58 protein-coding genes (2 of these 58 running past the window's edge) are annotated in these 54,583 nt (G+C 60.5%); 15 read left to right on the forward strand and 43 right to left on the reverse strand.

Going from position 1 to position 54,583, the window contains the following annotated elements; genetic code table 11:
- Positions 1-24: the start of an ROK family protein gene (locus ODJ80_RS08765; RefSeq protein WP_263041786.1), read on the reverse strand. It extends 999 nt beyond the left edge of the window; the window shows 24 of its 1,023 coding nt (coding positions 1-24); its start codon is at positions 22-24; the stop codon falls past the left edge of the window.
- Positions 25-193: 169 nt separating this feature from the next.
- The gene (locus ODJ80_RS08770; RefSeq protein ID WP_263041787.1) at positions 194-1,069 is read right to left on the reverse strand and encodes an aldose 1-epimerase family protein; all 876 of its coding nucleotides are present in this window, start codon (positions 1,067-1,069) and stop codon (positions 194-196) included.
- Positions 1,070-1,219: 150 nt separating this feature from the next.
- Here ODJ80_RS08770 and dtd point away from each other — a divergent pair, with 150 nt between their 5' ends.
- Genes dtd through ODJ80_RS08785 form a run of 3 tightly spaced genes read left to right on the forward strand, consistent with a single transcriptional unit; the run spans position 1,220 to position 2,994 of the window.
- Complete coding sequence (dtd, locus tag ODJ80_RS08775) at positions 1,220-1,675, forward strand: D-aminoacyl-tRNA deacylase (RefSeq protein ID WP_178864600.1); 456 nt, start codon at positions 1,220-1,222, stop codon at positions 1,673-1,675.
- Positions 1,676-1,693: 18 nt separating this feature from the next.
- A complete protein-coding gene (locus ODJ80_RS08780; RefSeq protein ID WP_263041788.1) occupies positions 1,694-2,602 on the forward strand; it encodes an acyltransferase domain-containing protein in 909 nt (302 codons plus the stop codon).
- 11 nt (positions 2,603-2,613) lie between these two features.
- A complete protein-coding gene (locus ODJ80_RS08785) occupies positions 2,614-2,994 on the forward strand; it encodes a DUF5655 domain-containing protein (RefSeq protein ID WP_263041789.1) in 381 nt (126 codons plus the stop codon).
- Between the two features lie 134 nt (positions 2,995-3,128).
- On the opposite strand, the gene ODJ80_RS08790 is transcribed toward ODJ80_RS08785, so the two are convergent.
- The 8 genes from ODJ80_RS08790 to rpmG form a co-directional block, all read right to left on the reverse strand.
- On the reverse strand, positions 3,129-3,500 hold the full coding sequence (locus ODJ80_RS08790; RefSeq protein WP_178864597.1) for a hypothetical protein: 372 nt from the start codon (positions 3,498-3,500) through the stop codon (positions 3,129-3,131).
- Positions 3,501-3,836: 336 nt separating this feature from the next.
- Positions 3,837-4,217 (reverse strand): 50S ribosomal protein L7/L12, encoded by a 381-nt coding sequence (gene rplL, locus ODJ80_RS08795; protein WP_442863909.1) that lies wholly within the window; start codon positions 4,215-4,217, stop codon positions 3,837-3,839.
- A 66-nt stretch (positions 4,218-4,283) separates the two neighbouring features.
- Entirely contained in the window at positions 4,284-4,814 is a 531-nt protein-coding gene (rplJ, locus tag ODJ80_RS08800; RefSeq protein WP_178864595.1) for a 50S ribosomal protein L10, read from the reverse strand.
- Between the two features lie 262 nt (positions 4,815-5,076).
- Complete coding sequence (gene rplA / locus ODJ80_RS08805; RefSeq protein ID WP_178864594.1) at positions 5,077-5,769, reverse strand: 50S ribosomal protein L1; 693 nt, start codon at positions 5,767-5,769, stop codon at positions 5,077-5,079.
- Between the two features lie 56 nt (positions 5,770-5,825).
- Positions 5,826-6,251, reverse strand: coding sequence for a 50S ribosomal protein L11 (rplK, locus tag ODJ80_RS08810; RefSeq protein ID WP_016404566.1), 426 nt, complete (start codon positions 6,249-6,251; stop codon positions 5,826-5,828).
- A gap of 160 nt (positions 6,252-6,411) precedes the next feature.
- A complete protein-coding gene (nusG, locus tag ODJ80_RS08815; protein ID WP_178864593.1) occupies positions 6,412-6,936 on the reverse strand; it encodes a transcription termination/antitermination protein NusG in 525 nt (174 codons plus the stop codon).
- Between the two features lie 31 nt (positions 6,937-6,967).
- The gene (gene secE / locus ODJ80_RS08820) at positions 6,968-7,204 is read right to left on the reverse strand and encodes a preprotein translocase subunit SecE (protein ID WP_178864592.1); all 237 of its coding nucleotides are present in this window, start codon (positions 7,202-7,204) and stop codon (positions 6,968-6,970) included.
- 12 nt (positions 7,205-7,216) lie between these two features.
- Entirely contained in the window at positions 7,217-7,366 is a 150-nt protein-coding gene (gene rpmG, locus ODJ80_RS08825) for a 50S ribosomal protein L33 (RefSeq protein ID WP_066864851.1), read from the reverse strand.
- A 265-nt stretch (positions 7,367-7,631) separates the two neighbouring features.
- Between rpmG and ODJ80_RS08830 the strand changes: the two genes are divergently transcribed.
- Positions 7,632-8,318, forward strand: coding sequence for a YczE/YyaS/YitT family protein (locus ODJ80_RS08830; protein ID WP_263041790.1), 687 nt, complete (start codon positions 7,632-7,634; stop codon positions 8,316-8,318).
- 91 nt (positions 8,319-8,409) lie between these two features.
- On the opposite strand, the gene ODJ80_RS08835 is transcribed toward ODJ80_RS08830, so the two are convergent.
- On the reverse strand, positions 8,410-9,216 hold the full coding sequence (locus ODJ80_RS08835; RefSeq protein WP_178864590.1) for a DUF7674 family protein: 807 nt from the start codon (positions 9,214-9,216) through the stop codon (positions 8,410-8,412).
- Positions 9,217-9,447: 231 nt separating this feature from the next.
- On the opposite strand from ODJ80_RS08835, the gene ODJ80_RS08840 reads away from it, so the two are divergent.
- From ODJ80_RS08840 to argS, 4 genes are all read left to right on the forward strand, one after another.
- Positions 9,448-10,539, forward strand: a complete 1,092-nt coding sequence (locus tag ODJ80_RS08840) for a D-alanine--D-alanine ligase family protein (RefSeq protein WP_263041791.1) — start codon at positions 9,448-9,450, stop codon at positions 10,537-10,539.
- Between the two features lie 20 nt (positions 10,540-10,559).
- On the forward strand, positions 10,560-11,378 hold the full coding sequence (gene murI / locus ODJ80_RS08845) for a glutamate racemase (protein WP_178864589.1): 819 nt from the start codon (positions 10,560-10,562) through the stop codon (positions 11,376-11,378).
- Positions 11,379-11,399: 21 nt separating this feature from the next.
- Complete coding sequence (locus ODJ80_RS08850) at positions 11,400-11,843, forward strand: DUF1934 domain-containing protein (protein WP_178864588.1); 444 nt, start codon at positions 11,400-11,402, stop codon at positions 11,841-11,843.
- 696 nt (positions 11,844-12,539) lie between these two features.
- The gene (gene argS / locus ODJ80_RS08855) at positions 12,540-14,231 is read left to right on the forward strand and encodes an arginine--tRNA ligase (protein ID WP_263041792.1); all 1,692 of its coding nucleotides are present in this window, start codon (positions 12,540-12,542) and stop codon (positions 14,229-14,231) included.
- A gap of 279 nt (positions 14,232-14,510) precedes the next feature.
- Here the strand turns inward: argS and ODJ80_RS08860 are convergent, their stop codons facing one another.
- From ODJ80_RS08860 to ODJ80_RS08885, 6 genes are all read right to left on the reverse strand, one after another.
- Positions 14,511-14,774, reverse strand: a complete 264-nt coding sequence (locus ODJ80_RS08860; RefSeq protein ID WP_178864586.1) for a helix-turn-helix domain-containing protein — start codon at positions 14,772-14,774, stop codon at positions 14,511-14,513.
- 7 nt (positions 14,775-14,781) lie between these two features.
- Positions 14,782-15,441 carry a GOLPH3/VPS74 family protein gene (locus ODJ80_RS08865; protein ID WP_178864585.1) on the reverse strand — a complete coding sequence of 220 codons (660 nt, stop codon included), beginning with the start codon at positions 15,439-15,441 and terminating at the stop codon, positions 14,782-14,784.
- Positions 15,442-15,586: 145 nt separating this feature from the next.
- Entirely contained in the window at positions 15,587-16,171 is a 585-nt protein-coding gene (locus ODJ80_RS08870; protein ID WP_263041793.1) for a GNAT family N-acetyltransferase, read from the reverse strand.
- Between the two features lie 57 nt (positions 16,172-16,228).
- On the reverse strand, positions 16,229-16,414 hold the full coding sequence (locus tag ODJ80_RS08875) for a hypothetical protein (protein WP_178864583.1): 186 nt from the start codon (positions 16,412-16,414) through the stop codon (positions 16,229-16,231).
- A gap of 40 nt (positions 16,415-16,454) precedes the next feature.
- On the reverse strand, positions 16,455-17,351 hold the full coding sequence (gene rsmA, locus ODJ80_RS08880; RefSeq protein ID WP_263041794.1) for a 16S rRNA (adenine(1518)-N(6)/adenine(1519)-N(6))-dimethyltransferase RsmA: 897 nt from the start codon (positions 17,349-17,351) through the stop codon (positions 16,455-16,457).
- Positions 17,344-19,443 (reverse strand): hypothetical protein, encoded by a 2,100-nt coding sequence (locus ODJ80_RS08885; RefSeq protein ID WP_263041795.1) that lies wholly within the window; start codon positions 19,441-19,443, stop codon positions 17,344-17,346. The genes rsmA and ODJ80_RS08885 overlap by 8 nt, the downstream gene beginning before the upstream one ends.
- A gap of 148 nt (positions 19,444-19,591) precedes the next feature.
- On the opposite strand from ODJ80_RS08885, the gene ODJ80_RS08890 reads away from it, so the two are divergent.
- Both ODJ80_RS08890 and ODJ80_RS08895 read left to right on the forward strand, forming a co-directional pair.
- On the forward strand, positions 19,592-20,080 hold the full coding sequence (locus tag ODJ80_RS08890) for a deoxycytidylate deaminase (protein WP_178864603.1): 489 nt from the start codon (positions 19,592-19,594) through the stop codon (positions 20,078-20,080).
- Positions 20,077-20,835, forward strand: a complete 759-nt coding sequence (locus ODJ80_RS08895; RefSeq protein WP_263041796.1) for a DUF1624 domain-containing protein — start codon at positions 20,077-20,079, stop codon at positions 20,833-20,835. The genes ODJ80_RS08890 and ODJ80_RS08895 overlap by 4 nt, the downstream gene beginning before the upstream one ends.
- Positions 20,836-20,916: 81 nt before the next feature.
- On the opposite strand, the gene leuA is transcribed toward ODJ80_RS08895, so the two are convergent.
- Positions 20,917-22,602 carry a 2-isopropylmalate synthase gene (leuA, locus tag ODJ80_RS08900; RefSeq protein ID WP_263041797.1) on the reverse strand — a complete coding sequence of 562 codons (1,686 nt, stop codon included), beginning with the start codon at positions 22,600-22,602 and terminating at the stop codon, positions 20,917-20,919.
- Between the two features lie 339 nt (positions 22,603-22,941).
- A complete protein-coding gene (locus tag ODJ80_RS08905) occupies positions 22,942-23,673 on the reverse strand; it encodes a histidine phosphatase family protein (RefSeq protein WP_263041798.1) in 732 nt (243 codons plus the stop codon).
- 202 nt (positions 23,674-23,875) lie between these two features.
- Here ODJ80_RS08905 and ODJ80_RS08910 point away from each other — a divergent pair, with 202 nt between their 5' ends.
- From ODJ80_RS08910 to asnB (ODJ80_RS08930), 5 genes are all read left to right on the forward strand, one after another.
- Positions 23,876-24,568, forward strand: a complete 693-nt coding sequence (locus ODJ80_RS08910; RefSeq protein ID WP_263041799.1) for a helix-turn-helix domain-containing protein — start codon at positions 23,876-23,878, stop codon at positions 24,566-24,568.
- Between the two features lie 350 nt (positions 24,569-24,918).
- On the forward strand, positions 24,919-26,769 hold the full coding sequence (gene asnB / locus ODJ80_RS08915) for an asparagine synthase (glutamine-hydrolyzing) (protein ID WP_263041800.1): 1,851 nt from the start codon (positions 24,919-24,921) through the stop codon (positions 26,767-26,769).
- A gap of 880 nt (positions 26,770-27,649) precedes the next feature.
- A complete protein-coding gene (locus tag ODJ80_RS08920) occupies positions 27,650-28,885 on the forward strand; it encodes a carboxylate--amine ligase (RefSeq protein ID WP_263041801.1) in 1,236 nt (411 codons plus the stop codon).
- Between the two features lie 292 nt (positions 28,886-29,177).
- Positions 29,178-29,894 carry an aspartate/glutamate racemase family protein gene (locus ODJ80_RS08925; RefSeq protein ID WP_263041802.1) on the forward strand — a complete coding sequence of 239 codons (717 nt, stop codon included), beginning with the start codon at positions 29,178-29,180 and terminating at the stop codon, positions 29,892-29,894.
- A gap of 22 nt (positions 29,895-29,916) precedes the next feature.
- Positions 29,917-31,773 carry an asparagine synthase (glutamine-hydrolyzing) gene (gene asnB / locus ODJ80_RS08930; RefSeq protein WP_263041803.1) on the forward strand — a complete coding sequence of 619 codons (1,857 nt, stop codon included), beginning with the start codon at positions 29,917-29,919 and terminating at the stop codon, positions 31,771-31,773.
- A gap of 59 nt (positions 31,774-31,832) precedes the next feature.
- Here asnB (ODJ80_RS08930) and ODJ80_RS08935 read toward each other — a convergent pair whose 3' ends face one another.
- From ODJ80_RS08935 to ylxM, 24 genes are all read right to left on the reverse strand, one after another.
- Positions 31,833-33,017, reverse strand: a complete 1,185-nt coding sequence (locus ODJ80_RS08935; RefSeq protein ID WP_263041804.1) for a cation diffusion facilitator family transporter — start codon at positions 33,015-33,017, stop codon at positions 31,833-31,835.
- 59 nt (positions 33,018-33,076) lie between these two features.
- Complete coding sequence (locus ODJ80_RS08940; RefSeq protein WP_263041805.1) at positions 33,077-33,604, reverse strand: FumA C-terminus/TtdB family hydratase beta subunit; 528 nt, start codon at positions 33,602-33,604, stop codon at positions 33,077-33,079.
- 1 nt (position 33,605) lies between these two features.
- Positions 33,606-33,995 carry a VOC family protein gene (locus tag ODJ80_RS08945; protein ID WP_178863033.1) on the reverse strand — a complete coding sequence of 130 codons (390 nt, stop codon included), beginning with the start codon at positions 33,993-33,995 and terminating at the stop codon, positions 33,606-33,608.
- 98 nt (positions 33,996-34,093) lie between these two features.
- The gene (gene ftsZ, locus ODJ80_RS08950) at positions 34,094-35,245 is read right to left on the reverse strand and encodes a cell division protein FtsZ (protein WP_263041806.1); all 1,152 of its coding nucleotides are present in this window, start codon (positions 35,243-35,245) and stop codon (positions 34,094-34,096) included.
- A 240-nt stretch (positions 35,246-35,485) separates the two neighbouring features.
- Positions 35,486-36,700 (reverse strand): cell division protein FtsQ/DivIB, encoded by a 1,215-nt coding sequence (locus tag ODJ80_RS08955; RefSeq protein ID WP_263041807.1) that lies wholly within the window; start codon positions 36,698-36,700, stop codon positions 35,486-35,488.
- Positions 36,701-36,722: 22 nt separating this feature from the next.
- A complete protein-coding gene (gene murA / locus ODJ80_RS08960; protein WP_263041808.1) occupies positions 36,723-37,991 on the reverse strand; it encodes a UDP-N-acetylglucosamine 1-carboxyvinyltransferase in 1,269 nt (422 codons plus the stop codon).
- Between the two features lie 67 nt (positions 37,992-38,058).
- Complete coding sequence (gene murG / locus ODJ80_RS08965) at positions 38,059-39,177, reverse strand: undecaprenyldiphospho-muramoylpentapeptide beta-N-acetylglucosaminyltransferase (protein WP_263041809.1); 1,119 nt, start codon at positions 39,175-39,177, stop codon at positions 38,059-38,061.
- Positions 39,178-39,228: 51 nt separating this feature from the next.
- A complete protein-coding gene (locus tag ODJ80_RS08970) occupies positions 39,229-40,491 on the reverse strand; it encodes an FtsW/RodA/SpoVE family cell cycle protein (protein WP_263041810.1) in 1,263 nt (420 codons plus the stop codon).
- A gap of 152 nt (positions 40,492-40,643) precedes the next feature.
- A complete protein-coding gene (gene mraY, locus ODJ80_RS08975) occupies positions 40,644-41,645 on the reverse strand; it encodes a phospho-N-acetylmuramoyl-pentapeptide-transferase (RefSeq protein ID WP_263041811.1) in 1,002 nt (333 codons plus the stop codon).
- Between the two features lie 45 nt (positions 41,646-41,690).
- Positions 41,691-43,979 carry a penicillin-binding transpeptidase domain-containing protein gene (locus ODJ80_RS08980; protein WP_263041812.1) on the reverse strand — a complete coding sequence of 763 codons (2,289 nt, stop codon included), beginning with the start codon at positions 43,977-43,979 and terminating at the stop codon, positions 41,691-41,693.
- A gap of 367 nt (positions 43,980-44,346) precedes the next feature.
- Positions 44,347-44,880, reverse strand: coding sequence for a cell division protein FtsL (locus ODJ80_RS08985; RefSeq protein WP_263041813.1), 534 nt, complete (start codon positions 44,878-44,880; stop codon positions 44,347-44,349).
- A 37-nt stretch (positions 44,881-44,917) separates the two neighbouring features.
- On the reverse strand, positions 44,918-45,856 hold the full coding sequence (rsmH, locus tag ODJ80_RS08990; protein WP_178863047.1) for a 16S rRNA (cytosine(1402)-N(4))-methyltransferase RsmH: 939 nt from the start codon (positions 45,854-45,856) through the stop codon (positions 44,918-44,920).
- Between the two features lie 13 nt (positions 45,857-45,869).
- On the reverse strand, positions 45,870-46,289 hold the full coding sequence (mraZ, locus tag ODJ80_RS08995) for a division/cell wall cluster transcriptional repressor MraZ (protein ID WP_178863049.1): 420 nt from the start codon (positions 46,287-46,289) through the stop codon (positions 45,870-45,872).
- 323 nt (positions 46,290-46,612) lie between these two features.
- Positions 46,613-47,092: an ATPase gene (locus tag ODJ80_RS09000; RefSeq protein ID WP_178863051.1), complete on the reverse strand. Its 480-nt coding sequence runs from the start codon at positions 47,090-47,092 to the stop codon at positions 46,613-46,615.
- 102 nt (positions 47,093-47,194) lie between these two features.
- On the reverse strand, positions 47,195-47,686 hold the full coding sequence (gene coaD / locus ODJ80_RS09005) for a pantetheine-phosphate adenylyltransferase (RefSeq protein WP_263041814.1): 492 nt from the start codon (positions 47,684-47,686) through the stop codon (positions 47,195-47,197).
- A 32-nt stretch (positions 47,687-47,718) separates the two neighbouring features.
- A complete protein-coding gene (gene rsmD, locus ODJ80_RS09010) occupies positions 47,719-48,291 on the reverse strand; it encodes a 16S rRNA (guanine(966)-N(2))-methyltransferase RsmD (protein WP_263041815.1) in 573 nt (190 codons plus the stop codon).
- Positions 48,292-48,436: 145 nt separating this feature from the next.
- Positions 48,437-50,302: an excinuclease ABC subunit UvrC gene (gene uvrC, locus ODJ80_RS09015; protein WP_263041816.1), complete on the reverse strand. Its 1,866-nt coding sequence runs from the start codon at positions 50,300-50,302 to the stop codon at positions 48,437-48,439.
- 79 nt (positions 50,303-50,381) lie between these two features.
- Positions 50,382-50,645, reverse strand: a complete 264-nt coding sequence (locus tag ODJ80_RS09020) for an HPr family phosphocarrier protein (protein ID WP_022337114.1) — start codon at positions 50,643-50,645, stop codon at positions 50,382-50,384.
- A gap of 318 nt (positions 50,646-50,963) precedes the next feature.
- The gene (gene trmD / locus ODJ80_RS09025) at positions 50,964-51,698 is read right to left on the reverse strand and encodes a tRNA (guanosine(37)-N1)-methyltransferase TrmD (RefSeq protein WP_263041817.1); all 735 of its coding nucleotides are present in this window, start codon (positions 51,696-51,698) and stop codon (positions 50,964-50,966) included.
- Position 51,699: 1 nt separating this feature from the next.
- Positions 51,700-52,224, reverse strand: coding sequence for a ribosome maturation factor RimM (gene rimM / locus ODJ80_RS09030; RefSeq protein WP_263041818.1), 525 nt, complete (start codon positions 52,222-52,224; stop codon positions 51,700-51,702).
- A gap of 80 nt (positions 52,225-52,304) precedes the next feature.
- Positions 52,305-52,535: a KH domain-containing protein gene (locus ODJ80_RS09035; protein WP_178863063.1), complete on the reverse strand. Its 231-nt coding sequence runs from the start codon at positions 52,533-52,535 to the stop codon at positions 52,305-52,307.
- 37 nt (positions 52,536-52,572) lie between these two features.
- A complete protein-coding gene (gene rpsP / locus ODJ80_RS09040) occupies positions 52,573-52,815 on the reverse strand; it encodes a 30S ribosomal protein S16 (protein WP_178863065.1) in 243 nt (80 codons plus the stop codon).
- 104 nt (positions 52,816-52,919) lie between these two features.
- Positions 52,920-54,248, reverse strand: a complete 1,329-nt coding sequence (ffh, locus tag ODJ80_RS09045; RefSeq protein ID WP_178863068.1) for a signal recognition particle protein — start codon at positions 54,246-54,248, stop codon at positions 52,920-52,922.
- Between the two features lie 54 nt (positions 54,249-54,302).
- On the reverse strand, positions 54,303-54,583 hold the 3' portion of the coding sequence (ylxM, locus tag ODJ80_RS09050; protein ID WP_178863070.1) for a YlxM family DNA-binding protein. Its footprint extends 88 nt past the window's final position; the window shows 281 of its 369 coding nt (coding positions 89-369); its start codon lies beyond the right edge, outside the window — the gene reads right to left on this strand; the stop codon is at positions 54,303-54,305.

The following is a 54,583-nucleotide window of genomic DNA, read 5'->3' on the forward strand; positions in this document are numbered from 1 at the left end:
CTGCATTGTATTGGCGGCTTTCAACGCCTCACTTCCTATCTTACTTTTTAAATGTCATTTACAAAGCGAATCATATCACGGAGGCCGCATTCTGTCAAGAGGTGGGCAACAAAAAAGCGGCGGGGCCCGCCCCGCCGCTTTTATCCTATTGCTTTTGAAAAAAACAGCCCAAGGGGGCCTTCAAGCCGCCCCTTCACAGGAAACGGACAGAAAAAGCGTAGGCTTTCTTCTCCCAGGGGGGCAAAAGCTGCATCCCCTTTTTCTCCAGAAAGCTGTCCCCTTCGGTGGTCTGGGTGGCGCAGCCGGTCCAAGGCTCCAGGCAGACGTAGGGGCCGTCGTTCTTGGCAGACCAGATGCCCAGCAGGGGGAACTGGGAGAAGTCCATCTCCACACCCCGGCCGGTTTGAGGGTTTACCACCTGCACCTTGCGGGAGTTGAGCCCCTCGAACACCAGGGCATCCTTGTAGAAAAGGGGATGGGTCAAGGGGATTTCCCGCTCCTCTTTCAGCTCATAGGCGGTCTGGGTGGGGTCGATCAGGCCCGTATCCAAGATGACGGGGCAGCGCTGGGTCTCCGGCTGCTCAAACCGGATGACGTAGTCCTCAAAAGCGGCCGCCTCGTTTACAGGGACATTGAAGCCCGGATGCCCGCCGATGACAAAGGGCAGGGGCTCCTCTCCCCTGTTCTCCACCGTGAACTCTGTCTCGTAGCCGTCCGCTTTCAGGGTGTAGGCCACGGTGAGGGCAAACTGGAAGGGATAGCGCTTTTCGGTCTCCTCACTGGCGGTGAGGCAGTAGGCCAAGCGGTCCTTTCCCTCCTCTACCAGGGTGAACTGGCTGGCTTTGGCGAAGCCGTGCCGGTTCATGGAATACCACTCTCCGCCGATCTGGGTCCGGTTGTCCCGCAGGGCCCCGACAATGGGGAACAGCACCGGGGCATGTTCCTTCCAATATTGGGGGTCGCCCACCCAAAGGTGCTCAAAGCCCTCCGGCCCTTTGAGGGAGACCAGCTGGGTGCCCAGGGAATCCACCTGGGCAGTATACACTCCGTTTGTTATTGTAGCAAGCATGTGCACTCCTCCTTGTTGTTCTTGCTCCCATTATAGCAGGGCCGCAAGCCCGGCGCAAGAAATCACGGGCTTTTCCCAAAAAATCCGTTTACCTTTTGCCGGTCTTGTGTTAGGATAGGGAGGACAAGAAAACCAGTGGGGAGGATGTGTATGCGAGCTGTCATTCAGCGGGTGGGCCGGGCAGAAATCACCATTGACCACCGGGAAACCCGCTCCATCGGCCAAGGGCTGGTGGTGTTTTTGGGCGTGATGAAAGGGGACACGGACAAGCAGGCGGACTTTTTGGCAGAGAAGGTACAGGGCCTGCGTGTGTTTACAGACGCAGAGGGGAAGATGAACCTTTCCCTGGAGGACACCGGTGGAGAACTGCTGGTGGTTTCCAACTTCACCTTGGGCACGGACTGCAAAAAGGGCCGCCGCCCCTCCTTTGACCTGGCGGCCCCGCCGGAAGAGGCGGAACGGCTTTACCGCCATTTTGTGGAACGGGCCAAGGCCCTGGGGATCCGCAAGGTGGAGACTGGGGAGTTCGGCGCCTATATGGAGGTGCTATGCCAAAACGACGGGCCGGTGAACCTTTTCATCGACACGGAAAAGATCGGCAAGTAAAGAACGGGAGGAAGCTGTATGAACTGCGCATTTTGGAAACGGCTGATGGAAGAGACCGGTTTTCCAGAGGAGGCCAAAGCAGAAGTTCTGCGCTGCGGGGAATTCCTGCGGCAAAACGGACAGGAAGAGGCCCTGGACGGCGCTGTGGAATTCTTCTATTGCCACGACCTGGACATGAAGCTGGTGGAGCCCCTGCTGGAGGATCTCTCCCAGGAGAGCGGCGTGAATCTCTACACCCTGTGGCTGCTGTTCCTGCTGGAGGCCGCTGTGCCCGCCAAGGAGCTGTACCGCCAGAAAGGTGTGCCGGAACGGGTGTTCTGGGATACCTTCGCGGATCTGAAGTACAAGGTGCTGGAGTGCAAGGCGGTGCAGGGCGTGTGGGGGAACTTTGTCTCTTCCTGGTATCCTATCTTCTACTCTGGGGACATTGTAAAGCTGGGCCGGCTGGAGTATGAGGACATCCCCTATCCCTGGGAAACCCCCTATGAGAAACACGGCCTGGTGGTAAAGAAGGGGGACCCGGTGAAAAACATCCACATCCCCTCCAGCGGGGAGCCCTTCGACCTGCCCGCCCGGCTGGACTCCTACAAGCGGGCCTACGGCTTCTTCCGGGAGGAGCTGCAAGGCGGGCCCCTGGTGTGCGTGTGCCACTCCTGGCTGCTGTACCCCCAAAACCGCCAGGTCCTCTCCCCCTCCTCCAATATCGTCAGCTTCCAGGAGGATTTCGACCTGGTGGGCTGGGAAGAGACGGAGACCTTCGGCGACGCCTGGCGAGTCTTTGGGGCGGCAAGCCGGGGACCTCTGGAGAACCTGCCGGAGGGCACCTCTATGCAGCGGGGCTTCAAACGCTGGCTGCTGGAAGGACACAAGACCGGTGAGGGCCGGGGCGTGCTGGTTTTTGACGGGAAAACGCTTCTCACCCGGTGAAAGGAGCTCCCATGGAACAGGACCTTCTCTTTCTTTTTGAAAAGTGCCCCGGCGCCCTTCCCCTGTACCATGCCTTAGAGGAAAGGCTCCGGGAGGCGGTGCCCGGCATGGCGGTGAAGGTGGGCAAGAGCCAGGCCAGCTTTTACCTGCGCCGCCAATTCGGCTGTGCCTCTCTGCTGGCCGCCAAGCGGAAGAAGGACCGGCCGGACCCCTATCTGACCGTGACCTTTGGCCTGGCCTATCCGGTGGAGAGCCCCCGCATTGCCGTGAAGACCGAGCCCTACCCCAACCGCTGGACCCACCATGTGGTCCTCGGCAGCGTGGAGGAGATCGACGAAGAGCTGCTGGGGTGGCTGCGGGAGGCGGCAGAGTTTGCCGCCTCGAAAAGATAAGCAGGGATATTTTCCCAAGCGGGCATGGAAAAAGGCATCCCCAGTGGGATGCCTTTTTCTGCATTTGGTGCAAAAACAAGACCGGCGGTGAAGCCGGCCTTGTTTCGAGGTAAAATATGAAAGGACGAAAACCCTTATACTCTGTTTCTGCCTGAAAAGGCCATGTCCGCGCGGGGGATGTAGCTGTGTCTCCCCTGTGGGGCCCTGCGCCCCCGCCGTCTCTCCCGGCGGTAAAGCAGCAACCCGCCAGCTACAAAGGCCAGCACCACCACAAACCCAGCGATGCAAGCCAGAGGCGAAGCCGCCCAGCGCGAAGGGATGGAAGCGGACAGCTCACCCGCAGAGGCGTTCCCTGCGGCCGCCTGCGTGTCCTCCACCACCTGGGCCGCTGCCGCGGTAGGGTCTGCCTGCGCCTGCGAGACCAGGCTGAGAGCCATTACCGTACACACCGTCAGCACCAGCACCAACAGGAAGGTGAGAAGATTTTGCAGCGTTTTTTTCCGCATCCCTGTACACTCCTTTCAGAAGGCCCTTCCCTGCGGAAGGTTACACTTCGATGACAAGTGTTACAATTTGGTTACATTTTAGCATGCCTTTTCCGAGAATGCAACCCCCTTTTCCACAATTCAGAAAAATTCACAAACCATTCACAGTTGGCTACAAAATATAGGGGGTACGGCCTGGATTTTTCAAAGAAAACACAAAATTTGGGGCAACGCTGCGCCAAAGCACAACGAGCTGCCACCGGAATTTGCCCGCAGCGGGAAAATGCCCGCCGGCCAGCCTGGCAAAAGAAAAAGCCCGAGGGGAACCCCTCGGGCCTTTTGAACCGGTGGTGAAACTTACTTCAGCTCAACCTCAGCGCCAGCCTCGGTCAGCTTGGTCTTGATGGACTCGGCGTCGTCCTTAGAAGCGCCCTCCTTGATGGTCTTGGGAGCCTCGTCAACCAGAGCCTTGGCTTCCTTCAGGCCCAGGCCGGTGATCTCCTTGACAACCTTGATGACGTTGATCTTGTTGGCGCCAGCGCTCTTCAGGACCACGTCGAACTCGGTCTTCTCTTCAGCAGCGGGAGCAGCAGCAGCGGGAGCAGCCACGGCAACAGCAGCGGGAGCAGCAGCGGAAACACCGAACTCCTCCTCCAGAGCCTTAACCAGCTCGGAGAGCTCCAGGACGGTGAGGGACTTGACTTCTTCAATCAGGTTAGTGACCTTCTCAGACATGATAAAATACCTCCATAAAATTTAGTGATAGGCAAAGAAATGAAATGGGGGAAATCTCCCCTGAGCGCTTTAGGCGCTCTGCTTCTCGGCAATGGCGTTGAGGGCGATGACCAGGCTGCGGAGAGTGCCGCTGCACACATTGGCAAAGCCCTGAATGGGGCCGTTCAAGCCGCCGAGCACCTGAGCCACCAGAACCTCCTTGGGGGGCAGCTTGGCCAGCTCGTCAATGCTCTTGGAATCCACCGTGTCACCGTCAATAAAGCCGGCCTTCACCGTGAAATTCTCGTTGTCCTTGGCATAGTCGGAAAGGATCTTGGGGGCGTCCACATAGCCGTTCTCGCTGTAAGCGATGGCGGTGGCGCCGTGGAGATGCTCCTCCAGGCCCTCGATGCCGGCCTCCTTAAAGGCCAGGCCAAGCAGGGTGTTCTTGACCACCTTGTACTCGCAGCCTGCCTCACGCAGCTGCTTGCGCAGTTTGGTGTCCTTTTCCACCGTGATGCCTTCATAGTTCACCAGCACGCCCACATTGGCCTTTTTAAAGTCCTCGGCCAGCTGTGCCACCTGCTGTCTCTTTTGTTCCAGAATCTTCTCGCTGGGCAATTCGTTTCACCTCCGGGTCGTGAAAGTAGAAGTAAAAACGCCTTTCCGGGTTTCCTCGGAAAGGCGTTGCAAGCAAATTACAGAAGGGGAAAGCGCCATGCAGGCACCCCTGACAGAAGCACAGCCCTGTCATTCTTCTTTGCTCGTCTTTCCTCGGCAGGCCGGACAAAACCGTTTACAAACCTGCTGTCTTTGGATGGACAGCTTTGTTATTATAGCAAATGTTGCTGGGCCTTGTCAAGCCCTAAGCCGCTTATTTATCTCAGATAAACTTGGCGGGGTTGATCTTCACGCCGGGGCCCATGGTGGCGCTGACCACGCAGGAGCGAACATACTGGCCCTTGGCCGCAGAGGGCTTGGCCTTCACAATGGCGTCCATCAGGGTGTCGAAGTTCTCCTGAAGCTTCTCCACGCCGAAGGAGACCTTGCCGATGGGGCAGTGGATGATGTTGGTCTTGTCCAGACGGTACTCGATCTTACCAGCCTTGGCCTCGGACACAGCCTTGCCGATATCGGGGGTGACAGTGCCGGCCTTGGGGTTGGGCATCAAGCCGCGGGGACCAAGCAGACGGCCCAGACGGCCCACCAGGCCCATCATGTCGGGGGTGGTGATCAGCACGTCGAAATCCATCCAGTTTTCAGACTGGATCTTCTGCACCATTTCCTCGCCGCCCACATAATCAGCGCCGGCAGCCTTGGCGTCCTCTTCCTTCTCGGGCTTGCAGATGGCCAGCACACGCACGCTCTTGCCAGTGCCGTTGGGCAGCACAATGGCGCCACGGACCTGCTGGTCGGCATGACGGCCGTCCACGCCCAGCTTTACATGAAGCTCGACGGTCTCATCGAACTTGGCAGTGCCAGTTTTCACGCAGATGTCCAGCGCCTCAGCGGTATCGTAGACCTTGCTGCGGTCGATGAGCTTGGCGCCTTCCACATATTTTTTACCGTGTTTCATTCTCTCTTTCCTCCAGTGGTAAATATCGGATTACTAGATTTCCTCCCACTCGGGAATCAATCGACTACTTCGATACCCATGCTGCGGGCAGTGCCGGCGATCATGCTCATGGCGCTCTCCACAGAAGAGGCGTTGAGGTCGGGCATTTTCTGCTCGGCAATCTTCTGCACCTGCTCGCGGGTGATCTTGGCGACCTTCTTCTTGTTGGGCTCACCGGAGGCCGTCTCGATCCCGCAGGCCTTCTTGATCAGCACAGCGGCCGGAGGGGTCTTGGTGATAAAGGTGAAAGAACGGTCCGCATAGACCGTGATGACGACGGGGATGATAAGGCCCACGTCATTCTTGGTACGCTCGTTGAATTCCTTGGTGAACGCCATAATGTTCACGCCATGCTGGCCGAGCGCGGGGCCGACAGGCGGTGCCGGAGTCGCTTTGCCGGCAGGGATCTGGAGCTTGATAAAGCCCGTAACCTTCTGAGCCATTTGTTTGCACCTCCAAAATTCGTGGTGGATGACGGCGCGGCCGTGAGAAAGATTTCAGCCGTGCCTCCCACAGGGGCAATGCCCCTCGCAAAAGCGGGCGCGCCCGCTTGCTGCCTTACACATTGTTCCGCGAGAAAGCGCGGCCTTTCTTGCTGGAAGATCAGTCCACAGGTTCGGCCTGGTCCAGCTCCAGCTCGACGGGGGTTTCCCTGCCGAACATGGAAACGGTGACCCGCACGCGGTTTTTCTCCACGTCCAGCTCCTCCACCGTGCCGACAAAGCCCTCCAAGGGCCCGTCCACGATGTTGACGGAGTCGCCCACCTTATAGCTGACCTCCACTTCCCGCTTTTCAATGCCCAGCCGGGCCACCTCGTCCTCCGTCAGCGGGATCGGCTTGGAGGAAGGACCCACAAAGCCTGTGCAGCCGCGGATGTTCCGCACCGCATACCAGGATTCGTCCGTCATCACCATTTTTACGATGACATAGCCGGGGAAGATCTTGCGTTCTACTTCCTTGCGCTTGCCCGATTCAGTGATCTCTGTCACCGTCTCTGTGGGCACGCGGATCTCTTGGATCAGATCTTGCAGTTGGCGGTTCTCCACCGTTTTTTCCAGGTTTGAGGCAACCTTGTTCTCATACCCGGAGTAGGTGTGCACCACATACCATTTTGCTTCTTCAGCCATCTGCTACCTCCGCTTTCCTGTGAGACTTCCGTTACCCGGCCACGTTCATCACAAGGCCCAGCAGGTTCATAAACACGGTGTCCAGCAGGAAAACGAACAAGGCCACCACCAGAATGGTCACCAGCACCACGCCGGTGTTTTTAAAGGTTGCCTTGGGGGTGGGCCACACGATCTTCTTGATCTCGCCCTTGCAGTCGCGGAAGAATTTGGCCACACGCTTAAAGAAGCGGACAAAGCCGTTCTCTTTCTTCTTGACGTTCTCAGCCATGTCCTCCGCTCCTTACTTGGTTTCCCTGTGCAGGGTGTGTTTCCGGCAGAACCTGCAGTACTTGTTCATTTCCAGTCTGTCGGGATCGTTCTTCTTGTTCTTTTTGGTGTTGTAGTTTCTCTGCTTGCACTCAGTGCAGGCCAGCACAACCTTCACTCTCATTTTGTCGGCACCTCCCGTTTTACGGAAAAATTTTGGGGGCTTTTCGCCCCGGCCTCCCTCGGAAAAACAGGCACAAAAAAAGAACCTCTTTTTCGAGGTGTTACCAGTATAGCACAACAGGCTCTCCCTTGTCAAGGAAGATTTCCCCGGCAAACGGGGGATTTTCCCGCGAAAAAAGCCTTTGACAAGCCCAGGGGTGCTTTGCTATAATGCAGGACGAAAGTATGCCGCGCTGTGAACGCGGAGAGAGCCTGGTGAAAGGAACATGAAGCTTCCGGACCATTTTCGAAAACGGGTGGGCATGACCACCATAGGCGTGACCTTATGCGCCATTGCTGTGGGCTTTTTTAAATGCTCCAGCTTTGGGGTGGACCCCTTTCAAAGCTTTGCCCAGGGCGTGTGGGGGCGTTTCTTTGAAAGCTTTGCCAGCTATGGGGTGTATTATATGGTGCTCAGCGGGCTGATGCTGGCCCTGGACCTGCTGATTGCCCGCAGCTACATGGGAATTGCCACCCTGGTGAACATGTTTCTGACAGGATATATTGTGGACTTCAGCGTGTGGGCCATCCACAGCCTGTTCCCCGCACCGGGCCTGCTTGCCCGCATTGTCTTTCTGGCGGTGGGGGTTCTGGTCATGTGCTTTGCCTCTTCCCTCTACATGACCTCCAACCTGGGGGTCTCTGTCTATGACGCCATCCCCATTGTCATCGCGGAGAAACGGCGGTGGCCCTTCCGGTTTGTGCGCATCGGCTGCGACCTGGTCTGCGTGGCCATCGGGGCCCTTTCCGGGCTGCTGCCAGGGGTGGGCACCTTGATTACCGCGCTTTTCATGGGGCCGCTGATCGAGGTGTTCAACCACAGCTTCTCCCTCCCCTTCCTCTATGGCAAAGGGAATGTCCACAAGCTGGACAAGGGCTCAGCCTCAAAAGGGAACGGAACACAGGGAAAATGAAAGAAGGGATGCAGCGGTGCGCCGCCGGGCATCCCTTCTCTTGTTTTGCGCTTGACGGAGGAGAGGCGCCCCCGCCGGAACATGGCAAGGCTTAGTGCTTGTTGTCCAAGGGCTTTGCCACAACTTTCTTTTTCTTCTTTTTCTTTTCGGGCTTGATCTTCTTCCCCTTCAGGCGGCGGCTGTATTTGGTGCTCTTCTGCAGCTCTTCCCCCAGGCGCTCCTGCACAGCCTGGAAAGCGCTGTCCGAGAGGGAATTGAGCAGGGTGATCGCCGCCAGGGAGCGGGTATCCAAATCGCCGTTTGCGTACATGTCATCCAGCAGGGAGCACAGCTTTTTCATGGGGTCGCTGTTGGGGTACTTCTGGGCCAGGTCCTCGCAGCGGGGCACCACATGGGCTTTGATAAAGGTTGCGAACCGCACCTGCCCATAGACGATCTTCTCCTCATTGAGCTCATCCTTCAGCTCGGGGAAAATGTTCACCAGCCGGTTCATAAAGAACAGCGGGTCCACCACCCGGTCCCCGTCCTTCTTGCTGCGGTGCTTCTGCTGCACCAGCGCCACGCGCTTGGGGCCCTGCACCACCTCTAAAAAGTCATTGAGAATGCTCTCCGCGTCGGCCCGCGTGCCCTCCCGCTCATCAAAAAGCCAAAGGGAAAGGCCGCGCCAATCCCCGGGCTCGCCGCCCTCCTTCAGGGTGGTAGAGCGCAGCTGGAAGCGCTGGTGGGCCCGCTCGTACAGCAGACTGTAGGCCACATCCTCTGTGGTAAACATCACCGCCCGGCCGGCGGGGTCCTCCAGGGGGACGGCCTCGCTAAAGCCCTGCTTCGCAAGCTCCTCCTGCAGGCCCTTCTCTATCAGTTCAAAGGCATCAAAATTCAAAATGATCCACTCCAACATATCGCCATGGCGAGTATTTCGTTTGGCTATCAGTATAGCATGGGCGCGAAAAAAAGTCTATCTATTTTTTCCCCGCAGCCGGAAAACCCCCGGAAAGGAGTTGCGAAATCCACCGGGGCATAGTATAATATTGAATCGAGTCTGCCCGCCATTTTCAGAACAGGCGGGCCCTGCCGGAAAAGCGGGGAAGCCTTTCCCGCTGTGGCGGCAGAAGCTTAGAATTGGGGTGTGATGGCGATGAACCACAGCAAGCTGAGCCTGGCCGTGATCTTCGGGGGCGTTTCCTCAGAGCATGAGGTCTCCCGGATGTCGGCCACTTCCATTTTGGAGAACCTTTCTCCTGAGCAATACGATGTACACATGGTGGGCATTACCAAGAAGGGCCAATGGCTGCTCTACACCGGAGAGGTAAAGGACATCCTCTCTGGCGCCTGGGAGCAGGGGCCAGTGGCTCCCGCCTTTCTCTCCCCGGACCCCACGGTCCATGGGCTGGTGGTGCTTCGGGATGGAAAAGCAGAAACCCTGCGGCTGGACGTGATCTTCCCCGCCCTGCACGGGAAAAACGGGGAGGACGGCACCATACAGGGGCTGTTCCAGCTCTCTCAGATCCCTTATGTGGGCTGTGACACCGAATCCTCCGCCATCTGCATGGATAAGGCGGTGACCCACACCCTGCTTTCCGCGGCGGACATTGAGCAGGCCCACTATCTGTGGTTCTATGCCGACCGTTTTGACGCGGCCCCGGACACCATTAAGAAAAAGATAAAGGCAAGACTGGATTTCCCCGTGTTCGTCAAGCCCGCCAACGCCGGCTCCTCCGTGGGGGTCAGCAAGGTAGAGCGTTACGAGGACCTGGACGAGGCCATCCGCAAGGCCGCCCGAGAGGACAAAAAAGTCATCGTGGAAGAGGGCATCCGCGGCCAAGAGGTGGAGTGCGCCGTGCTGGGCAACCGGGACGCCCAAGCCTCTATTGTGGGGGAGATTGGCGCCTCTGCCCAGTTTTACGACTATGACGACAAGTATGTCAACGGCACCAGCCAGCTGTACATCCCCGCCCGGCTGGACCAGGAGGTGGCGGAGAAGATCCGCCGGACCGCTGTGCGGGCTTACCGGCTGCTGGGCTGCTCTGGCCTGACCCGGGTGGATTTCTTTGTCACAGAAGGGGACCACCGGGTGGTCTTGAACGAACTTAACACCTTGCCGGGCTTTACCTCCATCAGCATGTATCCTAAGCTGTGGATGGCCATGGGCCTGACCTATGGGGAACTGCTGGATAAGCTCATCGACCTGGCCTTTCAGAAGGCCGGGCAGGAAAGACCCTGAGAAAAGGAAGGTGACCACCCATGGATAACCGCCCCATCGGCGTGTTCGACTCTGGCCTGGGGGGCCTGACCGCCGTTAAGCAGCTGGAAAAGCTGCTGCCCGGCGAGAGCATCATTTACTTTGGCGACACCGGCCGGGTGCCCTATGGCTCTCGGGGGAAGGAGACCATTCTGCGCTATGCCCGCCAGGACATGGACTTTCTCCTCTCTCAAAACGTAAAGGCGGTGCTGGCTGCCTGCGGCACGGTGAGCTCTGTGGCCCGCAGCGTGGGAGAGGCCCTTTCCGTGCCCTACATTGACGTCATCCGCCCCAGCGCCCAGGCGGCGGCGGCTGCCACAAAGAATGGGAAAATCGGCGTGATCGGCACGGCGGCCACCATCCACAGCGACTCCTACCGCAGCGCCCTGCTGCGCCTCAACCACAAGCTGCAGGTGTTCCCCCAGGCTTGCCCCCTGTTTGTCTCATTGGTGGAGTCCGGCTTTGTGGCCCCTCAGGACGAGGTGACCCGGCTGGTGGCAGAGCGCTACCTGGCCCCTGTGCGGGCCGCCGGGGTGGACACCCTGATCCTGGGCTGCACCCACTACCCCATCATTGCCCCTACCATTGGCAGCGTGATGGGCAGGGGGGTCACCCTCATTGACAGCGGCCGGGAAGCCGCCCTGGCCATGGCCCAGGCCCTGAAGGACCGGGACCTGCTGTGCGAGCCGGGCGCCCCCCGGCAGGTGCGGTACTTTGTCACCGACACGCCGGAGAACTTTATGAACGTGGCCGAGCTGTTCCTGGGCCACAGCGTAGAGGGGCGCACCCAGCGCATTGACATTGAGGGCGACCCCGCCTGAGAAGGAAAGAGGGAACTGGGAATGCTAAAGGACGATTATGACATCAACATCATTGGCCGGCAGGCCTATGAGGAAGAAACCGGCGAGATCACCCTGAACACCACCGGGTCCTATACCCAGCGGGGCGGGACCCGGTTCATCGCCTATAAGGAGTACGACACGGATGACCCCAAGGTCAGCTACACCTCTGTTTTAAAGGTGGAGCCCGGCAAGGTGACCATGATGCGTTCTGGCTCTTCCACCCGGCTGATTTTAGAAGAGGGCCGGCGCCACCTTTGCCTGTATGACACGGGCTACGGCACCCTGTCTGTCGGGGTGTTCACCAGCGACCTGACCTCCTCCCTGGGGGAGCGGGGCGGCCGGGTGGACATCAAATATACCCTGGACATCGACTCCAACCTGTCCAGCAGCAACGAAATCACCGTGGAAGTAAAGCCCCGGGGCCAAAGCACCGCCGCCCTTTGAGGAGCGCGCCTGGGATTGATTTCAGTCCCCCACTTGAAATCCAAAAGTGGTAAAGTACAGGAAAAACCCAGTGTTTCTGCGGGGTTTGAACTTTACCACCCTGGTAAAGTACTTCCTTTTCTGGCTGAGTACTTTACCACCGGGCAAGTACTTTACCACCCTGGTATAGAACAAAACCCGCATATTTCCTAGCTTTTTGAAGTACTTTACCACTTTTTCATTTTCGGCCCTAGGGCAACTTTGGGTTGGCCCTCTCAGTCACGGCTGCCGCCGTGCCAGCTCTCCCGAAGGGAGAGCCAAGTCTCGCCTCCCCCTTTGGGGGGCGCTGGTGCCCAGTGGGCACCGTTCAGCGCTTGACCGAGCCGGCAGGCGAGAGTGGACTCGCGTTAGCGAGGACGGAGAGGGCAAGTTGCCAGCCTCACCGGCCGCTCCTGTGGCTATCGCCCTTACGGGCGCGTGCGCCCCGGTCGCTGGTTTCTTTTCAGGCTGACGCCCAGTAAGGGCAAGACCGTGGGGCGCTGGTCTCACCTGCCGGTTCGGTCGGCGCAGGGCGTTTGCCACTGGCAAACTGCGCCCCACCCCCCGCAGCTTTTGAAAAAGCTGGCAAAACTTTTACGCTCGCTTCGCTCAGTATCCATGCAACAATTCTACTCTTTATCCCAGCCTATCCCAGTTTTTACGAAAGGATGAACTCTCATGTCTAAACTTGTCAGCACCGCCACCGCCCAGCTGCGTCAGGCTTTGGAACAGGCCATCCAGGCGGCCATCGACGCGGGCCGGCTGCCCCAGGCCCCCCTGCCCTCTATTGCCCTGGAGGTGCCCGCCGACCGTTCCCACGGGGATTGGTCCTGCAATGCCGCCATGGCGGGGGCCCGCACCTTCCGCATGGCCCCTGTGAAGATCGCCCAGGCCATTCAGGAAAACCTGGATCTTTCCGGCACTTATTTTGACAAGTGCGAGATTGCCGGGCCGGGCTTTCTCAACTTCACCTATGAGCCCCGCTTCTACGGGGAGGTGCTCCAGGACATCCACCGGCTGGGCGACGATTACGGCCGCTCGGATTACGGCCAGGGCAAACGGGTGCTGGTGGAGTTTGTCTCTGCCAACCCCACTGGGCCCATGCACATCGGCAACGCCCGGGGCGGCGTGCTGGGGGACGCCCTGGCCTCGGTGCTGGACGCCGCGGGCTACCAGGTAGAACGGGAGTTCTACATCAACGACGCGGGCAACCAAGTGAACAAGTTTGGCGCCTCTCTGGAAGCCCGGTACCTGCAGCTGTACAAGGGCGAGGAGGCCGTGCCCTTCCCCGAGGACGGCTACAAGGGCGAGGACATCATTGCCCACGCCAAAAACTTCGCCCAGGAATACGGGGACAAGTATGTACAGGCCAGTGAGGAAGAGCGCCGGGCTGCCCTGGTGGCCTACGCCCTGCCCAAGAACATCCAGGGCCTCCACGATGACCTGGCCCGCTACCGGGTGGAGTACGACAACTGGTTCAAAGAGTCCAGCCTTCACGAGAACGGCGCTGTGGGCCGGGTGGTGGAACTGCTGAAAGAGAAGGGCGCCACCTATGAGAAAGAGGGGGCCACCTGGTTCCACGGGGAAGCCTACGGCAGCGAGGACTTCGTGCTGGTGCGCGGGAACGGGGTGCCCACCTATGTGGTGCCGGACATTGCCTATCACTACGGCAAGCTGGTGACCCGTGGCTTTGACCTGGCCATTGACGTGCTGGGGGCTGACCACCACGGCTATGTGCCCCGGCTGAAGGCCGCCCTCACCGCGCTGGGGGTGGATGCGGACAAGCTCCAGGTGGTGCTGATGCAGATGGTGCGCCTGGTGCGGGACGGGGAGATCGTCAAAGCATCCAAGCGCAGCGGCAAGGCCATTACCCTGGTGACGCTGCTGGACGAGGTGCCGGTGGACGCCGCCCGGTTCCTGTTCAACTCTTACGAGGCCAACACCCGCATTGACTTTGACCTGGACCTGGCTGTGCAGCAGGACAGCCAGAACCCGGTGTACTACGTGCAGTACGCCCACGCCCGCATCTGCTCCATTTTGAAGAACCTGGCCGCCGACGGCATTCAGCCCCGGGAGTGCGGCGCGCAGGAGCTCTCCCTCCTGACGGCACCCGAGGAGCTGGAGCTGATCCGCCACCTGTCCAGCTACACCGGCGAAGTGCAGGCCGCTGCCAAGGGTATGGACCCCTCTAAGATCACCCGCTATGTGATGAACCTGTCCACCCTGTTCCACAAGTTCTACAACGCCTGCCGCGTGAAGGGCAGCGACGAGGCTTTGCAGGCCGCCCGGCTGTACCTGTGCACTGCCACCCGCACCGTGCTGGAAAACGGCCTGGAGCTGTTCAAGGTGACGGCGCCGGAGAGCATGTAAAAGCGGGCGGAGTGCCTCCGCTCTCAATTCGCGGCGGGTGCTCCCGCTGAGCGATTCGCGGTCCGTGACCGGACTGGACGATTCGCACCCTGGAGCGGCGGCTTGCGCTCGCGCTTGATCGAGAGGAAAAAGCGCGTCCGCGCCGCTGGCTTTGCTGTGACCTTCCCGGCCTTGGTCATTCCTCGGGGAATCCCCCGCAAACCTATACTAGAAAAAGCATCCAAGCAAAACCGCCTGGATGCTTTTTTTACTGCCATCTATTCTATGGGAAAGCTGGGCCTACAGCTCCTGCCCCAGCAGCGCTTTTATCTCCGGCACGGACTTGCCCTCTTTGCGCAGCTGGCGGATGCGGGCAATGCGGGCCAGGCTTTCCTCCCGGCGGTAGCGGCGGGTCAGGTTCTCCCCGGCCTGCTCAAAGGGCAGCATGCCCTCTTCGGTGTAAAATTTCAGCGTGCTGTAACGCACGTCTGTCAGGCGCACCAGTTCGCCGATCGTCACATACTCCGCCTGGCGGATGACCTCCAGGCTTCTCTGCCTTGCCACGGGAACCTCAGTGCATCATGGTGGTGAGGACCGTCATGGTGGCAATCATGTTGTAGATATACTCCACCATCTCTCCCACCAGGCGGCCATTGGGTGAGGCGGCGATCTCTTTCAGCCGCTGCTTGATCTCCTTCTGCTCGAACTTGGAGAAATACTCCTTCAGGCAGCCGCTTTTGTCCAGCAGGGCGGTGAGGGCGGCCACCTCATCGGTGACCGTGCCGTCCTCCAGCAGCTCGGAGCGCACCATATCCACCACCCGGTTGATGGCCTCCTTACTGGGGGCGAAGGCGGTCTTGCTGCCGAAGAGCCCGGCCTTCACTGCCTGGGCCAAGCCCATCTCCTCCAGAGAGGTTCCCACAGAGCCCATCAAGGCGTCGATGTGCTTGTCAGAGAGGGAGTAGGTGTAGGCCTCCATCACCTTTTCCGGCTTCATGGTTCCCTTCTCCGCCAGGAACTCATACAGGGGCTTCAGGTAAGCCCGGCCCGCCGGAAGAGGCCCGGTGACAGTGACGTTCTTCTTATCCAGAGAGAGGCAGCCCTCCAGCTGCAAATCCAAAAGGCCGGCGGCCACAAAGCACACCAGGCGCTCGGTGCTGAAATCGGAAATGCGGCCCTTCTCGTTGACAGCGCAGATGTAGTACTCTTGGGTGATGGACAGGTCTTGCATGGCGGATTCTCCTTTTCCACTGGCTACTTATCACTTATTACTTACTACTTACGATTTATAGTGTACTGGATGGCGCAGCGTTTGTCAACAGGGGTTTCCCAGAAAATGGAAAAAGCCGGGCAAAGCCCGGCTTGGTTTTCGTATCTCAATGGACTGCTCCCCAGTGATGGAGCACCTGGGCGGCGGCCTCTTCTTCCACCTGGGGGAAGGGCACCAGGGGCTGGGGCTCCCCGTGGGGAGCGATGGGCTTTTCCAGCCAGAGCACATCCAGCCAACGGCCGTGCTTATAGCCCACCTTGGCAAAGCGCCCAGCCTCCCGGAAGCCCAGGGCCTGGTGGAAAGCCACACTGGGGGCGTTCTCTGCGGTGACGCAGCCGTACACTGTGCGCACCCCCTGAAGCCGCAGCAAGTCGAACAAGGCGCCGTACAGCCGGGAGCCCAACCCCTGGCGGGCCGCCTCCTGGCGGAGGTAGACAGTCAGCTCGGCGCTCCACTGGTAGGCGGGGCGGGCGGCATAGGCATGGGCATAGGCATAGCCCAGCAGGCCCCCCTGCTCCTCCCAGACCAGGTAGGGGTAACAGGCAGAGACCTCCCTCAGCCGCCGGGCAAACTCCTCACAGCTGGGAACCTGGTATTCAAAAGAGGCTGTCGTACCCGTCACATAGGGGGCGTAGATGTCCAGCAGCGCGGGGACATCCTCCTCGCGGGCCAGCCGGATGGGCGATGGCATGGGAATTCCTTCTTTCCAGAAAAAATCAGGCGGCCCCGCAGCGGCAAGGGTGCGGGATCACTTTTTAAAGGGCCAAAAATACAGGCCATAGGCCACCAGACACACAGAGATCAGCCCCGCGCTTACCGCTGCGCCAATGGCCATTGCCGTGTGCTGCAGAGGTCCTGCCACCATGCTGATGATAATTGCCGCCGCATCAGCCGCCAACAGCAGCCGGTAAAATTTCCGTTCCACTTCGGTCATGGCAATTCTTCCTTTCTCAGCCTCCCACAGGGGTTTTCCCTTATTGTACCCCCATTGTCCCTTTCTTGCAAGCCCCTTCCCCCAGCAGGGCGTTGGCAAGGGCTGCCAGCTGCTCCAGGGTTAGGCGCTCGGCCCGGACGTTCTCCGGCGCCCCGGCGGCCGCCAGGGCCTGTTCCACCTGGGGCTTGGGGAGCCCCAGAGTGGCGGAGAGGGAATTGGCCGCCGTCTTCCGCCGCTGGGCAAAGGCGGCCCGGGAGACCCGGAAAAACCAGTCCTCGTCCGCTACGGAGACCGGGGGCTCCTGGCGCAGGTCCAGCCGGAGGACGGCGGAATCCACCTTGGGGGGCGGCAGAAAGCTGCCCCGCCCCACTTGGAACAGGAGCTTGGGCTGGCTGCGGTAATGCACCGCCACGCTCACGGCCCCGCACTCCCGCTCCCCGGGGGCGGCGCACAGCCGCTGGGCAGCCTCCTTTTGCACCATCACTGTGATGGAGGTGAGGGGCAGCCCCTCCTCCAGCAGGCGCAGGATCACCGGGGAGGTGATGTAATAGGGCAGGTTGGCGCACACGCACACCGGCCCGCCGCCAAACTCCTGCCGGATGAGCTGGTTCAAATCCAGCTTCATCACGTCACCGGGAACGAGCTTTACATTGTCCCGGCCCGCCAGGGTCTCCTCCAGCACGGGGAACAGCCGGGAGTCCAGCTCGATGGCGCAGACCTTTTGGGCCACTTGAGAGAGCTCCCAGGTGAGCACGCCAATGCCCGGCCCCACCTCGATAACGCCTTTGCACGCTTGGGCGCCGCACTCGGCGGCCATGCGGGGGCACACCCCGGGGTTGATGAGGAAATTCTGCCCCAGAGCCTTGGAAAAGTGGAACCCGTGGCGGGCGAGCACCTCTTTGATATGGCCGGGGTCGGAAAGGCTGCTTTTACTCATGGTCATCCTCCTTGTCTGTCACTTGGTACACCACCCGGACGCCGTCATCATAGACCCGGGGGTAGAGAGAATCCAGGGCGGCTTCATCCACCGGATACGAGCTCCGCTCAAAGTCGCTGACCAGGATGTAGTCCACCCCAAAGTCCTCCAGCAGGGGCTGGGCGTCCGCTGGATGCTCATAGATGATCTGGACGGCCCGCTGGCTCTTGTCGTAGGGCAGGCCGTGGTAGAAGAGGTAGGAAGGGGAACCGCACACCACGTTGCGCCCCGCCAGGGAGGCCACCTCGTTGTTGTGGCGGGTGTCCGTCAGGAACACCGCCTGGGGCTCTGTATTCTCCTCCACCCATTGGGAAAGGGCAAGGGCCCCGGAGCCGAAGAGCTCATAGCTGGCCACGGCCTCCCGGCCCATGGTCAGCGCCGCAGAGAGGGAGGTCACCGCCAGCATCCCGGCGGCAGCCCCCGCCCGAAGGCGGCGGCCCCGCACCCACTGGAGCAGCCGCCCGGCACACTGGGAGGCCGCGCAGCAAAGGAAGGCAAAGGCCGGGTAGAGCAGCTTGTTGTTGTCGTACTCATTGGGCTGGAACACCACCAGCTCTGCCAGCAGCCAGAGGAGCAGCCCCGGCACATACAGGGAAAACTCCCGGCCCTTGGCAGCCAGCAGGCCCCCTATGGCCAGCACAGCCACCAGCCCCACATTTTTCAGGTAGAAGGGCAGGTAGCCGTCCTGCCCAATGACCCAGCCCAGGTGCCCCTGGAGGAAGCCCCCCGCCCCCGCCTGCTGGAAGGTCCAGTAGAACAGCTGGGGCAGGGCCGGCACCAGGGCCGCCGCCAGCAGCGCGCCCCAGGGGAGAAGGGCCCGCCATGCCCGCTGCCGCCGGAGCACCTCCCCGGTGAGAAAGCCCACCGTTGCCAGAAAGAGTAGCAGCACCCCGCAGGCCGCCCACAAAAACACGGGGGAATCCTCCCTCCCACGGAAGAACTCTTTCCCCACGGACAGGGCCCCAAGCCCTGCCAGCAGGAGGAACTTGCCCAGCCAGGCGGCCCATTTCTCCCAGGAAAGGCGGCGCAGAAGGAATGTCAGCAGCCAGCCCCCGCAGATGACCCCCAGAGCCAGGAAGGAGTGGGTGTGCACCATGGGCATGGCCCCCGCCATGAGCCCCACCAGCAGGAAACACCGGGGCTCTCGGCCAAAGGCAGCCCGGTGCAGCAGGTACAGGGCCGGAAAAAGCACCGCCCAGCCAAACAGGGTGGCCCGCTGGGGGAGCATCATGTCCACCAGCACGTTGACCCAGCGGATGTTCTCCCCGATGAGGTTGGTGGGGGTCTCGTAAAAGGCGGTGAAGATGCGGGTGAAGTTCTCCCAGCCGCCGCCCAGGAAATACAGGAAGCCAAAGCCCCCGTTGCACACAAAGAACATCCAGGCCAGGGCGGCACGGCCCTTTTCAGGGGCCATCCGGGCGAAAAAGGCGTAAATTCCAAAAAGCACCTGGGCCCCCGCCGCCCACATGGGAAGCTGGTAGGCAAACCACAGGGGCGCCCCCAGCAGGTACAGGCTGGCGGAGATGCTGTCCGACAGAAAAGGATAGGAGAGCCGCGCGCCGGGCAGCAGGGAGTAATCCGGGGGGAAGTCCCCCTGGTTTGCCAGGCTGGTGAGGAAGCTCAGGTGCATGCTCATGTCCCCGTAGGTGGCCTGGCTGGAATAGACCGCGCCATCCTGCCAGCGGAAGGAATGCCACACCAGAAAGCAGAAGAACCCCCACACTCCCAGCACCACCCAGAGGAATTTCCTCCTGCCAAAGGCGGAGAGGGCTTGGCGGACGCCAGGGCGGCCACGGCCCTTCCACAGGGCCGCGCCTGCGCAGAGCAGGGCCAGCGCCAGGGCCCCCAGGTGGGCCGCCGGGGCAAAGCCCAGCGGAAAGGCAAACAGCACGGGGAACCACTGCAGGCACAGGCTTCCCCACACGCTGCCCAGCAGCAGCCGGACCCCGGCGCTTTCCCGGGGCAGGGCCAGCCGGGCCAGGCACAGGCCGCAGAGCTGGAACACGCCAAAATAGGCCAGGGCCAAAAGCGCCCCCGGCAGTGAGCCCTCCATAAGCTTCCCCCCCTCCGGTGAACTAAGGACGATTCTACCATGTTCCCAAAGAAATGTAAAGCGCGGGCCCCTTCAGGGGGAGGCTCCTGCCCTTGCCAAACCAACCTGGGGAGAGTATAATAGCAGGAAAAAGGAAAGGGGAATGGACATGCAGCGGCGGGACAAGGTAAATTACTATCTGGATTTGGCGGAGGCAGTCAGCCAGCGGGGCACCTGCCTGCGAAAGCTCTACGGCGCAGTCATTGTAAAGAACGACGAGGTCATCTCCACCGGCTATGTGGGGGCCCCCCGGGGACGGCAGAACTGCTCGGACCTGGGGTACTGCCTGCGCAGCAAGCTGGGCATCCCCCGGGGGGAGCGCTATGAGCTGTGCCGCTCAGTCCACGCGGAGGCCAACGCCATCATCTGCGCCTCCCGCCGGGACATGATCGGCGCCACCCTGTACCTGGTGGGAAAAGAGGTCTCCACCGGGGAGTATGTAAAGGACGCTATGTGCTGCTCCATGTGCAAGCGCATGGTGATCAACGCGGGGATCGAACGGGTGATCGTCCGGGATGACAAAGACCGTTACCGGGTCATCGGCGTGAACCAGTGGGTGGCCGATGACGAGAGCCTGAAAGGGGTGCTGGGCTATTGAGTCCGAAAGGGAATCGCCCCCACTACGGCCTGCTGGACACGGTGCGGGGGGTCTGCATCCTCAGCATGGTGGCCTACCACGGCATGTACGACCTGGTGGACATCTTTGGGCTGCCCAGCGCCTGGTACACAGGGCTGCCGGGATACATCTGGCAGCAGAGCATCTGCTGGACCTTCATCCTGCTCTCCGGCATGTGCTGGCAGCTCTCCCGCCACCATGTGAAGCGGGGGCTGCTGCTGGTGGGCTGCGGGGCGGCCATCAGCCTCATCACCTGGCTGGTGATGCCCAGCCAGCGCATCCTCTACGGGGTGCTGAACCTGCTGGGGCTCTCTGCCCTGCTGCTCATCCCCCTGGACAAGCTGTTCCGCAAAATCCCTGCCTGGGCGGGGCTTGGGGGGGCCCTGCTTCTCTTTGCCCTGACGAAAAACGTCTCCCGGGGCAGCTTGGGATTTGAGGGGCTGGTGCTCTGCCCCTTGCCGGAGTGGCTGTACGCCACGGACCTTTTTGCCGTGGCGGGGTTCCCCTCCCCCGGCTTTTGGAGCACGGATTACTTTCCCCTGCTGCCCTGGTTCTTCCTGTTCTGCGCCGGGTACTTCCTGTGGGGGCTTCTCTCCCAAAGCGAGCGGGCCAAGGAACGGCTGGCGTCCGGCGTGCGCCCCCTGAGCTTTCTGGGCCGCCACAGCCTCATTATCTACCTGGCCCACCAGCCGGTGCTGATGGGGGTCTTTCTGGCGGTGGGCCAGCTGGCAGGTTAGCCTCTCCCCCCTGCATAAAAACGGGCATCCCCTGGCGGGATGCCCGCTTTCTTTTCCTGTGGCGGCTTTCGGGGCCGCGGGTCAGCGCACCGTGTCCCGGTTGATGGCGCAGAGAATCCCCTTGATGGAAGCAATGCCGATGTTGCTGTCCATGCCCACGCCAAAAAACGTCTCGTCCCCGCGGCGGAGCTGGATATAGCTGACCGCCTTGGAATCGGCGCCGGTGGCCACCGCGTGCTCGCTGTAGGAGACAAACTCGTATTCCGTCAGCCCCAAGGCCCGCAGGGCGTTGAAGAAGGCGTCGATGGGGCCGTTGCCCCGGCCCATCACTTCCTTATTCACCCGGTGGGTGCGGATGACGCCCTCAAAGTCCACCATCACCTGGCCCTGCCCGGCATTCTCCTCGAAAATCCGGTAGGTGAGCAGGTGGTAGGGGTGGAGAATCTCCAGGTACTCCCGCTGGAAGATGGCGAACACCTCCTGGGGGGAGAGCTCCCGCCCGGCCCGCTCGCAGGCGGCCTTCACCAGGGCGCCGAACTCCGGGTGCATGGCCCGGGGCAGCTGGTAGCCAAAGAACTGGCTCATCACAAAGGCGGCCCCGCCCTTGCCCGACTGGCTGTTGATGCGCACAATGGGCTCATACTGCCTGCCCAGATCCGCCGGGTCGATGGGCAGGTAGGGCACCTCCCAAGTGGGCAGGTTGTGCTCCTCCCTATAGCGAATCCCCTTGTTGATGGCGTCCTGGTGAGAGCCGGAGAAAGCTGTGAACACCAGCTCCCCGGCGTAGGGATGGCGGGGCCCCACTGCCATCTGGGTGCACTCCTCATAGACCTTTTTGATGTGGTTCATGTGGGAAAAATCCAGGCGGGAGTCCACCCCCTGGGAATAGAGGTTCATGGCCAGCACCATGATGTCCACGTTGCCGGTGCGCTCCCCGTTGCCAAAGAGGGTGCCCTCCACCCGCTGGGCCCCGGCCATCAGCCCCAGCTCTGTGGCGGCAATGGCCGTTCCCCGGTCGTTGTGGGGGTGGATGCTGATGACGGCGCTGTCCCGGTGGCGCAGATTGCGGCAGACATATTCCACCTGGTCGGCATAGGTGTTGGGGGTGCACAGCTCCACCGTGTTGGGCAGGTTGATGATGGCTTTGTTTTCCGGAGAAGCCCCCAGGGCCTCCAGCACCTGGTCGCAGATGAGCACGGAGTTCTCCACCTCTGTGCCGGAAAAGCTCTCGGGGGAATACTCATAGCGGATGCGGGTCTCGGGCTGGTCCCGCAGCAGCTCCTCCGTCAGGGAGCGGATGAGGCGGGCCCCCTCTACGGCGATGTCGATGACCCCCTGCATGTCCGTCTCAAAGACCACCTTCCGCTGGAGGGTGGAGGTGGAGTTGTAGAAGTGGACGATGACATTCTTGGCGCCCCGGATGGCCTGGAAGGTGCGTCGGATCAAATGCTCCCGGGCCTGGACCAGCACCTGGATGGTCACGTCCTCCGGGATGAGCTCCCCCTCGATGAGGGTGCGCAAAAGGGCGTACTCCGTCTCAGAAGAGGCGGGAAAGCCCACCTCGATCTCTTTAAAGCCCACTGCCGTAAGCATGCGGAAGAACTCCACCTTCTGCGCCGGATTCATGGGGGTGACCAGGGCCTGGTTGCCGTCCCGCAGGTCCACGCTGCACCAGGTGGGCGCTTTTCGGAGGGTCTTTTCCGGCCACGTCCTGTCCGGCAGATGGATGGGCGCAAAAGCCCTGTACTTTCGATACCCTTCATTCATATCAGGTCTGTCCTTTCCAACCACATTTTTCCCTTTGCCCGTGAAAAAACCCCGGACACGGCCATGCCATGTCCGGGGCGAATTGTTTTCGCGGTACCACCCGTGTTCAGAGCGGGCCCGCCCGCTCCCTTAGGGGCCCTGCGCAAAGGGCCCAGCGTATAACGCCGCCGCACGTCCTCCCCTACCCTGCTTCGGAGGAGGCAACTCCAGGATGAGCTATCCCGGCGGGGGCCCGCCCGCTTCCACCTGCCGCAGGCTCTCTGTGCGGCGCCCCGCCGTCTTATTCCCTTCACAGTCTTTGCTCTTTGATGGCATTATAGGACGGGAAGCCCCCCTTTGTCAAGCCTGAGTTTCCCCTTCTTCCCCCGTCCCCTTCGGGGCCGTCTTTTCGCCCCAGGCCCGGCCGGCGGCCTCCCGGGCGATATCCACCACCAGATGGTCGGGGCGCTGGCCCTCCTCCCCCTGGGGCAGGGTTTGGTAGACCTCCATCACCATCGAGCGCATCCACAGGCTGGGGGTAATGCGCACCGAATAGCCGCAGCCAGGCTGGCACATCCACTCATAGGGCTGGGCGCGGGGCAGCCCATAGGCGGAAAGCAGCCCCGTGATAACCCCGGCGTGGGTGCACAGCACCGCCTCTGTCCCCCCGGTGGCCATCAGGTTCTGCACCAGGGTCTCAAAGCCCCGGCACACCCGCTGCAAAAAGACCAGCCCGCTCTCCCCGTTGGGCGGGGCGGCCTGGCCCCCCTGCTCCATCCAGGAGAGGAACCGGGGGTCGGCTTGCAGCTCTTGGGCCGTTTTGTTCTCCCAGTCGCCAAAGTCGCACTCGGCCATCTCCAGAATGACCTCTGGGTCCGCCGCGGGATAGAGCAGCTTCAAGGTGTCCACGCAGCGGGTGGAGGGGCTGGCGTAAAAGGCCCCGGCCGAGGGGTAGCGGTAGCGGCGCTTCAGCTCCAGCAGGTCCTGGATGGACGAGGCCGCCAAGGGCGATTCGGTGCGGCCGATATAGCGGCCCTCCAGGTTGCCCTCGCAGGGCATGTTGCGGATGAGATGGATCACATATGACTGCATAAGCTGTCCTCCCTGGCCCAGCCAAAAAAGCGGGCTATTTTTCTACATGTTTCTTTGCCTTTATTTCTTCTATGGTATTTACTTTTCCGCGGCGCACTGTATAATTATAATAGATATTCTGGATATCCGTTTCCATTTTCGTCTTATTTGAGGGCACGGGAAAGGGATTTGGGCTTTCCCGGCGAGGATGGAGGTGTTCTGAATGGCGAACAACGATTTCCCACGGCTTTTGACACTGCTGCGGAAGGAACGGGGCCTCAGCCAGAAACAGGCGGCAACGGACCTGAAGGTTTCGCAAGCGCTTCTCTCCCACTATGAAAAAGGCATTCGAGAGTGCGGGCTGGACTTTTTGCTCCGGGCCGCGGAGTATTACGGCGTTTCCTGCGACTACCTGCTGGGGCGCACCTCCCACCGGGGGGCCGCACCCACCCCCGCCAGTCCCCCCAGAGAGGGTGGGGTAGGGGTTCGGGGCGGCAGCTCTACGGCAGAGACGCAGCGCAGGCTGCTGGTGGGCTCTCTCAATATTGTATTTGGTATTTTGAAAAAAATCAATAGCGAGGGGCTGACACGGCAGGTTTCCTCCTATTTTTCCTGCGCCGTGTACAAGATGTTCCGGCTGCTCTACTCTGCCCGGGGCAAGAACCCCCAAGAGGCTTTCTTCTTGGACCAGCGGCTTTATTCCGCCCAGGCGGACGCCCACATGACCCTGTCCGAGGCCAAGTCCCGCTATCTGCTGGAGGGCGGCAACCTGGAAAACGCCCAGGGCCTTCAGCAGGAGCAGCTGCCTGCCATCACGCCGGCCAGGCTGCAAAGCGCGGCCCCCCAATACGCCCCGGCCCTGCTGGAGCTGGTGCGCAGCATAGAACAAGAGCTCTCTACCCTGAAAGAGCCTTAAAAGCCCTGCGGGAAAGGCTTGGGCGGCGCACCCTTTGCCATATGGTATATTCTTTGCAACTTTATACATTTTGAAAAGCGGCAAACCCTCTGCCAGGGGGCTTGCCGTTTTTTCGCAGCCGCCCTTCTGGCCAGGGAGAAAAAATCCACAAAAAGGGAAAGCCGCAAAGGGCAAAGCTGGCAGGAGGGGAAAAAGTGAAATAGTATTTGTCATTTTCCACCGTTCTGTGGTAGAATAATAGAATGAATAGCTGCGGGCGCCCGCCCGCGGCTGACCGGGAGAAGGCGACACCTGCGGGAAAGGGCGTCCCTCTCTGAAAGACACACGAGAGAAAGGCAGGTATCTTCACCATGTGTGGATTCGTTGGCTTTATCGACGGCGGCGATACCCAGCAGGATGCCGGGGTGCTGCGCTCGATGACAGACGCCATTCGCCACCGCGGCCCCGATGACGCGGATTACTATATGGACGGCACCATCTCCCTGGGGTTCCGGCGGCTTTCCATCATCGACCTGGAGGGCGGCCGCCAGCCCATCCTCAACGAGGACGGGAGCAAGGTGCTCACCTTTAACGGGGAGATCTACAATTTTCAAGAGATCAAAAAGGACCTGCTGGCAGCGGGCCATGTGTTTAAAACCGCCACCGACTCGGAGGTGCTGCTGCACGGGTATGAGGAATACGGCACCGGGCTGCTGAACAAGCTGCGGGGCATGTTCGCCTTTGTCATCTGGGACAAGGAGAAACGGGAGCTTTTCGGCGCCCGGGATTTTTTCGGCATTAAGCCCCTGTACTACGCCAAGATGGGCCAAACCCTGATGTTCGGCTCGGAGATCAAGAGCTTTCTGCACCACCCACACTTTCAGAAAGAACTCAATGAGAAGGCGCTGGAGAGCTACCTCTCCTTCCAGTACTCCCCCGGGCCGGAGACCTTCTTTAAAAACGTGTACAAGATGCCCCCCGCCCACTGGTTCCGCTACAAGGGCGGGAAAATGGAGATCACCCGCTATTGGCTGCCCACCTTTCAGGCGGAGGAGGACAAGAGCCTGGACTACTGGGTGGACGAGATTGAAAAAACCTTTGATGACAGCGTGGAGGCCCACAAGATCTCTGACGTGGAGGTGGGCTCCTTCCTGTCCTCCGGGGTGGACAGCAGCTATGTGGCCTGCTCGGCCCATGTGGACAAGACCTTCACCGTGGGCTTTGACAACGGCACCAAGTACAACGAGATCAGCTACGCCCAAGAGCTCTCCGAGCAGATCCCGGTGAAGAACATCAGCCACATCATCACCCCAGAGGAGTTCTGGGGCACCTTCCCCAAAATCCAATACCACATGGACGAGCCCCTGGCGGACCCCTCTGCGGTGGCCCTGTACTTTGTGTGCAACACCGCCGCCCAGCACCTGAAGGTGGTGCTCTCTGGCGAGGGGGCGGACGAGATCTTCGGCGGGTACAACATCTACAAAGAGCCCCTGGAGATGCAGTGGTACGACAAGATCCCCTTCCCCATCCGCAAGCTTATCGGCAAGATCGCCGGGGCGCTGCCCGCCCACCGGGGCCTCAACTTCCTGGTGCGCCGGGGCAAGCGGCTGGAAGAGCGGTTCATCGGCAACGCCTACATGTTCACCCAGAAGGAGCGCCGCGCCATTTTGAAGCATCCGGCCGGGGCCCCCGCCCCGGAGGACTTGTGCAAGCCCTACTATGACATGGTGGCGGACAAGGACCCCGTGACTAAAATGCAGTTTGTGGACCTGAACATGTGGATGGTGGGGGACATCCTCTTAAAAGCCGACAAGATGAGCATGGCAAACTCTTTGGAGCTGCGGGTGCCCTTCCTGGACAAGAAGATTATGGCGCTGGCGGGGCGCATCCCCCTGAAGTACCGGGTCAACCAGGAGAACACCAAGTACGCCATGCGCAAGGCTGCCCTGCGCCGCATGCCCGAGAAATGGGCGGGCAAAAAGAAGCTGGGCTTCCCGGTGCCCACCCGGGTGTGGCTGAAAGAGGACAAGTACTACAACATCGTCAAGGAGGAGTTTTTGGGAGAGAACGCCCAGAAGTTCTTCCACACGGAGAAGCTGGTAAAGCTGCTGGACGACCACAAAAACGGCAAGGCGGACAACAGCCGCCGGGTGTGGACTGTGTACGCCTTTTTGATCTGGTATAAGCAATTTTTCAGCGAATCCCCCCGCGAAGCGGCGTAAAGTCTCTGCGTGCGCGCCGCAGGGCCAAAGGCCCGGAGGCGGGAAAAAGTTTTCGGTGCAGCCTTTTTCAAAAGGCTGCGACCTTAAAGAGCGCGCAGCGCATAGAGAAGAGCAGCGGCAGCGGCGCACGGCGCTGGTGCCCGGTGGGCACCGTTCAGCGCCGACCGAGGCGGCAGCCGAGAACGCAGGCGATAGCCGCTGGAGCGGTCGCGGTGGCACCCAGCTTTGAAACACCGCCGCCGCTTCCGCCAAAGGGCGGCGGGCGCTTGGGGCGGGTTTCAGGAGAGACTGGTGGTAACCTTTCTGGAAATGTGCCTTAGCACATTTCCAAGGGGGAACCCCCGACGAGGGTTCCCCCTGAGAAACGGCCCACTGGGCCCTTTCTCTAACCCCTTCCTGCGTTTGCCGAAGGCGACTAAGGCCGCAGGGGCGTCGCCCCCGCACCCCTACCACCTTTGAAAAGGTGGACGAAACTTTTACGTTTCTCCACCTAACCTGGGCGCGGGCTTTCCAGTTAGCGGCTCTCAGCCAGCTCCGGCGCCTTTAAGCGCCGTTCGCGTCTTGTCCCGCGGGGTCACCCGCCGCGACTTGAGTGCCCAGGCACTGGGCGGCCACGGACCCCAGGGCTTGGAATAAGAAAGTGTACAACAATGGCGCAAACCCGCATAAACACTGGGGTTTTCATTGTTGTACAGGTGTACAAGAATAAGGGAAAGCGTACAAGAACGGGGGATACTTGTACACCCCGACAACAATGGAAAGCCGCATAAACACTGGCTTTTTTCGATACTTGTACACTTTTGGATCTCAAGTAGGGAGCGCACAGAACGCGCCGCTCTCCTTTATCCTATCATTTCTATCACTGTAAGAGGGATGTACCATGAACCAGGAAATCCAGTTTCAGCCTGTCCTGCTGGGCAGCGATATCAACGTATACGGCATGGCCCGCTCCTTCCACCAGGAGTATGGCGTCAAGTCCGTGGCCATCGGCAAGGGCATTTTAGGCCCCTGCACCGCCAGCAAGATCGTCACTGTAGAGGTGGTGGAGCCCAACCTGGAGGACGACCAGGTGTTCGTCAAAACCCTGCTGGACTTCGCAAAGCGCTATGAAGGCAGCGGCAAAAAACTGCTGCTGGTGCCCTGCGGGGACAACTACATCAAGCTGCTGGTGCGCAACCAGGAGAAACTGCGGGGCGCCTATGTGTTCGAGTGCATCAGCGAGGAGCTGCTGATGCGCCTCTCCATCAAGGAGAGCTTCTACCAGGTGTGCACCGAGCACGGCTTCGCCTTCCCCAAGACCACCACCTGCTCCTATGAGAACTACAAGACCGTGGAGCTGCCCTTCGACTTCCCGGTCATCATCAAGCCCTCCAACTCGGTGGCCTATTGGAACTGCCGCTTCCCCCACAAGAAGAAGGTGTTTGTGGCCCAGAACAAGCAGGAGTACGACGCCATTCTGGAGGCCATCTACGGCTCCAGCTACAAGGACCACCTGATCTTGCAGGAGTACATCCCCGGGGACGACAGCAACATGCGGGTGATGAACTGCTACTGCGGCCGGGATGGGAAGGTAAAGCTCATCGCCCTGGGCAACGCCCTGCTGGAGGAGCACTCTCCCGAGGGCATCGGCAGCTACGCGGCCATCATCAACGGCTACGACGAGAAGCTGAACCAGCGGATGAAAAACTTTTTAGAGGGCATTGGCTATGTGGGCTTTGCCAACTTCGACATGAAGTACGACCAGCGGGACGGCACCTACAAGCTGTTTGAGATGAACCTGCGCCAGGGCCGCAGCAGCTACTACGTCACCGCCGCCGGGTACAACCTGGCCAAGTGGCTGGTGGACGACGTGATCTACCACAAGGACATGCCCTGCACCGTGGCCACCAACAAGGTGCTGTGGACCATCATCCCGGAGAAGATCATCTTCCAGTATGTGAAGAGCGAGAGCGCCAAGGCGGAGGCCCGGGCCCTTATCAAGGCGGGAAAGGTGTGCCACTCTTACTACTACGAGGGGGACCGGTCCCTCAAGCGCTGGGTGCACTACAAGAAGAACCAGTTCCACTATTTCGAGAAGTATAAGCGCTACTTTGGAAACAAGGGCCTTCGAGACTAGTCCGTGACCGGACAGGACAATTCGCGCTATGGGGCGGCGGCTACGGCCGCGCCTGTGCTGACAGCCAGCGCACGTCCGCGCCGTAGGCAAGTAAAAGTTTTTAGTCAAGTTTTTTTCAAAAAACTTGTGGGGTTTGGGGGCCGCTACGTCCCGGTGGGACGTTGCCTAGCGGCTGACCGAGGCGGCAGCCGAGACAACCCCAAGACCTTCCGGGGTTGCAAGGGGCAGCGCCCCTGCCCTCCTAAGCGCCAGCAAATACGGGGGACGGATGTCCCCAACTGGGAGGAATGCTATGAAAACACTGGGCATCATCGGAGGCATGGGGCCAATGGCCACCGCCTACCTGCTGGAGCTCATCATCCAGATGACTGCCGCGAAAACGGACCAGGAACACCTGGGCGCCGTTGTGCTGAACAACCCCCAGGTGCCGGACCGCACCGCCTTTATCCTGGATGAGGCGAACCCCTCTCCCCTGCCGGTGCTGGAGGGCATGGCCCACGCCCTGGAAAACCTGGGCTGCGGGGTGCTGTGCGCGCCCTGCGTCACCTCTCATTACTTTTACCAGGAGCTGGCGGGCTGTGTGAAGGTGCCCTTCCTCCACATGGTGGAGGAGACCGCCAAGGAGCTGCAAGCCGCCGGCAAACGCAAGGCCGGGATTCTGGCCACCACCGGCACCGTGCGCACCGGGCTCTTTCAGGGGGCTTTGGAAAAGCAGGGCCTGGGGTGGGCCGTGCCCAGCCAGCACGGGCAGGAGCTCATCATGTCCCTGATCTACGAGGACATCAAGGCGGGGCGCCAGCCCAATATGGGCAAGTTCCAGCGGGCCAGCGAGGAGCTCTTCGACCAGGGCTGCGACAGCGTCATCCTGGGCTGCACCGAGCTCTCTCTGGTGAAGAAGGACACGCCCCTGGGCCACGGCTACTTAGACGCCCTGGAGGTGCTCTCCAAACGGTGTGTGCAGGCCTGCGGGGCGCCCCTGAAGCCGGAATTTGAAGCATTGATCTCATAATCAAAAAAGGAGGACGTTGCCCATGTGTGGATTTGTGGGATTTCTGAATACACCCGAGGTGGGAAGCCCTGAAAACGTGGTGCGGGCAATGGCGGACCGGATTATCCACCGGGGGCCGGACGACGCGGACTACTATGTGGACGAGGGGATTTCCCTGGGGTTCCGGCGGCTTTCCATCATCGACCTGGAGGGCGGCCGCCAGCCCATCCTCAACGAGGACGGCACCAAGGTGCTGGTGTTCAACGGGGAGATCTACAATTTTCAAAGCCTGCGGGAGGACCTGTTGAAAAAGGGCCATGTGTTCAAAACCCGCACCGACTCGGAGACCATCCTCCACGGGTACGAGGAGTATGGCAAGGAGATCCTGCAAAAGCTGCGGGGCATGTTCGCCTTTGTCATCTGGGACAAGGAGAAGAAGGAGCTTTTCGGCGCCCGGGATATTTTCGGCATTAAGCCCTTCTACTACTACAAAAACGGGAACCAGTTCTTTGTGGGCTCAGAGATTAAGAGCTTTCTCTCCCATCCCTGCTTTGTGAAGGAGCTGGATGAGGAGAAGATTCCGGAGTACCTCTCCTATGAGTACATCCCCTACGAGAGCACCATCTTCAAAAACGTGTACAAGCTGCCGGGGGCCCACTGCTTCACCTACAAGGACGGCAAGCTGACGGTGGAGCGGTACTACCGCATCCAGTACAAGATTGAGGAGGACAAGCCCCTGGAGTACTGGGAGGAGCAGATCCAGAAGGAATTTGAGGAATCGGTGGCCATGCACCAGATTGCCGACGTGGAGGTGGGGTGCTTCCTGTCCTCTGGGGTGGACAGCAGCTATGTGGTGCGGGAGATCAGCAAGGGCACGGAAAAGGTGAAGACCTTCTCCGTGGGCTACACCGAGGAGAAGTACAGCGAGCTGCCCTACGCCCAGAAGTTCTCTCAGACCATTGGGGTGGAGAACATCTCCAACAAGGTCAGCGCCGATGAGTTTTTCGACGCGGTGCCCGAGATCCAGTACATGCTGGACGAGCCCCTGCCCAACCCCTCGGAAATCCCCCTGTACTTCCTGGCCCAGAACGCCCGGAAGTATGTGAAGGTGGTGCTCTCCGGCGAGGGGGCCGACGAGCTGTTCGGGGGCTACCCCATGTACCTGCAGGGGGGCCACTTTGCCCAGTACACCCGGAAGGTGCCCCGCCCGGTGCGAAAGCTGGCCGGGGCCGTGGCCAAGCGCCTGCCAGCGTTTAAGGGCAAACACTTTATCGTGCGGGGGGCAATGGAGCCCTACCAGCGGTTCATGCGGGCCAACTATGTGTTCACTGACCCCAAGGAGCGCCAGAAATATTTGAAGCGGCCCATCACCTCCAAGCTGCCGGAGGAGTACAGCAAGCGCTATTTCGACGAGGTGCCCCAGCTGGACGAGCCCACCCAGCTGCAGTATGTGGACATGCACACCTGGATGATTTACGACATCCTGCTGAAAGCGGACCGGATGAGCATGGCAAACTCTTTGGAGCTGCGGGTGCCCTTCCTGGACAAGAAGATGCTGGAGCTCTCCTGCCGCATTCCCAGCCGCTACCGGGCCGACTGCCAAAGCGAAACCACCAAGCGGGCCCTGCGGGCCGCGGCCCTGAAGCAGCTGCCGGAGGAGACCGCCAAGATGAAGAAGCTGGGCTTCCCGGTGCCCTTGTCCGACTGGCTGATGGAGGACAAGTACTACAACAAAGTAAAGGCCGCCTTTACAAGCGACATTGCGGAGAAGTTCTTCGTCACGTCTGAACTGATGAAGCTGCTGGACGACCACAAAGAGGGCAAGGCCAAGAACATGCAGAAAATCTGGTCTTTCTACTCCTTTATCGTGTGGTATGAGCAGTTCTTCGTGAAGAATTGAAGAGGGAAAGAAACCAAAAGGCACCGCCCACAAGGGCGGCGCCTTTCTTTTTGCGTCTTTCAGCTTTCCAGCTCGTTAACGGTGGACTCCCGGTCAATGATGAGCACCGTGCGGTAGGAAGGGTCCAGGGAGCGCACGGCCTGGTCAATGCGGGCCTTCAACTGCTGGTCGCTCTCTTGCAGGGAGAAGGGCACCGCCACGTCAAAGACGATGTTGGAGTGGGTGACGCCCCACACCACCCGGAAGTCGTGCATGGAGGCCCCTGGCACCACGGCCCGGAGAAGGGAGCGGACCTGCTCCCGCAGCTTGTTGGTGCGCTCGTCCTCGGTGACCACAGGGTCCAGGTGGATGACCAGATGGATGCCCAGCTCGGTTTCAAAATCCCGCTCAATGTTGTCAATAATGTCGTGGCTGATCAGGATGTCCCTCTCCGCGGGCACCTCGCAGTGGACGGAGGCAAAGCACTTGCCCTCTCCATAGTTGTGCACCGTCAAATCGTGGATGCCGAAGATGCCCTCGTAAGAGAGGATTTTCTCATAGATCTTCTTCACCAGCTCCGCGTCGGGGGCCACACCCAACAGGGGGTCCCCCGTCTCCATGATGAGCTTCACGCCGGAGACGACGATAAAAACCGCCACGGCCAGGCCCAAAACGCCGTCCAGGTTCACGCTGGTAGCCCGGGTAATCAGGGCCCCCAGCAGCACCACCGTGGTGGCGATGGCGTCGTTGCGGCTGTCGCTGGAGGTGGCAAACACCGTGTCAGAGTGGATGGTCCTCCCCACGCTGCGGTAGAAAAAGCACTGCCACAGCTTGATGAGCACCGAAACCCCTAAGATCCCCAGAGCCAGGGCGCTGAAGTCCGCGGGCTGGGGCGCCAGAATTTTCTGAACCGAGGTCATGCCCAGCTGCAGTCCCAAAAACAGGACAATGAAGGAGACGATCACCCCGGATAAATACTCTATGCGGGCGTGCCCAAAGGGGTGCTTTTCATCCGCCGGCTTGCCCGCCAGCTTAAAGCCCACCAGCATCACAATGGAGGAGCCGGAGTCCGTCAGGTTGTTCACGGCGTCTGCCATCACCGCCACGCTGCCAGAAAGAAAACCTGCCAACAGCTTGATGGCAAACAGCAGCAGGTTGGTGGCAATGCCAACAGCCCCTGCCACACGGCCGCTTTTCTCCCGCACGGCAGGCTCATCCCGTTCCCCATAGCCGGGAACCAGGGCCTTCATAATCTTTTGAAACAACAGCGATCTTCCCTTCCGTTTAAGTATCCGTTTTTCCGGACACCGCAACGCCCGGAAAGCTATTTCACAATGCTGTTCCCCTGGCTGTCGATGGCGACAATCAGCGGGAAATCCTTCAGCACCAACCGTTTGACAGACTCGCAGCCCAAATCTTCAAAGGCGATGACCTGGGCGCTTTCAATGCACTGGGCGGCCAAAGCCCCGGCCCCTCCAATGGCGCACAGGTAGACGGCTCCGTTGCGCTTCATGGCCTCTATAACCGCAGGGCTGCGCTTGCCCTTGCCGATCATGCACTTGAGGCCCAAATCCAGAAAGCGGGGGGTATAGGGGTCCATGCGGCCGCTGGTGGTGGGCCCGCAAGAGCCAATGGGAAGGCCCTCCGGCGCAGGGGTGGGCCCAGCATAATAGATGGCGGCGCCGTTCAGGTCATAGGGCGGGGCCTCTCCCCGGTCCAGCATCTGGGTGATGCGCTTGTGGGCAGCGTCCCGAGAGGTGTAGCACACCCCAGAGAGCAGCACCCGCTGCCCCGCCCGCAGGGCAGGGGCCACCTGAGCCATGTCCTCCGTGTTCACGCGCAGCTCTGCCATCTTATTTCTCCCAGAAAAACTCAATGTATTCCCCCATAGGGCCCCAGCAGAAGGCGATGCGGATGGGGCTGCCCGCCAGCTCCACATCCTTGGGCTCTACGGCAATCTCATACCCGGCCTGGCGGACACGCTCCACCAGCTCGTCCACCCGGCTGGTGGCAAAAGCGATGTGGTCCAGGGCGCCGCCTTTGGCGGCGGGCTCTTCGCCGTTTAAGATTTCCATGCAGGAGTTGTCCCCGCAGGAGACCATCAGGCAGGGGCGCTGGGGGTCTCCCCAGCTCTTTTTCACCTCAAAGCCCAGCAGCTGGGTGTAAAATTCCACGGTCTTCTCATACTGCTCCGCGGTGGGTTTCAGGGCGATGTGATGCACGCCGTCGATCCATTGGCTCATAGATAGTCCTCCCTAATATTTGAATTCATAAAAAAAGGGATGCCGCCCGGGGCGGCTCCCTTTTTTCCCACTAATCCTGTACGGGCGCTTTTGCCCAATCACTTCCGGTTGAAAATGGACATGATATCCGTAAAGGTGTCATCATCGTCGATGACAGCCGGGTCCACCTGGGGCTTGGAGCTCCGGCTGGAACGAGAGGTGCTGGAGGACTCGGAGGAAGAGGTGTTCAGATAGTCCTCGCCATCCAGGTCCAGATCTACCTCCGCGGCCGGGGACTTCTTCTCCCCTTCCAGGCCCTGAAAGCCCGTGGCAATCACTGTGACAGACATTTCATCTTCCATGTTCTCGTCGAAGGTAGCGCCCCAAATGATGTTGGCGTCCTCGTGGGCGCGTTCGGTGACGATCTGAGAAGCGGTGTCGATCTCGTCCAAGGCGATGTCGGGAGAAGAGGTGATGTTGATGATAACGCCCTTCGCACCGGCAATCTTGGTCTCCAGCAGGGGGCTGGAGATGGCTGCCATTGCGGCCTGCTCTGCCTTATCCTTGCCGCTGGCATGGCCCACGCCCATATGGGCATAGCCTGCGTTCTGCATGACGGACTTCACGTCCTCGAAGTCCAGGTTGACAATGCCGGGCAGCTGAATCAAGTCGGAGATGGACTGCACACCCTGGCGCAGCACATCGTCGGCCACGATGAAAGCGTTGGCCAAGGTGATGCGCTCTTCGCTGACCAGCTTCAGGCGCTCGTTGGGGATGACCACCAGAGAGTCCACCTGCTCCCGCAGGGCGGCAATGCCCTTTTCGGCCTGCTCCATGCGGCGGCGGCCCTCAAAGGCAAAGGGCTTGGTGACAATGCCCACGGTGAGAGCACCCTGTTCCCGGGCGATCTGGGCCACCTTGGGGGCTGCGCCAGTGCCGGTGCCGCCGCCCATTCCAGCGGTGATGAACACCATGTCGGCGTCCTTAAGCACGTTTGCAATGGCCTCGCGGCTCTCATCCGCAGCCTTCTCGCCCACCTCGGGCTTAGAACCGGCGCCCCGGCCCTGGGTCAGCTTTTCACCGATCTGGATTTTCACGCTGGCCTGAGAGCGCTGCAGCGCTTGCTTATCGGTGTTCATGCACACCAGCTCCACGCTGCGCACGCCGGCGCTGGCAATGCGGTTGACAGCGTTGCCGCCGCCGCCGCCCACACCGATCACTTTTATCGTCTGAGGAGTTTCATCGAGCAGGTTGTCAACTTCAAAAGGCATGTTAGTTCCTCCTTGGCTTTTTACGATTCCGGGCGTATCTATCCTTCTGTAAAGCCCTTGGCATTACATTTTTTCTAGACTGCTATATGGTATAATCTATCACTTTTCCGGGAGAATTTCAAGGAATTTCTTGAAAAAACCGGCCTAAAACAGAAACTTTCTGCGGCCCAAGCCCGCCCCATGGGAAATTTCACAAGACAGCGGGAGCCCCCTCTGGAAAAACCGGTGCTTTTAGCGAAGTCAACCGGTGAAAATCGTGCTGGGAATATCGCTGCCCCGCCCGCTTTCCTGGGTGGAAGAGTTCTCTTCCCCGCCGGTCTCCCCTTCTGCGCCGTCCGCCGCGCTGGAACTGGAGTCTTCCGAGGAAGTGCTGCCAGCGGCGTCCCCCGCGGCCCCTGAACTGCCGCCGTCCTCTCCTGCGGCAGAAGAAGCGCTGCTCCCGGCAGACTCTGTAAAGTAGGCTTTCTTTACATCCCCTGCCAAGGTCAGGTCCAGGGTCCCGTACTCATCCTGGGCAATGTGCACCGGGTCCGTGCTGGTGACCAGGCCATAGCCATAGGTCAGCTTGTATTCCAGGTCCACCGTATTCCCCAGCTGGAACAGCACCCTGTCCTGGTAGCTCAGGGTGATGTTGTACAGATCGGTCAGATCCAGGGCGGTAAACTCGCCAACGCCACCCAAATCCACCAAGGTGGAGAGGATGGTTTCCAGGGCCTGCTGGACAGAGGCGTCCTCCACCTGCAGCGTGCTGCCCACCACCGGGTCTTTCAGGGTCAGCCCTGTGATCTGCATAACCCCCTCCAACGGCTGGGTGGCCTCCTCCAGGATCTTGCCCTTTCCACTGATGATAAACCACTGGCTGCCGCTCTGCACGCAGGCCGCCTGCTGGGCCGCCGTAATGTGGATCTCCAAGCCGCTGGGGAAGTGGCGCAGGATCTGGGCGTCCTCCACATAGGGAAGCTGCTCCTCCAGGGCTGCCTCTTGTTCGCCTGTGGTGAGCAAGGCCAGGTTATCCCCTTCCTGGTAGCCGCAGAGCTCCAGAATGGCAGAGGGATCGTAGACCTGGTCGCCGGTGACCTCGATTGTGCGCACCTTGAACAGCAGGAAGACGCACACAAAGGCGGTAACAGCCGCCATCGCCAGCAGGGTGAACGCCAGCAGAAACCGGCGGGCGGCCTTCCCCATGGGCTTGCGGGGCCGCTCCCTGCCCTGCGGCCGGCGGGGTTGGGAAGGCGGCCTGCGGCGGGGGTCCCTCCCCCCTTGGGAACGCCCTTGCCGCGGCTCTTTTTTTGGGCTCTCTCGGGCGGGCTTATCCCTGCCCCGCCGGGAGGAGGGGCGCCGGGCAGGCCGCTGGGGCTCTCTGGGGGGGCGGGGCGGCGTCTCCTCCCCGCGGGAGTTGATGTCGATGAACTCATAGCCCTCCCAGGGGTCCCGGTCTCTGCGGTCCTGTCTCATTGGCGTTCCCTCCTTTCTTTTTTCATTCCATCTTCCCAGGGGAGTCCTCCACCTCTCGGATGCGGGCCCCCAAATCTGCCAGGCTGCCGGCCAGGTCCTCATAGCCCCGGCGGATATGCTCTTCCCCCTCCACCAGGGTGCGGCCCTGAGCGGCCAGCCCCGCCACCACCAGGGCGGCGCCGCCCCGCAGGTCGCAGGCTGTAACAGGGGCTCCCCGCAGCTGCTCCACCCCTTCTACAATGGCCACCTTGCCCTCCACCTTGATCTTCGCCCCAAGCCGCTGCAAGCCCTCTGCGTGCTTGTAGCGGTTCTCGAAGATGTTCTCCACGAAGATGCTGGTGCCCCGGCCCACAGCGGCCATGCTCATCACCACGGGCTGGGCGTCGGTGGGGAAGCCGGGATAGGGCATGGTGCGGATGTGGCGCACTGCGTTCAGGCGCCGGGGCGCCATGATGTTCAGGGCCCGGCCCAGTTGCCGCACCGAGCAGCCCGCCTGCTCAAAGGGGGAGAGCATGGGCAGGATGTGGGTGTTGTCCACGTCCCGCAGGGTGACGTTGCCCCCTGTCACCGCGGCGGCGGCCATGTAGGTCACCGTGGCAATGCGGTCCGGCATGACGGTGTGTTCGCAGCCGAAAAGCTCCTTGACCCCGTCGATGATGACACAGCTCTCCCCCGCCCCGTAGACGCGGCCCCCGCATCGGTTCAGGTAGGCGCACAGGTCGATGATCTCCGGTTCCCGGGCGGCGTTGGCGATGATGGTAGTGCCCTGGGAGCACACCGAGGCCAGGATCACGTTCTCCGTGGCCCCCACGCTGGGGAAGCTGAGGGAGATGTAGGTGCCCTGGATGCCCTCTGGGGCCCGGCAGTGCAGGCAGCCGCCGGACTCTTGGATCTCCACCCCCAGCTTTTCCAGGGCCTCGATGTGCAGGTCGATGGGGCGGGGGCCCAGCTCGCAGCCGCCGGGGAACGTGAGCTCCGCCTCTCCGCACCGGGAGACGATGGCCCCCAGGAACACAATGGAGGAGCGCATGCCCCGCATCAAGTCCGGGGGCACCTGGCAGCATGTCATGGAGTTATCCACCACCAGGCTGCCCTCTTCCCAGTGGCAGCGGCTTCCCAAGTGTTCCAGGATGCGCACCGCCGTGTCCACGTCTGAGAGCCGGGGACAATTATGTAATACGGTCTGTCCCCGGCACAGCACTGTGGCCGCCAGCAGCGGCAGGGTGCTGTTCTTCGCGCCTTGGACCTTCAGCTCCCCGCTGAGCTCCGCTGGGCCGTCAATGACGATCATAAGCAAACACCTCACCCAATTCAGCATACGCCATACTATGTGGCTTGCTGGATTTGGGTGCGGGCGTTCACTGGCCGGCGGCGGACTTGATGACCCTGTAGATGCGGTCGTTAGCGTCCAGAATCTCCATCTTCCCCGCGTTCTCCCCCAGAGAGCGCAGGCGCTCCGGGTCGGAGAGGATGCTGCGGACCTTCTCCCAGAGGGCCGGGCCGGTCAGGTCCTTTTCCTCGATGATCTCCGCGGCGCCCCGGTTAACCAGGGCCATGGCGTTGTGGAACTGGTGGTTCTCCGCCACGTTGGGAGAGGGGATGAGGATGGAGGCCTTGGCCTTGGCCTCGATCTCCGTCAGGGTCATGGCCCCGGCCCGGCCGATGACCAGATCCGCCGCGGACAGGCACTGGGGCATGTTGTTGATGTACTCCAGCAGGCGGATCTGGGGCTGCTGCTCCACATCCAGGACCAGATCCCTGACCTCGTCCAGGAACTTCTCATCGTGGGAGCCATAGCCGTGGATGTGCTGGTATTCGCCGGTTTTCGCGCTTTGGGCCAGCATATAGGCCGCCGCCTTGTTCAGGGCGGAGGCCCCCAGGCTGCCCCCAAAGGACAGCACCACCGGCCGGTCATCCAGGCCCAGCTCTTTGCGGGAGGACTCCCGCTCCGCGGCCAGCACCTCTCCCCGCACCGGGTTGCCGGTGACCACGCAGTTGACGGAGCTGTCGAAGTACTTCTTGGCGTCGGGCACGGCCAGCATCACCGTTTTCACGGATTTGGCCAGCATTTTGGTGGTGACGCCGGGGTAGGCGTTGGACTCGTGGATGACGCAGGGGATGCCCAGCTTGGCGGCCTCCCGGATGACCGGGCCGCTGACATAGCCCCCGGTGCCCACGCACACATCCGGCCCGAAGGCTTTGATGATGCGCTTGGCCTCGGCGCTGGCGGTGAACACCCGCACCACGGTCTGGGCGTTGCGCACCAGGTTCTTGGGCGTCAGCTTCCGCTGAAAGCCGGAGATGTGCACGGTCTGGATCTCGAACCCCGCCTGGGGAACCAGGCGCTCCTCCATGCCCCCCTTGTTCCCCACATAGAGAATCTGGGCGTCCGGCTCCTTTTGGAGCAGGTAGCCCGCCGCCGCCAGGGCCGGGTTGATGTGCCCCGCGGTGCCGCCGCCGGTGAAGAGAACTTTCATTCCAAATCTACTTCCTTTCCCTCTGTTTGGAAAAAATCGGTGCCTGCCGCTTTATGTCTTCTCGATATTGGAAGAGCGGGAGATGTTCAGCAAAATGCCCATCTCTCCCAGCAGCATCAATAGGGCGGTGCCGCCATAACTGAAAAAGGGCAGGCTGATGCCGGTGTTGGGGATGGTGTTGGTCACCACGCAGATGTTCAGCACCGCCTGCAGTCCCACCTGGAAGGTGATGCCCAGGCCCAGCAGCATGCCGAACTTATCCTTGGCGTGGATGGAAATATACACACCCCGCCAGATCAGCAGGGCAAAGAGGACGATGATGACCAGGGCCCCCACCATGCCCAGCTCTTCGCAGACAATGGCGAAGATAAAGTCGTTCTGGGGCTCGGGCAGATAGAGGTATTTCTGGCGGGACTGGCCCAGGCCCACGCCCAGCAGGCCGCCGGAGCCGATGGCGTACAGGGACTGGCGGGTCTGGTGGGTGGCGTCCCGGCTGAGCTCTGTGGAGAAGGGGTCCAGCCAAATGGTGATACGGCTCATTTGATAACCGCCCTTGGTGAGCAGCAGCAAGACAAGCCCCACCCCCAGCACGATGCCACCAATGACGAACCACCGGGGCTTGGTGCCCCCCACGAACATGAGGATGGCGCCCAGCATCAGGATGATGAGGGTGGCGGAAAGGTGGCTCTCCAAAAAAATCAGCGCGGCAACCAGGCCCATAATGCCCACATAGGGCACCACGCCGTAGCGGAAGGTGCCCATTCTATCCAGGTTCTGGGAAATCATGTGGGCAAACAGCACGATCAGCCCGAACTTGGCGATCTCGGAGGGCTGGAAGGACACGATGCCGAAGTCCAGCCAGCGGGTGGCGTCGCCCTCCGGCGGGGCGATGGACTCGATGTGGGCGTACCGGCACACCAGCAGGAACACCAGCAAAAACACAGCGATGCCGAAGATCACCACAGCCAGCTTGTGGAAGTGGTGGTAATCAAAGGTTGAAATGACCAGCATGGCTACTACCCCAAACACGGCAAAGGCCGCCTGCCGGGAGATGAAGAAATAGCTGTTGCCGTAGTAATAATAGCTGTAAGCGTAGCTGGCAGAGAAGAGCATGACCAACCCAATGGCCAGCAGCACCAAAATGAAAATCAGCAGGGGCATATCCAGCCCTGCGCCCAGGCTGAAGAGCTTATACCGGACGGGCCGGCGTTTGCGTTCCCTCTCCTGGGGGGGCGCCTCCCGCTGGGGAGCGCGGGGCGGCCGGTAACTGGGCACCCGGCGCAGGCCGCGGGCAGTCCTTCCCACTGCAGCCATAGCGATTCCTCCTTTCTGCGCAGCTTCTCAGCCGCGTTTCCAAGTCTCTGACAAAACAAGCGTCTCCGCTTTTCACGGGAGCCCTTCCATCCCTGTTATTCTGTCCACCGGGAGGAGCGCTCAAACGGCGCCCGTGGAGTTTTTCCACGGATTTACACGCCGAAGGCGACGCACAGCAGGGCCACCGCGCCGCCCAACAGGGCCACAAAGCCAAAGACAGCGCAGATCTTCACCTCGCTCCAGCCGCACATCTCAAAATGGTGGTGGATGGGGGACATTTTGAACAGGCGCTTGCCGTGAGTGGCCTTGAAGTAGGTGACCTGCAGCACCACAGAGAGGATCTCACACAGGTACACAAAGCCCACGGGCAGCAGCAGGATGGGCAGGTCCAGGCCAAAGGCCAGGGCGCACACCATGCCCCCCATGAACAGGGAGCCCGTGTCCCCCATGAACACCTTGGCGGGGTGCCAGTTCCACAGGAGGAACCCCACGCAGGCCGCCGCCGAGGCAAACCCCAGGGCGGACAGGCCCGCCATGGAGAGCATGCCCGCGCACAGGGCAAAGCTCAAAAAGGCAAAGAAGGAAACCGTGGTGTTCAGCCCGTCGATGCCGTCGGTAAAGTTGACGGCGTTGGTGACGCCCACAATGACAATGGCGGCCAAGGGGTAGTAAAACCACCACAGGTCTATCTTCCCCACAAAGGGGATGGTGGTGGCCGTGTTGCCGCCTGCCAGGGCCACAGAAACCAGATAGGCCGCCGCCACGGCAAACTGCAGCACCAGCTTCTGCCGCTCCGTAAGGCCCAGGTTCCGCTTTTTCACAATGCCGATGTAGTCATCCATAAAGCCAATGGCGCCAAAGGCCACCGCCATGCCAAGGCCCGCGAAGACCTTCACCTTCATCAGCAGGGTCTCTTCCATGCCCAAAGAGTAGAACACCGGCAGGCAGCCCATCATCGCCACCGCAATGCCCAGGATGAACATGAGGCCGCCCATGGTGGGGGTGCCCTGCTTGCTCTTATGCCAGCTTGGGCCCACCTCCCGGATGGTCTGGCCGAACTTCAGCTTGTGGAGGAAGGGGATCATCCACTTCCCCAGCGCAGCGGTGACGGCAAAGGCGATCACCGAAACCAGCAAGAACAATGTGCCGCTCATTTTTCCTAACCCCTCTCGTTGCGATTCCGTTGCTTTCGCCCGGCGTCAGCCGGCGCCCGTCTCTGTGTTGGCGGTGTCCACAAAGGTCAAGGTGATCACCGTGCCCTGTTTCACCTGCTCGCCAGCCTCTATGCTCTGGGCCGTGACCGTGGCGGTCTCCGCAGAGGAGCCGCTGACACTGATCTGCACCATGTTCAGGCCCGCCACATAGTTGGCATCCGCCACCGTGTAGCCGGTGAAGTCCGGCACCGTCACATAGGTGGAGCTCTCGTCATAGCCGCTGGTATACAGCACCACCGTGCCCTCCTTGGGCACTGCGCTGCCGCCGGCAGGCACCTGCTCCGTCACTGTGATGGCGGCGGGATCGCTCTCATCCCCCACCACCGAGTAGGACAGCCCAGCCTCCTCCAGCTCCGCGTAGGCCTGCTCCAGCGTCATGCCGGTGACTGTGGGAGCCATCGTATCCAGGTTGGCATACTCCTCTTCGTTGTACTGGGCCTCTACGCCCAGGTAGGGGAGCAGCTCCTCCATCATCTTGGCGAAGTAGGGCCCGGCCACGGCGTTGCCGCCGTTGTAGCCGCCGTTGGTGTCGTCATCGGGCTCATCAAAGAACACCAGCAGGGCGTATTTAGGGTCCTCCGCTGGGGCGAAGCCGCAGTAGGAGGCAATGTACTCCATATCCTGGGTGCGGTCCTCGTTCCACTTATCCACCTTCTCCGAGGTGCCCGTCTTGCCGCAGACCCGGTAGCCGGCCACATAGCCGCCGCTGGCGCTGCCGCTCTCGGCGTTCTGCTGGAGAATGTCGATGATGGCGTCGCAGGTTTCCTGGGAGATCACCTGCCGGCGGGTGCTGGTATCGGCGGTCTCCACGATGTTCCCGTCCTGGTCCACGACGCGGTCCATCACATGGGGAGTGACCAGGTTGCCGCCGTTGGCGATGGCCGCCGCGGCGGTGATCATGTGCAGAGGCGTGATGGAGAAGTTCTGCCCAAAGGATTCCACCGCCAGGTCAGAGGGGGTGTTGATCAGGTCCGTCACGCTGTGGAACAGGGTGACGGCCTCACCGGGCAGGTCGATACCGGTGCTTTCGGTAAAGCCGAAGGCCTCCCGGTATTTGGCGAAGGTTTCGCCCCCCAACAGCTGGCCGATGTAGATGGTATAGGGGTTGCAGGAGTTGCACAGACCGTCCCGGAAGGTTTCCAGGCCGTGGCCGGTGGTCCGCCAGCAGTTGATGGGATAGGGCCAGCCCTCCACGGTGATGCCGCCGGTGCAGGTGTAGGTGGTCTGCTCGGTGACCACGCCCTCCTCCAGGCCCATGGCGTAGGTACACATCTTGAACACAGAGCCGGGGTAGTAGGTGTCAGAGACAGCCTTGTTCCGCCACTGCTTCAGCTGGGCCTCGTTGAAGGCCGCGTCCTGCTCGTCCTCGGGCAGGGCGTCGATCTGGGCCTGCAGGTTCTCGTCGTAGATGGTAAAGGGGTCGTTGGGGTCATAGGAAGGGGTGGTGGCCAGGCCCAGAATGGCCCCGGTGTCCACGTCCATCATAATGGCCACGGCGCCGTTCTTCACGTTGAACTGGTCCACGCCCTCTGCCAGGTATTTTTCCAAGACGCTCTGCACGGTCTCATCAATGGTGAGCACCAGGTTGTTGCCATCCTGGGCCTCCACATACTGCTCATACTCAAAGGGCATATCGGTGCCCAAGGCATTGCGGGAGGAGATCAGCCGCCCAGAGGTGCCCCGCAGCTCCGTGTCGTACTGCAGCTCCACCCCGTCCAGGCCCTGGCCGTCGGTGCCGGTAAATCCCAGCACCGTGGAGGCCACCGTCCCATAGGGGTAATAGCGCTTGTAATCCTCAATAAGGCGCACGCCGGAGGAGATGTCGTTATCCTCTAAAAACTGGTTGATCTCATCCCGCACGCTGGTCTCCACCTTGCGCTTCAAATAGACAAAGTAAGAGTTGCCCTGGGTCTTTTCATAGACCTCTGTCTCGTCCATATCCAAGATGGAGGCCAGCCCAGAGGCTACCTTCTGCCTGGTTGCCTCTGGGTCATCATAGTCTGCAAAATAGGCGGGCTCCAGCACCACGGTCCACACGCTGGCACTTTGGGCCAGCACCTTGCCAGTGGCATCGTAAATCGTGCCGCGCATAGCATTAAGCGTGGTGCTGGTCAGGCTTTGGTCCAGCGCCGCCGTACTCATCTCCTCCCCGCGGAGGATCTGCCACCGGAAGAGGCTGACCACCACAGCGCCAAAGCCCAGGAATACCAGCACCGCGGTGATCCCCAGGGCCTTGCGCCACATTTTTTCTGTCGTTCCCTTTGCCAACTGCATCCACCACCTTCTGGTTGGTCATCCTCATCTAAAGCCCCGATGGAAGCAAAATGAGAGTCAAGATCTCTCTTGGCTCTCCTCCCTCTCATACAAAATAAGGCCCCGCACTATCCTATTCCCTCTCCAGCCCCGATATGCCGGGCTGGGCCTTATGGGAGGTATTATAGCACAAAGGCCATGCGCTTGCAAATAAATGCGGCCCGCGCAACCGTGGGCCGCATCCCTTTGCATGTCAGGGGAACGGTCCCCTGCAGGGATAAGCGCCTCTGGGCCCTTCCTTGAGAAATGCCCTGCCGCCCATCCAAAATTCTATCAAAACCCCATATATATGTCACACGGCGCGTCGCCGCGCGGTATTGCAGCCCTCTCAAGCAAACCAGGAGACCACGGTGGACCACAGCTTATCCAGGAAGGAGCCCCCGCTGGCCTGGCGCACCACAGCGCCCTGATCCTCTTCTGCCACGTTTACATAGGTGACTTGGTCGCTGACCACCTTTTTCATCCCCAGCTCTTGGGTGGCGTATTCCTCCACCTGAGAGCCGTTCATCTGCTGGGAGGCCTCCATGTTCAGCTGCACCTCCAAGCTCTCCGCCTCCTCCAGCTGCTGAGTGGTGGTATTGATCTGGTCCGTCAGCTCTGTCAGCTGCACCTGGTTATACACCACCAGCGTGACCGTGGAGAAGATCACCCCAAAGCAGAGCACCGCGGCCCCTCTGCGCAAAAAATGCCTGCGGGGCTTTTTCTTCTTTCCCTGCTGGGGCAGCTCCACCACCTTTTCCCGGGCCGCCTGCTGCTCTTCCCTGCGTGGTTCCCGCTCGGGGAGCGCCTCCAACCGCACAGTGTTGTCCCTGCGCTCTTCAAACAGAGAAAGATCGTAGGCCGCCGAAGAATATCTGGACATAGCGTGCTCCTTTCCTGTAAACTAAAGGAATGGGCTTTCACCCCTCCTGCGGGAGCTTTTCAATCACCCGCAGCCGGGCGCTGCGCGCCCGTGGGTTTTCTGCCACCTCAGCCTCTGAGGGGGCCAGCCCTTTTTTGTAAACAAGCGTTCCCTGGGGCTTTCGCCCACAGACACACACGGGGAAATCCTTGGGGCAGATGCACCCCTGACACCAATCGTGCATCTGCTGCTTGACGATCCTGTCCTCTAAGGAGTGAAAGGTGATCACCGCCAGGCGGCCGCCGGGCTTCAACAGCCCAAAGCCAGCCTGCAGCCCCTCTCGAAGCCGGTCAAGCTCCCCGTTGACGGCAATGCGCAGCGCCTGGAAGGTCTTGCGGGCCGGATGGCCCTCTCCCCGCCGCACCGCCGCTGGAACAGAGGCTTTGATGATCTCCGCCAGCTGAGCAGTGGTCTCAATGGGGGCCTGTTCCCGGGCTTGGACAATGCCCTGGGCAATGCGCCGGGCGCTGCGGTCCTCCCCATAGCGGAAGATGATATCCGCCAGCTCCTGCTGCCCCAGTGTGTTCACCAAGTCCCTGGCGGAGGGGCCCTCTTTGCTCATGCGCATATCCAGGGGCGCGTCGTGATGATAGGAGAAGCCGCGCTCCGGCGTATCCAGCTGATAGGAGGACACCCCAATGTCCAAAAGCACCCCATCCACCGCGTCTATCCCCTGGGCCCGGGCCAGCTCTGCCATTTGGGAGAAGTTGCCCCGCACCCGGATGGACTGGGGATAAGGGGCCAGCCGCTTCCCGGCGGCCTGGATGGCATCTGGGTCCTGGTCGATGGAGAGAAGGCGCCCTGTGGTCAGCTGCTTCAAGATAGCCTCAGAGTGGCCGCCGCCCCCCATGGTGCCGTCGATATAGGTTCCCTCTGGCCGGATGGCCAGAGAACGGATGGTTTCCTCAAATAATACCGGTTTGTGATGAAATTCCATGCTCACACCCGCCTTAGAAATCCAGCAGGCTCATGGCGGCCTCAATGGCCTCGTCAGTTTGGTTCTGATTGTAGGCGTTCCAACGGGCAGTGTCCCAGATCTCGGCCCGCACTGCCGCGCCGATCACCGTGACATCCTTTTCCAGCCCCGCGTGTTCCCGCAGGTTCTGGGGGATGAGGATGCGCCCCTGCTTGTCCGGCTCCACTTCGGCGGCGCCGGAAAAGAAGAACCGCTGGATGGCCTTGCCCTGCGCCAGGGGAAGGCTTCCCACCTTTTCCACAAGGTTGTCCCATTGGGCCCTGGAAAGCACAAAAAGGCATCCGTCAAGGCCCTTGCACACATAGAAGGTGTCGCCCAGGTCTTCACGGAATTTGGAGGGCACGGTAACCCGGCCCTTTAAATCCATATTATGTTGATACTCGCCTGTCAACATAACCGCAGTGCCTTTCCCTTTCCTAGACAGGCGGCTGGGGCTGAGAGGGGAACCGGTGGCACCGGAAACCACTTTTCCCCCACCATATGGAACTTTAACCCACTTTCCACCACCTGATGCCCTTTATTATAAAACATCTCCCCTTTAAAAGCAACCGGGAAATCCGCAAAAATCCTGGAAAATCCTAGAATCGAAGGTATGTTCCCCACAAGATGGAAGGGAACAAAAATTCCCCTCACTACATGTAGTGAGGGGAAGAATTTGCCGAACCCTTTCTTGGCTATTTTCGCCAACAAATCAAAATAATATTTGGAGATTTTCTCTTACAGCTGAGAATTTCTCTGAGAGGTCTTAATGCTCTGCCGGGTCTTGCGCAGCTCGGCCAGGTTTTCCGAAAGGGATTCGTCTGCACGGCGCATCAAATCCTCCACATAGTCGCTGCTGGCCTTGCGCATCTCCTTAAACTTCTGCTGGGCCTGGGCAATCAGCTCATTGGCCTTCTGCTGGGCCTGGCGGACAATCTCATCCTGGCTGACCATCGCCTTGGCCTTTTCCTCCGCCACGCGGATGATGGTTTCCGCCTCTCGCTCCGCCTCGCTGATAATCTGGCCCCGGTCTGCCACAATGGCCTTGGCCTGGCGCACCTCGGCAGGGATCTCATCCTTAATTTCGTCTAAGATCTGGCGGACTTCTTCCCCATCCACAAAAACCTTTCCTGCGGAAAGGGGCATCTTCCAGCCCTTATCGAGCACGTCGTACATTTCGTCGATCAGATCTTCAATGGTAGCCTGGTTGTTGCTCATGGTGAACCCATTCCTTTCTTCTCTTCCGCTGGTCTTCCCCGAAAAAGGGAACCGCGTTCTATTCCACGGGCAAGGCAGGGCCGCGCCCGGAAGATGCTCTCCTTACAGCCGGCCGCAGAGCCGGTCCTGGATGGTCTCTAAAATACACGAAGGCACAAAGGGGGAAATGTCCCCTCCGAAGCCAGCCACCTGCTTGACCATGCTGGAGCTTAAAAACATATTCTCCGCGCTGGTTGCCAGGAACATGGTCTCCAACTCGGGATTCAGCTTCTTGTTGGTCAGCGCCTGCTGAAACTCATACTCAAAATCAGACAGGGCCCGCAGCCCCTTCACCACCACCATGGCGCCCCGGCGCTTGGCGTAGTCGGCCAGCAGGCCGTCCACCTTGTCGATTTCCACATTCCGCAGCCCTTCTGCCTGGGTGGCGCGGCGAAGCAGCTCCATGCGCTCTTCCACCGTGAAGCTGGCATGCTTCTCCGGGTTAGTGGGCACCCCAACAATAAGCTGGTCAAAGATTCTGCTGGCCCGCACAATGATGTCCAGGTGCCCCAGCGTTACCGGGTCAAAGCTGCCAGGATAGACGGCAAGTTTCATGGTATCTCTCTCCTTTCCAGGCGGCCCCGGCCTTATGCCCCGGGGGCCCCTTTCCCACCCGGGACTTCCTCGGGCGGACGGTAGGCAGTGAGCATAATCTTTCCATAGCGGTAGCTTTTGTGCCGGGCAAAGCCCCCCGCTGTTTCAGGAAGGACCTCTTCCTTCGGGTGCTCGCAGAGAATCACCCCGCCGGGATTCATAACCTCCGCTACCAAGGGCAGAGCCTGCTCCAGCAGGCCGGTGCGGTAAGGCGGGTCCAAAAAAGCCACGTCAAAACGGTCCCGGCAGGCGCGCAGGTAGGCAGCGAAATCTGCTGTAACCACTTTGGCCCGGTCCCCCAGGCCAGTGGAAGCCAGGTTTTTCTCCACCACCCGGACAGACTCTTTCGAGGCGTCCACAAACACGGCTTGGGCAGCCCCCCGGCTGAGGGCCTCTAACCCGATTTGCCCCGAACCCGCGAACAGATCCAGAAAACGCCTTCCCTCCAGCTGAAACTGAAGGATGTTGAACAGCGATTCCTTCACACGGTCCGTGGTAGGGCGCACCTGCTCCCCCTCAAGGGTGATCAATTTTTTCCCGCGGTGAGAACCTGTGATGATGCGCATGGGCAGTCTCCTAGCGGCCGCCGGAAACGGCCAAATTGGTGATATCCGCTTTATTATCCCATTAAAAGGCCGTTCTGTCAACTATTTGACGCAATTTCCCCGGAATTTCCGCGGATTTCCCCCACTCTGCCCGCTCCGTTTCCCTTTACAGCCCTTCCTCCAGCCCAGCAGCCTCTGGGTGGAAATGCTCCCACACCCGGCGGGCGGCGGGCTTGGTCATGCCCGGGGCGCCCTCCAGCTCCGCCAGGTCTGCCTCGCTGACGGCCGTAACGGTCTTAAAGTGTTTGAGAAGGGCTTTGGCGCGGGCCTCCCCGATACCGGGAATGGAGGTGAGTGTGGAGGAAATAGCGGATTTTTTCCGCTGCTGCCGGTGGTAGCCAATGGCGAACCGGTGGACCTCATCCTGGATCGAGGACACCAGGGTATAGGCCCTCCGGTAGGAGCTGATGGCGATTTCCCCGCCCCCCTGGGCAATGGCCCGGGTGCGGTGGCGGTCATCCTTTACCATGCCGAACAGGGGCACCTCAATGCCCATCTCCTCCAGAAGGGGCTGCACAGCCGCCACATGCCCCTTGCCGCCATCCAGCAGGATGAGGTCCGGCAGGCGGCCGAAACCCTCGGCCTCTCCTTTCTCCTGACAGGCATAGTACTCCTGGAACCGGCGGCGGATGACTTCCCGCATGGAACCATAGTCATCCTGGCCCTCCACTGTCTTGATCTTGAACTTCCGGTAGGCGGATTTCAAGGGACGGCCGTTTTCAAACACCACCATGCCCGCCACATTTTCCCCGCCGGCCAGGTTGGAGATGTCATAGCTCTCGATATAGGCAGGGGCCTTTTCCAACCCCAGCAGCCGGCGCAATTCATCCAGGGCAGAGGCGTCCCGCCCCGAGCCGCCCGTCTGCCGGGCAATGCTCTCCGCAGCATTCTTGCGGCACATCTGCACCAGCTGCGCCTGGTCCCCCCTCTGGGGAACGAGGAGCCTGACTGTTTTTCCCCGTTTTTCACTGAGCCACCGGACCAGCAGCTCCTCGTCCTCCACCTCCCCGTCCAAGACCACCAGGGGCGGCACCCTATCCCGGATGGCGTAGTACTGCCGCAGAAACTCCGAGCGGGCCTCCGGGTCAGGCTGGCAGCCCTCCGTCAGGAAGCTCTCCCGGTCCGAGAGCCTGTTGCCTGTAAAGCGGAAGACCTCAAAGGCGGTGTGGGTCTCCCCCTGGGCCAAGGCGAACACGTCCTGCTCTTCCACCCGGCTTGCCACCACTTTCTGCCGGGCCCCCATCATTTCAATGGCGTTGATTCTGTCCCGCAGCCGGGCGGCCAACTCGAACTCCAGGTTTTCCGCGGCCTGCTCCATCCGTTCTGTCAAAACCTTCACCGAGGCGGAGCTGCCCCCTTTGATGAAATCCATGGCCTCCTGAAAGGCCTCGTTATACTCTTCCTCGCTGACCCGTCCCCGGCAGGGGGCGCAGCACTGCTTGATATAATAGTTCAGGCAGGGCCTCCCTTTCCCAAAGTCCTGGGGGAATTTCCGGCTGCAGTCCGGCAGGCGGAAGATCTTTCGGGCAGAATCAATGGTCTGTTTGATGGACCAGGAGCTCATATAGGGGCCGATATACTTGGCGCCGTCCTCCTCCACCTTTTTCACCTCGGTCATGCGGGGCCAGGGGCCGGGGCTGACGCGGATGTAACTGTACCCCTTGTCATCCTTTAATAGGATATTGTACTTGGGCTGGTTCTGCTTGATGAGGCTGCTCTCCAGCACCAGGGCCTCAAACTCGCTGTCGCAGACGATATACTCGAACCAATCCACATGGGAGACCATCCGGCGCACCTTGTTATCGTGGTTTTTCTCCGAGCCAAAATACTGGCTAACCCGGTTTTTCAGCGCCTTCGCCTTGCCGATGTAGATGATCTGGCCGCTTTTATCATGCATTAAATAAACCCCGGGGCTTAGGGGCAGCTTCATGGCTTTGCGGCGCAATTCCTTCTTTTTTTCAATGGGGTCCACAGTTTCACCTCCGCCGGGGCTATGAAAAAAGCACCGCGGCTGCGGTGCTTCCATTCGATCTGTCCTGTATAAAATGCTTTTACTCGGCAAAGCCAGAGTTGACCAGCTCTACCAGAGCGTCCACGGCCTGCTCCTCATCCGCGCCATCGGCAATGATGCGGATGGTAACGCCGCCAACGATGCCCAGGCTCAGCACGCCCAGAAGGCTTTTGGCATTAACCCGGCGCTCTTCCTTCTCGACCCAAATGGAAGACTTGAACTCATTGGCCTTCTGAATAAAGAACGTAGCCGGACGAGCGTGAAGGCCAACCTGATTCTGGACCAATACTTCTTTAGCACACATGCAAATTCACTCTCCTACCAAATTTCTCAAAAGGGTTTCTGCTGCCGTAAAAAACACGTCAAACGGACGCAAAGAATTTAGAATTTGAGATAATTATAGCATATTTCCCGCCGCCGTCAACACACATTCCCGAATTTTGGATTCCTGAACAGGCCAGCGCCGCCGGAAGGGCCCAGCCTTTGTGCACCTTGTCGGCAATGTGGAAAACTTTTTGCCCATTGTGACGCCGTTGTCAATTTTCTCTACCACATGCTGTGCCAAAGCCCCCGCACAAACAGCATGGCACCCTTTTCCATGGGATATGCACTTCCGATGAAATCAAGTGAAATCCTCTAGTTTTTCTAAAATCTCCCGGTCCTCTTTTGTGATATTAAACCTTTCCCATAGGTCCGGGCGGTTCTTCCGCGTGACAGCCAGGGCCTGCGCCCGCCGCCACCGCCGTATGTTTTCATGGTGGCCAGAGAGCAGCACCGGCGGCACCGGGCGCCCCCGCCACACCTCGGGCCGGGTATACTGGGGGTACTCCAGCAGGCCGGAATAATGGCTTTCCTCGGTAAAGCAGGCCTCCTCGGAGAGCACCCCAGGCAGCATGCGGCTGACGGCGTCGGTGACGATCATGGCGGGCAGCTCGCCGCCGGTGAGGACAAAGTCCCCCACAGAGATCTCCTCCGCCTGATATTCCTCCAGAAGCCGCTGGTCCACCCCTTCATAGTGGCCGCACAGGATCAGCAGCCCCGGCTGCCGCGCCAGGCGCCGGGCAGCCTCCTGGTCCAGAACCTTCCCACGGGGGGACATATAAAGAATATGCGGCTTCCACCCCAAATGTGCGCAAATTTCGTCGATGCCTCTGGCAAAGGGCTCTGCTGCCAGCAGCATTCCCTGCCCGCCGCCGAACACGGTGTCATCCACGCGCCCCCGCGGATCGGGGGAAAACTGCCGCAGCTGGTGGCAGCACACCTGCAAAAGCCCCTTTTTCCGGGCCCGTCCCACAATGCTGTGGTCCAGCACCGGCGGGAACATCTCTGGGAAGAGGGTGAGGATATCCACGCGCATGTCAGGCTTCCTCCCCGCTGCCGTCAAAGATGCCGGGAATGGGCAGAAGCGCAATGATCCCCTTTTCCAAGTCGATGCCCTGGATCATATGCTTCACCGCGGGGAACAGGAATTCCCTTCCGGCCCCATCCACAATGCGGTACACATCGTTGGCGCCGGTGGGCAGCACTTCCTGCAGCACGCCGTACTCCCGGCCCGTATTGCCGTCCACCGCTTTCAGGCCAATCAGGTCCTGCAGGAAATACCGGCCCTCCGGCAGTTCCACGTCATCCCGATCGAGATAGAGCACCTTCCCCCGCAGGGCATCCCCCTGCTCCACGGTGTCCACCCCTTGAAGCTTCAGCAGCACCCGGCCCTTGTGCACCCGGGAGGAGACAAGGCCCGCGTCCCGGCTGCCCCCGTCAAAGTAAAGGTGCTTCAGCCCTGCCAGAAATTCCGGGGAATCAGCCCAGCACTCCAGCACCAGCTCTCCCCGCACGCCGTGGGTGCGGACGATTTTCCCCGCTTCTAAAAATTGCTTTTTCATGGTTTTCCTCCGGATTTTATGCTCTCAAACAAAAAAGAGCCCGTTGCAAAATGGAACATTTTGCAACAGCCCTTCTCTGCTCAGTCGATCTCGACTACGATCTTCTGCTCGTTGCGGGTGGCAGCCGCGCGCATAACCACGCGGATCGCCTTGGCGATGCGGCCCTGCTTGCCGATCACCCGGCCCATGTCGTCCTCAGCCACATGCAGATGGTACACCGTGGTACCGTTCTCCTGCTCTTCCGTGGTAATGACGATCTCCTCCGGCTTTTCCACAAGGCCGGAAGCGATGGCCTTCAGTAATGCCTCCATGATGCTGCTCCTTTCCACGGGCCCAGGGGCCGCTCTTTTAGATGACGCCGTGCTTCTTGAACAGGGCCTTCACCGTATCGGTGGGCTGGGCGCCGTTCTGGAGCCACTTCTTGGCCTTCTCGGGGTCTACCTTGACCACGCTGGGCTCTTCCATGGGGTTGTAGTAGCCAATCTCCTCAATGAAGCGGCCGTCGCGGGGGAAGCGGGAATCCGCCACCACAATGCGGTAGAAGGGGGACTTCTTCGCGCCCATTCTTCTCAGTCTGATCTTTACTGCCATAATTCATTCCTCCAAAATGATAGTGAAATTTAAGAATATAGATAAATGCATATTGTTCACAGGGCTTTGCGCCCCGGCAATATCTTAACGGATAAAGGCCGCTTTTAGAAGGGCAGGTTCGGCATCCGGCGGCGTTTGCCCTTGCCCAGGCCGCCAAACTGCTTCATCAGCTTCTGGGTCTGTTTAAACTGGTTCAAAAGGCGGTTCACATCCTCCACCTTCATGCCGCAGCCCGCGGCAATCCGCTTCTTCCGGGAAGCGTTCAAGCAGTCCGGGTGGGAGCGCTCGTAGGGGGTCATAGAGAGGATGATGGCCGCGCTGCGGTCCATAATGCGGTCGTCGATGTCCACATCGTCCAGCTTGTTGCCCACGCCGGGCAGCTTGGACAGGATTCCCTTGATGGGACCCATTTTCTTCACCTGCTGGAACTGGTCCAGCAGGTCGTTGAGGTCCATCTTATTCTGCATCAGCCGCTGGGCCGTTTTTTCCGCAGCCTTCTCGTCCAGCTTCAGCTGGGCATCCTCAATCAGGGAGAGCACATCGCCCATGCCCAGAATACGGCTGGCCATCCGGTCCGGATGGAAGACCTCCAAATCGGAGAGCTTCTCGCCGGTGCCCGCGAACTTGATGGGCTTGCCGGTGACGGCTTTGACGGACAGCGCCGCGCCGCCCCGGGTGTCGCCGTCCAGCTTGGTGAGGATGACGCCTGTGATATCCAGCAAATCGTCGAAGGACTTGGCCACGTTCACGGCCTCCTGGCCGGTCATGGCGTCCACCACCAGCAGGATATCCGTGGGGTGCACCGCCTCTTTGATGCGGCGGAGCTCCTCCATCAGGGCCTCGTCAATCTGCAGCCGGCCGGCAGTGTCGATAATGACGTAGTCGTTGCCGTAATCCTTGGCATGGCGCACAGCCTCCTGGGCGGTGGCCACTGGGTCCTGGGTGCCCTTCTCAAAAACCGGGGCGCCGGCCTTCTCCCCCACCACCTGCAGCTGTTTAATGGCTGCAGGGCGGTAAATATCCCCCGCCACCAGCAGGGGGCGGTGGCCCTGGGACTTCAGCTGGTAGGCCAGCTTGGCGGCATGGGTGGTCTTGCCCGCGCCCTGCAGGCCGCACATCATAATGATGGCGGGCGGGTGGGCGGGCATTTTCAGCCGCTCCTCGCTGCCGCCCATCAGAGCGGTCAGCTCCTCGTTGACGATTTTAATGACCATTTGGGCGGGGGTCAGGCTCTCCATCACCTCGCTGCCCACGGCCCGCTCGGTCACCCGGCCGGTGAACTCCTTGGCAACCTTGTAGTTGACGTCCGCTTCCAGCAGGGCCAGGCGCACTTCCCGCATGGCTTCTTTCACGTCCGCCTCGGTGAGCTTGCCCTTGCTGCGGAGCTTCTTAAAGGAATTGCTCAGTTTTTCTGCCAAGCCTTCAAACGCCACGGTCTTCCCTCCTGAAAGTCAAAATCATTTTCATTGCGTGCCCTGGCCGATGCTTCAGGCCTCCACCGCGATATCCTGGGCACACTCCAGAATTTTGGAGACGTTCTCATCAATGCCGGGCACTCTGCCGTTTCTCTCGTTCAAGTCCTGAATGCTCAGGGCACAGTCGCAGATCAGCGTCAGGGCTTTCTGGATATCTTGAAAGCGCCGGGCCAGGCCCAAACGCTCTTCCATCTCCAAAAGCTGCTGCTCGGCGCGCTTAATGGCGTCCCGCACGCCTTGGCGGGTGATCTCCCGGTCTTGGGCGATCTCCGCCAAGGAGAGGTCCTCATTGT

It is taken from the genome of Acutalibacter sp. LFL-21 (assembly GCF_025630755.1).
Classification (GTDB): Bacteria; Bacillota; Clostridia; order Oscillospirales; family Acutalibacteraceae; genus Acutalibacter; species Acutalibacter stercoravium.

What these genes read in the sequence shown, in the direction of transcription:
- ODJ80_RS08770 (WP_263041787.1), bottom strand. Translation starts at nt 1,069, where the DNA reads ATGCTTGCTACAATAACAAACGGAGTGTATACTGCCCAGGTGGATTCC.
- dtd (WP_178864600.1), top strand. Translation starts at nt 1,220, where the DNA reads ATGCGAGCTGTCATTCAGCGGGTGGGCCGGGCAGAAATCACCATTGAC.
- ODJ80_RS08780 (WP_263041788.1), top strand. Translation starts at nt 1,694, where the DNA reads ATGAACTGCGCATTTTGGAAACGGCTGATGGAAGAGACCGGTTTTCCA.
- ODJ80_RS08785 (WP_263041789.1), top strand. Translation starts at nt 2,614, where the DNA reads ATGGAACAGGACCTTCTCTTTCTTTTTGAAAAGTGCCCCGGCGCCCTT.
- ODJ80_RS08790 (WP_178864597.1), bottom strand. Translation starts at nt 3,500, where the DNA reads ATGCGGAAAAAAACGCTGCAAAATCTTCTCACCTTCCTGTTGGTGCTG.
- rplA (WP_178864594.1), bottom strand. Translation starts at nt 5,769, where the DNA reads ATGAAACACGGTAAAAAATATGTGGAAGGCGCCAAGCTCATCGACCGC.
- rplK (WP_016404566.1), bottom strand. Translation starts at nt 6,251, where the DNA reads ATGGCTCAGAAGGTTACGGGCTTTATCAAGCTCCAGATCCCTGCCGGC.
- nusG (WP_178864593.1), bottom strand. Translation starts at nt 6,936, where the DNA reads ATGGCTGAAGAAGCAAAATGGTATGTGGTGCACACCTACTCCGGGTAT.
- secE (WP_178864592.1), bottom strand. Translation starts at nt 7,204, where the DNA reads ATGGCTGAGAACGTCAAGAAGAAAGAGAACGGCTTTGTCCGCTTCTTT.
- rpmG (WP_066864851.1), bottom strand. Translation starts at nt 7,366, where the DNA reads ATGAGAGTGAAGGTTGTGCTGGCCTGCACTGAGTGCAAGCAGAGAAAC.
- ODJ80_RS08830 (WP_263041790.1), top strand. Translation starts at nt 7,632, where the DNA reads ATGAAGCTTCCGGACCATTTTCGAAAACGGGTGGGCATGACCACCATA.
- ODJ80_RS08835 (WP_178864590.1), bottom strand. Translation starts at nt 9,216, where the DNA reads ATGTTGGAGTGGATCATTTTGAATTTTGATGCCTTTGAACTGATAGAG.
- ODJ80_RS08840 (WP_263041791.1), top strand. Translation starts at nt 9,448, where the DNA reads ATGGCGATGAACCACAGCAAGCTGAGCCTGGCCGTGATCTTCGGGGGC.
- murI (WP_178864589.1), top strand. Translation starts at nt 10,560, where the DNA reads ATGGATAACCGCCCCATCGGCGTGTTCGACTCTGGCCTGGGGGGCCTG.
- ODJ80_RS08850 (WP_178864588.1), top strand. Translation starts at nt 11,400, where the DNA reads ATGCTAAAGGACGATTATGACATCAACATCATTGGCCGGCAGGCCTAT.
- argS (WP_263041792.1), top strand. Translation starts at nt 12,540, where the DNA reads ATGTCTAAACTTGTCAGCACCGCCACCGCCCAGCTGCGTCAGGCTTTG.
- ODJ80_RS08865 (WP_178864585.1), bottom strand. Translation starts at nt 15,441, where the DNA reads ATGCAAGACCTGTCCATCACCCAAGAGTACTACATCTGCGCTGTCAAC.
- ODJ80_RS08870 (WP_263041793.1), bottom strand. Translation starts at nt 16,171, where the DNA reads ATGCCATCGCCCATCCGGCTGGCCCGCGAGGAGGATGTCCCCGCGCTG.
- ODJ80_RS08875 (WP_178864583.1), bottom strand. Translation starts at nt 16,414, where the DNA reads ATGACCGAAGTGGAACGGAAATTTTACCGGCTGCTGTTGGCGGCTGAT.
- rsmA (WP_263041794.1), bottom strand. Translation starts at nt 17,351, where the DNA reads ATGAGTAAAAGCAGCCTTTCCGACCCCGGCCATATCAAAGAGGTGCTC.
- ODJ80_RS08885 (WP_263041795.1), bottom strand. Translation starts at nt 19,443, where the DNA reads ATGGAGGGCTCACTGCCGGGGGCGCTTTTGGCCCTGGCCTATTTTGGC.
- ODJ80_RS08890 (WP_178864603.1), top strand. Translation starts at nt 19,592, where the DNA reads ATGCAGCGGCGGGACAAGGTAAATTACTATCTGGATTTGGCGGAGGCA.
- leuA (WP_263041797.1), bottom strand. Translation starts at nt 22,602, where the DNA reads ATGAATGAAGGGTATCGAAAGTACAGGGCTTTTGCGCCCATCCATCTG.
- ODJ80_RS08905 (WP_263041798.1), bottom strand. Translation starts at nt 23,673, where the DNA reads ATGCAGTCATATGTGATCCATCTCATCCGCAACATGCCCTGCGAGGGC.
- ODJ80_RS08910 (WP_263041799.1), top strand. Translation starts at nt 23,876, where the DNA reads ATGGCGAACAACGATTTCCCACGGCTTTTGACACTGCTGCGGAAGGAA.
- asnB (WP_263041800.1), top strand. Translation starts at nt 24,919, where the DNA reads ATGTGTGGATTCGTTGGCTTTATCGACGGCGGCGATACCCAGCAGGAT.
- ODJ80_RS08920 (WP_263041801.1), top strand. Translation starts at nt 27,650, where the DNA reads ATGAACCAGGAAATCCAGTTTCAGCCTGTCCTGCTGGGCAGCGATATC.
- ODJ80_RS08925 (WP_263041802.1), top strand. Translation starts at nt 29,178, where the DNA reads ATGAAAACACTGGGCATCATCGGAGGCATGGGGCCAATGGCCACCGCC.
- asnB (WP_263041803.1), top strand. Translation starts at nt 29,917, where the DNA reads ATGTGTGGATTTGTGGGATTTCTGAATACACCCGAGGTGGGAAGCCCT.
- ODJ80_RS08940 (WP_263041805.1), bottom strand. Translation starts at nt 33,604, where the DNA reads ATGGCAGAGCTGCGCGTGAACACGGAGGACATGGCTCAGGTGGCCCCT.
- ODJ80_RS08945 (WP_178863033.1), bottom strand. Translation starts at nt 33,995, where the DNA reads ATGAGCCAATGGATCGACGGCGTGCATCACATCGCCCTGAAACCCACC.
- ftsZ (WP_263041806.1), bottom strand. Translation starts at nt 35,245, where the DNA reads ATGCCTTTTGAAGTTGACAACCTGCTCGATGAAACTCCTCAGACGATA.
- ODJ80_RS08955 (WP_263041807.1), bottom strand. Translation starts at nt 36,700, where the DNA reads ATGAGACAGGACCGCAGAGACCGGGACCCCTGGGAGGGCTATGAGTTC.
- murA (WP_263041808.1), bottom strand. Translation starts at nt 37,991, where the DNA reads ATGATCGTCATTGACGGCCCAGCGGAGCTCAGCGGGGAGCTGAAGGTC.
- murG (WP_263041809.1), bottom strand. Translation starts at nt 39,177, where the DNA reads ATGAAAGTTCTCTTCACCGGCGGCGGCACCGCGGGGCACATCAACCCG.
- ODJ80_RS08970 (WP_263041810.1), bottom strand. Translation starts at nt 40,491, where the DNA reads ATGGCTGCAGTGGGAAGGACTGCCCGCGGCCTGCGCCGGGTGCCCAGT.
- mraY (WP_263041811.1), bottom strand. Translation starts at nt 41,645, where the DNA reads ATGAGCGGCACATTGTTCTTGCTGGTTTCGGTGATCGCCTTTGCCGTC.
- ODJ80_RS08980 (WP_263041812.1), bottom strand. Translation starts at nt 43,979, where the DNA reads ATGCAGTTGGCAAAGGGAACGACAGAAAAAATGTGGCGCAAGGCCCTG.
- ODJ80_RS08985 (WP_263041813.1), bottom strand. Translation starts at nt 44,880, where the DNA reads ATGTCCAGATATTCTTCGGCGGCCTACGATCTTTCTCTGTTTGAAGAG.
- rsmH (WP_178863047.1), bottom strand. Translation starts at nt 45,856, where the DNA reads ATGGAATTTCATCACAAACCGGTATTATTTGAGGAAACCATCCGTTCT.
- mraZ (WP_178863049.1), bottom strand. Translation starts at nt 46,289, where the DNA reads ATGTTGACAGGCGAGTATCAACATAATATGGATTTAAAGGGCCGGGTT.
- ODJ80_RS09000 (WP_178863051.1), bottom strand. Translation starts at nt 47,092, where the DNA reads ATGAGCAACAACCAGGCTACCATTGAAGATCTGATCGACGAAATGTAC.
- coaD (WP_263041814.1), bottom strand. Translation starts at nt 47,686, where the DNA reads ATGAAACTTGCCGTCTATCCTGGCAGCTTTGACCCGGTAACGCTGGGG.
- rsmD (WP_263041815.1), bottom strand. Translation starts at nt 48,291, where the DNA reads ATGCGCATCATCACAGGTTCTCACCGCGGGAAAAAATTGATCACCCTT.
- ODJ80_RS09020 (WP_022337114.1), bottom strand. Translation starts at nt 50,645, where the DNA reads ATGTGTGCTAAAGAAGTATTGGTCCAGAATCAGGTTGGCCTTCACGCT.
- trmD (WP_263041817.1), bottom strand. Translation starts at nt 51,698, where the DNA reads ATGCGCGTGGATATCCTCACCCTCTTCCCAGAGATGTTCCCGCCGGTG.
- rimM (WP_263041818.1), bottom strand. Translation starts at nt 52,224, where the DNA reads ATGAAAAAGCAATTTTTAGAAGCGGGGAAAATCGTCCGCACCCACGGC.
- ODJ80_RS09035 (WP_178863063.1), bottom strand. Translation starts at nt 52,535, where the DNA reads ATGGAGGCATTACTGAAGGCCATCGCTTCCGGCCTTGTGGAAAAGCCG.
- rpsP (WP_178863065.1), bottom strand. Translation starts at nt 52,815, where the DNA reads ATGGCAGTAAAGATCAGACTGAGAAGAATGGGCGCGAAGAAGTCCCCC.